This window comes from Janthinobacterium psychrotolerans, assembly GCF_001677885.1.
GTDB classification, from domain to species: domain Bacteria; phylum Pseudomonadota; class Gammaproteobacteria; order Burkholderiales; family Burkholderiaceae_D; genus Janthinobacterium; species Janthinobacterium psychrotolerans.
In genome coordinates this window covers 1-56,112 of record NZ_LOCQ01000042.1, presented here as the reverse complement: position 1 = coordinate 56,112, position 56,112 = coordinate 1, and the positions used below count along the sequence as shown (strand labels likewise).

The following is a 56,112-nucleotide window of genomic DNA, read 5'->3' as shown; positions in this document are numbered from 1 at the left end:
CAGGACGCACGCCGGACTGTGCCGCCAGTACCGCTGCCGGATCGATGCTGCTCGCCTTGCCGACCGCCTGCAGGTTGTTGTGGATGCGGGCAAACAGGGTGGCGATCAATTGTTGTCCCAGCACCACAGCGAGGCGCTCTTCGGTGGCCGTCACGCGCACCAGCGCCGGATCGGCCGCCACGCTCTTAGCGCCGGCGCTGCCATAACGGTAGTTCAGTACGTGCAGCAGGATCTGGCGGTCCAGCGAAAAGCCGGCCTGGCTGGCCGGCGACGCAAACGCGAGCCAGCGGTTGCTGTGGTCTTCGTTGTCCACGCGCGACAGGCTGACGTCGTCGATCTGGAAATTGCCCCAGTAGCGGCGGCTCATGGGCAGGCGCAAGCCGCTTGCCAGGTCTTCGCGCAGCTGGGCGCCAAAGACGTGCAACAAGTGGACAGGACGCCCAAGCAGACAGGAATCGAGGACTTGATGGCGCAAAGTTTGATCTGTCTTGGTAGTTATCATGTGGGTCATGTCGGTATTGCGGTGGCAGAACAAATTATACGGGATCAGCCGCACTTGCATACAGCCGATATACCGCGGATGGACCGTTTCATTTTGCCGTCAGCGGCGCAATCAAAACAGAAAAGCCATGGCTGGCAATCGCAGAACACAGCGCACCGGCAAACCATTGCGCCACTCATATAATCCTGATTATCCCCGGTGCTGGAGAATACAGGAAATTGTCGGATATTGCCATTGGTCAATATTAATCCGGCCAATCCGGCCTTTACTTTATAGTTGCCGCGAGGTAAGCTTGCGACAATAAAATATCGCTTTGCAGTGAGCCATTCCATCTTCCTGATTTCAGTTTTGATGGCTGCTGATTTGATTGACATCAGCGCCGCAAGAAACTTTTATCACTTGAATATTATTGCCTTGGCCATGCAGACATATTGCATACGACAGTGTGGGTTTGCTTGAAAATCGTTCTCGCATTTTGCGTGGCGTGGCAACTGATATAACTGATGGGTCCCTTGACATCGGACCGGGCGACATGGCAACACCAGTAATTCTGATTGATACCGCACCGCATTTTGACAACAGAGGGCACGATGAGCAATGAACTCGCAAGTCTGATCAGGGCCGACCTGGCAGCATTAAACAACGACGCACGCGCACTCGGTGCCAGCATCGCACCGGCGGCCAGTTTTGGCGCGCAGCAACCATCAGGCTTTTCCTTTGCACAAAGCATGCAGGATGCCTTCAGCAAGATCAACACCGATGACCGCGCCGCCGCGCAGAAAATGAGCGACGTCGACAGCGGCAAGAGCGACGACCTGGTCGGTGCCATGCTGGCCAGCCAGGAAGCGAGCTTGTCCTTTTCCATGTTGATGCAGGTGCGCAACAAGGTCATGGGTGCCGTCGATGAACTGATCAAGCTGCCACTGTAATACGCTCACACCCACGCCCAGCCCCCAAAGCGAAAGTCATTCCACGTGATTACCCCCATGAAGTCCGCCTTTGCGCGCTGGCGCACTGGCGCCCAGCCCGCCATTCCGCCTGCCCTGCTGAAAAACCTGCTGCCCATCGTTGTGCTGGCCATCGGCATTACCGCCATGGTGATGATGTATTTCTGGCGCGACCAGGCCAATTACAAGCCGGTGTTCGGCGCGCGCGAAAAGGTGGCCGTCACCGACATGATGGCGACCCTCGACGCCGAACATATTCCGTACCGCCTGCATCCGGACAGCGGCCAGGTGCTGGTGCCCGACGCCATGCTGGGCAAGGTACGCATGCTGCTGGCCTCGAAAGGCGTGACGGCGCAATTGCCGGCCGGCCTGGAACTGATGGACAAGAACGACCCGCTGGGCGTGTCGCAATTCGTGCAGGACGTGCGCTTTCGCCGCGGCCTGGAAGGCGAACTGGCGCAAAGCATCATGACCATGGATGCGATCGCTTCGGCGCGCGTGCACCTGTCGATCGCCAAGTCGACCTCGTTTGTCGCCAGCGATGGCGACAAGTCGTCGGCCTCGATCGTGGTGGCGGTGAAACCGGGCCGTACCCTTGCGCCGGAACAGATCGCCGCCGTGATCAACATGGTGGCCGGCAGCGTGGCCAGCCTGGCGCCGACGCGCGTGAGCCTGGTCGACCAGAGCGGCAACCTGCTGTCCGCGCACATCGACCTGGCCGACGGCTTTGACGCCTCGGCGGCCGGCAACGAAGGCGCCAAGCGCTTCCAGGATGAGATCCGCCGCAATGTTACGGGCTTGCTCGGTCCGGTCATCGGCGAAGACAATTTCAAGCTCAGCGTGACGGCCGCGGTCGACAATGACCGTATCGAGGAAACGCTGGAAAAATACGGCGAAGCGCCAAAAGTGACCAGCGAGGCGATGCGCGAGGAACAGGAACGCAACCGCAACGTGGCCGGCATTCCCGGCAGCCTGTCGAACCGCCCGCCAGCGGCCGCCGTGCCCGGCCCGACCGGTGCGGCAGGCGCCGTCGATGGCGGCGCACCGAAACCCGAAGACGGCACCGCCCGCAAGAACGCCACCACGCGCCAGTACGCCTACGACCGCAGCATCACGCAGATCAAGCGCAGCCGTGGCCGCCTGGAAAAAGTCAGCGTGGCCGTGGTGCTCAACAGCACCGCTGCGCCCGACGCCAAGGCTGGCTGGACCCCGGCCGAGCTGGCGAATATCGAAAAAATGCTGCGTAGCGGCCTGGGCATCAACGCCCAGCGCGGCGACAGCCTGAGCCTGACCACCCTGCCCTTCCCTGCCAAACAGCCAGTGGCGCAATGGTGGGAGGAACGCGATACTGTAGTCGACTTCAGCAGCTGGCTGCTGTATGCGCTGGGCGCCGTGCTCGGCTACTTCCTGGTGCTGCGTCCGCTGCTGCGCCTGCTGACGTCGCGCCTGGCGCCACCGGAACTGAAAACGCTCGAACCGGCCGTGGCGCTGGCTGGCAATGGCGTGAGCGCCGGTGCTGGCAGCGCCGGCAGCGCGGCGGCCGTGCCGGCGCTGGGCGCGGTGTCAGGCGCACCGGCACTCGAAGGCGCGGCGGCGGCCACCGGCGGCGACATGCCGGTGGTGCCGTTGCTGGAAAACTACAACCTGCCACCGCCCGGCTCGGCTGTCGACGTGATGGTCGACCACTTGAAAGTGCTGGCCGAAAAAGAACCGGAACGTGTCGCCGAAGTCGTCAAACAATGGATGCAGAAAAATGGCCGAACTCAACAACAGTAATTTCCCGGACGAGCAAGACGAGGAGAACGCCAGCCTGACCCCGGTCGAGCAGGCGGCCATCGTGTTGCTGAGCATAGGCGAAGAGCAGGCGGCCAATGTGCTGCGCTGCCTGTCGCGCGAAGAACTGCTGGAAGTGACGCAAGTGATGTCGCGCATGAGCGGCATCAAGGTCGAATCCGTGAAAACGGCCATGCAGACTTTCTTTGACGACTACCGCCAGCAAAGCGGCGTGCACGGCGCCTCGCGCAGCTACCTCAAGCGTTCGCTGGACATGGCGCTGGGCAGCGATATCGCCAACAGCGTGCTGAACAATATCTACGGCGATGCGATCCGGCCGAAAATGGCGCGCCTGCAGTGGGCCTCGCCGAAGTGGCTGGCCGAATACATTGTCAACGAGCACGTGCAGATGCAGGCCGTATTCCTGGCCTTCCTGCCACCGGCGCTGGCCGGCCAGATCCTCGAGGCGCTGCCGGTCGAAGGGCGCGACCTGGTGCTGCTGAACCTGGCGCGCCTGGACGAAATCGACCGCGACCTGCTGGTCGAGCTCGACGAACTGGTGGGCCGCTGCCTGGGCACCCTCGACACGCAAAGCACCAGCGTGGAAGGCATCCGCCAGGCCGCCGAGATTCTCAACCGCATGCCGGGCAACCGCGCCGCGCTGGTCGAACTGTTGCGCGCGCACGACCCGGCGGTGGTGTCGGAAATCGAACTGAGCATGTACGACTTCCTGATCCTCGCCACGCAAAGCGATGTCACGCTCACGCGCATCCTGGAAGACGTGCCGATGGAACAGTGGGCGATCGCGCTCAAGGGCGCCGAACCGGCGATCCGCGACGCGGTGCTGAAAACCATGCCGCGCCGCCAGGCGCAAAGCTTCGAAGACATGATGCGCCGCTCCGGCCCGGTGCCGATGTCGCGCATCGAACAGACGCGCCAGGAAATCATGGCCACCGTCAAGGGCCTGGCCGACGCCGGCGAAATCGAAGTGCAGCTGTTCGCCGAGGCGGTGATCGAATGAAGCCTTTCCGCACCTACCGCTTTCCGCCGCTGTCGCAATTCATCGCCGCCGGCCAGCGCGCCAGCTCCGAGGACACCGACGGCCAGTGGCAGGCCTCCGTCTCGGAAGGTTTCGAGCAGGGCCAGCGTGACGGCTATGAAGTGGGCCTGGTGCGCGGCCAGCAGGACGGCTACGACTCGGGCCGCAACGACGGCGTGGTGCAGGGCCGCGAAGAAGGCCGCAATGAAACCCTGGTCGCGCTCGACAAGCTGGCGCGCCCGGTCGACGCCATTCTGCGCGACCTGAAGAAGGTCCGCGCCGACTACCGCGCCGCCCAGCGCAAGGAAGTGGTCGACCTGGTGGCCAAAGTGGCGCGCCAGGTGATCCGCGCCGAACTGGCGCTGCAGCCGGTGCAGCTGCTGGCCCTGGTCGACGAGACGCTGGCCTCGATGCCGCCGACGCGCGAGGAAATCGACGTCTACCTGAACCCCGAAGAATTGAAACGCATCAGCGAACTCGATCCGAAGCGCGCCAAGCGCTGGAATCTGATCGCCGACGCCAGACTCGACGCCGGCGAATGCCGCATCAAGGCCGGCGACAATGAAGTCGACGCCGGCTGCCATCAGCGCCTGGCCGCCTGCATGGACCAGGTCAGCAGCCATCTGGCGCTGGCCGCCGAACACGCCGACCAGGGCGCGCCTGCATGATCGCCGACACGCTGCGCAGTTTCGAGATCGGCGACATTCCGGTGGCTACCCCCACCGGCCGCCTGGTGGGCGCTTCCGGCCTGCTGCTGGAAAGCGCCGGCTGCAAGCTGCACACCGGGCAGCGTTGCCAGATCGAAACTGTCAGCGGCGAATGGCTGGACGCGCAAGTGGTCGGTTTTCGCGAAAAAATCTCGTATCTGATGCCGTTCAAGAAGGCCGCAGGGCTGACCACAGGCGCGCGCGTGCTGCCGCTGCCCGACAAGGCCAGCCTGCAGATCGGGCCATCCTGGCTGGGCCGCATGATCAATGGCCTGGGCGAACCGATCGACGACCTCGGCCGCCTCGGTGGCGAGCATGTCCTCGATGTGTCGCCACCGAAGATTAATCCGCTGAAAAAGCAGCCGGTGGTCGAACCGCTCGATGTCGGCGTACGGGCCATCAACAGCATGCTGACCCTGGGCAAGGGCCAGCGCGTGGGCCTGATGGCCGGCTCCGGCGTCGGCAAGAGCGTGTTGCTGGGCCTGATCACACGCCAGACCGTGGCCGACGTGGTGGTGGTCGGCCTGATCGGCGAGCGCGGCCGCGAGGTGCGCGAATTCGTCGAAAAGTCGCTCGGCGCCGACGGCCTGAAAAAGGCTGTGCTGGTGATCGCGCCGGCCGACGAATCGCCGCTGATGCGCATCATGGCGACCGAACTGTGCCACTCGATCGCCGCGCATTTCCGCGACCAGGGCCAGCACGTGCTGCTGCTGGTCGATTCGCTCACGCGCTACGCCATGGCGCTGCGCGAAGTGGCGCTGGCGCTCGGCGAACCGCCGGCCACGCGCGGCTATCCGCCGTCGGTGTTTTCGAACCTGCCGCAACTGGTCGAAAGCGCCGGCAACGGCGCACACGAACATGGCAGCATGAGCGCCATCTACACCGTGCTGGCTGAAGGCGATGACCAGCAGGATCCGGTGGTCGACACGGCGCGCGCGATTCTCGACGGCCATATCGTGCTCACGCGCGAACTGGCCGAACGGGGCCACTACCCCGCCATTGACGTGGCCGCCTCGATCAGCCGCTGCATGGCGCAGGTGATCGAACCGGCGCACATGCAGGCGGCGCGCGGCCTGAAGGCGGCGATGGCGCGCCACGCGCGCGTGCGCGACCTGATCCCGCTGGGCGCCTATGTGCCCGGCGCCGACCCGATCACCGACCGCGCGGTACAGCTGCATCCGCAGATCGAGGCCTTCCTGTGCCAGGGCACCAAGGAAGAAGCGCCGATGGGGCCTTGCATTACGCAACTTGAACAGATCATGTCCTAGGCACATTGATGAGCAACTCGCATACCATCCGCAACCTGACCACCCTGGTCGGCCTGCGCAGCACCGAAGTGGAGCGCCTGCAAACCGAAATGGCGGCGCAGACGGCCGTGCGCGACCGCTATCAGAAGAACCTGGAACGCCTGACCAGCCTGTATACCGACAGCGGTCCCAGCGGCGCGCTGCACCTGGCGCTGTCGGTCAATTGCGGCAATTTCAAGCAATCCGTGATGGAACTGGCGCAGCAGCATCGCACCGACCTGCATCTGCACGAAGCCAATATGGCGGTATCGCAGCGCGCCCTGAACACGGCCTGGGCCAAGCGAGAAGTGCTGGACCAGGTACTGACCCAGAAGCAGCGCATCGTTGCAACTGAACAACAGCGAATGGATGCCAAGCGACAGGATGAACTGGCAACGCAATTCTGGTTCCGTGGACAGGTAAAATGATGTTTTGCAGAAATAATTTCAGAAAAGCCGACATTTGGTCGCCTTGTCATTGTGTATATCCTGCATGCTAATTTTAGGAGTCTGACATGGCCCTCACCACCACCGCTTCAAACACTTACGATCCGACCGCATCGGCACAGGCGCTGACCGACAAATACACGGCCAATACGCAGGCGCGCATCACCGAACAGACCAAGGCGGCAACCGCCACCGCGGCTGGCCTGACGAGCATGAAGATGGCGCTGACCACCTTCACCTCCAGTCTGCTGGCGCTGACCGGCAGCAAGACCATCGCCGCGCAAGGTGCCACTTTCAGCAATACCACCGTCGGCAGCGCCACCGCCAGCGCAACGGCTGCCTCCGGCACGTATACGCTGTTTGTGGAAAAAGTGGCTACCAGCAACCAGATTTCGCTGGGCGGCATCGGTGGCAGTGCGGTACCGGCCAGCGGCGACGGCAACCTGAAGATCAAGCTGGCCAACAACAGCGACTTCACGGTGGACCTGAGCAAGGCCAATACCGACGCCGACCCGACCCTGTCGGCCAAGGAAATCGCCGCCGCCATCAATGCCGAGCCGAAGAACAATTCGCGCGTCACCGCATCGGTCATCACCATCGGCGGCATCGCCCAGCTGGTGCTGAGCTCGAACGTCAGTGGAGAAGAAGGCGCCCTGTCGTTCGACACCAGTGCGATGGCCGATGGCGACCTGAAGACCAGCCTGGCGGCGACGCCCAAGCAACTGGTCAATGCCGAGGACGCCATCGTGTGGGTCGGCGGCAAGCCGGCCGACCCCAGCGATACCAGCAACAGGGTCAAACAGTCGTCGAACACCTTCAGCAATATCGATGGCGTAAAAATGACTTTTACCAAGGCGCAGGCCAACGGCGACGCACCGATCACGCTGACGGTGGCGCTCGATTCCTCGGCCACCGCGACCAACGCGCAAAGCTTTGTCGCGGCCTACAACAAGCTCAAGTCCGTGCTCGACGGCCTGACCGACCCGGGTGATCCGGCTTCGGGCAAGGCAGCGGGCACCTTTGCCACCGACAGCGGCGTGCGCGTGCTGCGCGACCAGCTGGTGCGCACCCTGCGGGAAACGGCCACCGGCGCACTGGCCACGTTCGGCATCACGGCGCAGCGCAACGGCACGCTGGCGGTGGATACCACCAAGCTCGAAGCGGCGGTGAAAGCCAATCCTACCGGCCTCGATAAAGCCATCGGCAACAATTCGGGCGGCGCGCCCAGTGGCATCGCCGGCAAGCTCGACAAATTCGTCGAGATGTGGACCTCGACCAATGGCCAGCTGGCGCAGCGCGAAACGTCGGTCGCCAAGCTGCAAAAGACGCTCGACGAACGCCAGGCCAAGTTCGAAACCGACTACACCACCATGTACAACCGCTACAAGGCACAGTTTACGAAGTTGCAGGACCTGCAAGCGCGCATGTCGCAAACCACCAGCATGTTCGACGCCCTGTTTGGCAACGACAAGTCCAAATAGAGGCTGGCGCCGCTTGCCAGTCTCAGCATTTTAAAGTGAAAGAAAATGATGAACCACGATGCCTACAGTGATTACCATGCCGTCAACCTGGATGCGCAGACCTCGCGCGCCACGCCAGTCGAGCTGGTCTTGCTGCTCACCGACGGCTTGCTGGAAGAACTGGCGCGCGCGCGCGGACATATCGTCGGCAAGCGTTACGAACAAAAGGCGATCAGCCTGAACAAATGCACGGAAATCATCAACGGTTTGTCGAGCTCGCTCGATTTCGAACAGGGTGGCGAAGTTGTGGCCAACCTGGGCCGCCTGTATGAATATTGCACCGGCCGCCTGTATCTTGCCGGTGTCAACCTGGACCCGGCGCTGATCGACGAAGTGACCACCTTGCTGAACACCATCAAGCAGGGCTGGCTCGGCGTCCAGGCCAAGCATGGATAACAGCGCCGTGCTGCTGCAGTTTGCGCGCGAGCTGCAGGACGCAGCCGGCCAGCAGGACTGGGCTGCGCTCGACGTGCTGGACCGCCGGCTGGCACGCCAGCTGGCGTTGCTGTCCGTACAAGGCGGCCTGGACGCGAACGAACAGGCAACGCTGCGCACGCTGCGTGCGGCGCATGCGCGCGCGTTTCAGTTGTGTTCCGACGAAAAGCACAGGCTCGGCCAGCAACTGGGCGACATCCACTCCAGACAGGAGGGCTGGGTTGCCTATGCGCTGGAAAGCGACATGTATCAAGATGGAAAGCAAGCATGAATATCACCTTCAATTTCAAGGCCACGCCTTTTAACGCCGCCGACCTGTTCGGTGCGACGACGGCCGTGACCGCCGCTGGCACGCCCCTGGCCGGCGGTGCGGTCGCCACGGATACGGCGCCAGCCGCCGTGCCTGCGGCTCTGCCCGGCATCACGCCGGCCCCTGTGCGGACGCTGTTTGCCGACGCCATGGGCAATACCGTGCAGGACGGCAAGCCGGACGCCCATGCTCCGCTGAAGACGGAAGAATCCGAGCAGCCACCAGCCGATGGCCTGCAAGCGCCGGCGCCGGCGCCACAAGCACCATTGCCGTCAATGGCCGCGCCATGGCTGTCCGCGCCGGCAATCATGACGGCGCCAGCGCCAACCGCGCAGGCTAACAGCGCCGCCGGCAACACGGTGGCAGCGGCGCGCGCCGCAAGCGTTCCAGCCGGGGCTGTTGTCGCACCTGCCAGCACAGCATCGCTCAAGGAGATGCCTGCGACGACGGCAACTGCGGCCCCGGTTTCCGCCGCGCCGTTCAGCCCGGCCACGATGATGCCCGGCGCCACGTTCACGCCTGCCGCGGCACCTGTGGCGGCAATACGGGGCGCCGCGGCCCCTGCTGCTTCTGCCCATGCTTCTGCCGCTGCCCCTGCGGCCCTCGCCACTGCGGCGCCGGCCGCCGACGCCCTGGCAACGATGCCGGCACCATTGCAGGCCGCTACCACGCCGGCGGCGGTGCCGGCCGCTGCGCCGCGCGCCGCCATGCCAGGCGTGCCTGACGAGCCGGCAACGTCGTCCCCGCTGCAACTGGCCGTGCGGCCGGCAACCATGCAGTTCAATGCGCAGCTGGGCGCGCTGGTACCGGCGCCTCGGCCGGGCGAACCACTGGCGGCGGCGATGCCTGTGCCCGCCGCGGCGGCAGATACCGTGGCGCCAGCGCCACGCGCCGTGGCCGCGCGGTCAGCGGTGCAGCCGCCCGTTCAGACAGACATGGCAGCGCCAGTCGCCAGCGTTACCGGCGGCGCCGTCAATGTTGCAGCCTCCAGCGCACCGGCCACACCCATGATGGTGGCCATGCCTTCCGTGGTCGCAGCCGCAGTTGCACCGGCAACCGCGCCCGCCAAGGCGGCCACGTCCGAGGTGAGGGAAACGGCGGCCGAGCCTGCCGCCGCCGTCGTGTCAGGCCTGGCTGTCGGCGTCGCCGCGCCAGCCGTTCCTGCCGCCCATGCGGCGCTGCGCGATGCCGCCGATACGCGGCCAGCCGCTCGCCAGCAAGCCGGGCTGGCCGACGCGCCAGCCATGCCGGCCAAGGCTGCCACCCCGGCCGCCGCACCGATGGCCGTCAACACCGCCAGCCTGGAGGCAGACCGCAACGTCGGCGCCGGCAACCCGGCGCCCTCGCCCGCCGCCAACCTGGGCCTGACTGCGGCGGCCACCGCCGGCGCCCTGCCGGCGCAGGGCGGCGATATCATCAAACTCAACGGTACAGCCCAGCAATGGCAGGAACCGCTGCGCGAGGCGCTCGGCGAACGCCTGCAGACGCAGATCGGGCGCAACAGCGAGCACGCCGTGATCCGCCTCGATCCGCCGCTGCTGGGACGCATCGACATTTCCATCCGTCACACGGCCGGCATGCTGCAAGTGAATGTCTCGGCCTCGAATACGGAAGTGTTGCGCCAGTTGCAGGGCATCGGCGAGAACATGCGCAATGACCTGGCGCAGCGCCAGTACACCGAGGTGGCCGTCACCATCAGCGCCACGCCGCGCAGTCCGGCCGCGCAGGCGTTTGCCGAGGGCGACGCCCGTGGCCAGCGCCAACCGGGACGCCAGCAGGACGACGCCGAACCGGGACGCGCGCTGTCTGACGACACGCCTGGCGGCCCGCAGTACGGGGCGCCATATGGCACCACCTTCGCCATGCATGAGCGGGAATACAACTGATGAATACAAAAGTAAAACTGATCGGCGGCTTTTTGCTGGTGGCCCTGCTGGCCGCCGGTGCGGCGGGCGGCGCCATGTGGTACCTGGCCAAGCCGGTCGCCGGCCACGCCGAAGTGGCCGATGCCAAGCAGCCACCGCCACCGGCGACGGGCAAGAAGGCGCGCAAGTTCGTCACGCTCGACAAGGTCATCGTGATGCTGCGCCACGGCCCCGGCGACACCGATACCCATTATCTGTCGGCCGACCTGGTGATCTCCACCACGGAAGAAAACGAAAAAACGGCGAAAGCACATTTGCCGCTGATGCGCTCGATCGCCGTCAGCACCCTGTCGGGCTTTTCGATGGACAAGGCGCAAGCGATGACGGTGGAACAATACGCCCAGGAGATCAACAAGGCGTTCAATCTCAGCTATGAACGCGAGCAGATGGAAAAGCCGTTCAGCGAAGTCATGGTAGGCAAGCTGATCATTGAATAAGCCGACACCAGCAGGCCATTGCGACTGATGGGAGATCCCGTGGCTCATGCAGAGCATTACCAGGAAGCCTATGGTGCCGGCGAATATGCCGCCGCTGGCGCTGCCGCGGCCGTGCTCAGCGTGGCGGAAGAGCAGCGCCATCTGGTCGCCTACGCGCCGCTGGTCAAGCGCATCGTGCGCCAGCTCAATTCGCAGGTGTCGGGCGCCATCGACCGCGACGACATGGAGCAGATCGGCCTGATGGGCCTGCTCGAAGCGCTGCGCCGCTACGGCGTGCCGGACCAGTCCTTCGGCAGCTATGCCAGCCTGCGCATCCGCGGCGCGATACTCGATGAACTGCGGCGCCAGGACTGGCGCCCGCGCGCCGTGCGCCAGGAAAGCCACCGCCTGCGCGACAGCGTGCGCGCCCTGACCCGGCGCCTGGGCCGCGAGCCGCAGGAAGCGGAAATCATGGCGGCGCTCAAGCTGACGCCGGAGGCGTACCAGGAGTATCAGTTGGCGGAAAACGCCGAGCTGATCGCCAGTTTTGATGATATTTTGCAGGAAAGCCTGGGCCAGGCCGACAGCGCGCCGAGCCCGGAAGAGCAATTGATGGTGCGGCGCAGCCTGGAGCAGGCACTGCGCACGCTCGATGAACGCGAGCAGCGCGTGGTGCAGATGTATTACGAGTTCGAACTGAGCTACAAGGAAATCGCCGCCGTGCTGGACCTGAGCGACGCGCGGGTCTGCCAGTTGAACAAGATGGCCTTGGGGAAAATGAAAGCCATGCTGCAGGATAAGTAAGAACAGGCACCACCCATAAATTGATGCAGTACAAGCAGAAAGGCAGTTGACATGGTAATTATCGGTATCTTAATCGTGTTGGGATGTGTATTCGGAGGCTTCGCCCTGATGGGCGGCACCGTCCAGGCGATCTGGCATCCGGTCGAGTTGGTCATCATTGTCGGCGCCGCCGCCGGCGCCCTGGTGCTGGGCAACCCCAAGCATGTGCTCGGCGAGATGCTGCACCAGGTGCGCAAGGTCGTCACGCACAAGAAGCAGGGCTCGGAATTCCAGCGCCAGTTGCTGCTGCTGATGTACGAACTGCTGCAAACGGCGGCCGGCGGCCTCAAGGCGCTCGACGCCCACGTCGAAGCACCGCGTGAAAGCCCGCTGTTCCAGCGCTATCCGCTGGTGCTGGAAGAGCCGAAACTGCTGGCTTTTATTGTCGACAACTTCCGCCTGATGGCGATGGGTAAAATCAACGCGCATGAACTCGAAGGCGTGCTGGAGCAGGAACTCGAAGCGATCCACGATGAATTGCTGCAGCCGTCCAAGTCGCTGCACAAGATCGCCGAAGCGATGCCCGGCTTCGGCATTCTGGCCGCCGTGCTCGGCATCGTGATGGCCATGAACTCGGTGGCCGACGGCGCCGATGCGGCCGAGATCTCGTCGAAAGTGGGTGCGGCCATGGTCGGCACCTTTATCGGCATTTTCTTCTGCTACGGCGTGCTCGATCCGCTGTGCAACATGATGAAGCAACTGGTCGGTGAAGAAGGCTCGACCATGGAATGCGTGAAAGTCGTGCTGGTGACGCACGTGGCGGGCAAGCCGCCGCTGCTGGCGATCGACTCGGGCCGACGCCTGGTGCAGCTCAATATCAAGCCGAGCTTTGCGCAGCTGGAAAGCTGGATCAATGCGTTGGAGAGCGGCGGCGAAGAACCTGAGCAAGGCCAAGGCCGGGGAGGCCGCCGTGCTAAAGCCGCATGAGAAACATGACCAGGCCATCATCAAGCGCGCCGGACGCAAGCATGACGACGATGGCCACGGCGGCGCCTGGAAAGTGGCGTTCGCCGACTTTTGCCTGGCGCTGCTGTCGCTGTTCCTGGTGCTGTGGCTGATCGCCGCGCGCGAACAGCAGGCGATGAAGGAAATCATGATGGACGCGCTGGCGGGCAGCCGCCAGGGCGAGGGGCAAGGCGTGATGCCGGAACAGAAAGGCGGCCCGCGCGGCAGCCTGATCGACCGCTTCCCGATGCCGCGCAACGGCATGGGCGACACGCGCACCGAAGGCAAGAAAGAGAACGAGGGCAAGCCAGAGCAGGCCAAAGCCAAGTCCGACGCCGAGGCCAAGCCGAAGATGAGCTACCAGACGCCGGAAGACCTGCTGGCGCTGTCGCGCGCGCTCGACAAGCTCAGCGAAGAGGCTGGCCTGAAAAGCAACTTGCAATCGGTGGTCACGCCGCACGGCTTGCGCGTGATGTTGCACGATACGGACAAGCAAGGCATGTTTGTGCGTGGCAGCGCCGTGCCGACCGACCGTTTCCGCAAATTGCTGCGTGAAATGGGGCCGATCTTCGCGCAGATGGAAAACCAGATGCTGATCGTCGGCCATACCGATTCGCTGCAATACGTCTATACCGGCTTTGACGGTTATTCGAACTGGACCTTGTCGGCCAACCGCGCCATGTCGGCGCGCGCGCAATTGCTCGCAGGCAGCATGAACCCGGAAAGCGTGCTGCAAGTGGTCGGCATGGCCGACCGCGCGCCGCTGGACACGAAAAATGCCAGCGCCGGCGTCAACCGGCGCATCGAGCTGTTAATATTGACGCGTGGCCAGGCCGACAGCATCGCCTCCATGTTCGGCATGACCGGACAGGGGCAGCAAGGCCAGGACATCGAAGTGGGCGCGCCCGATACGCCAACACTGCAACGCTTACGTGACAAGCTGGGTCTGCCAGCGAAGAAAGAACGAGCCGAGAATGCAAATTAAAGGCAAGGGACAACGCATGAAAATCGCTCCCGGCAATACCGGCGCCGCCGCGCGCAGCGCGGCCGTGGCGCCGGCCGAAGCGATCGCCGAAAACGCCGGCGCCGCTGCCGCTGCCGGCGGCTCGTCCGCCGGCGCCGAACTGCAATCGGCCGTGCTGCAACCGGCCCTCACCGCGCTGCGCGCCATGCCCGATATCGATCACGAGCGGGTAGCCATGTTGCGCGATGCGCTGGCCAAGGGCGAACTGCCGTTCGATCCGTCGAAAATTGCCGGACTGATCCAGCGCTTCCACGGCAGCGACGCATGAGCGCGCCACGCAAGGGCATGACGCGCCAGGAAGCCGTGCAACGGGTGCTGCAGGGCATCGGTGATGACCGCCAGGCCTATGGCGAAATGCTGGAATTGCTTGAAAAACAATTCCAGGCCACCCTGCGCCACCAGACCGGGCAATTGAAGGTGCTGGCGGAACAGGTGGTCGCCGCCGCCGATCTGCTCGATGGCCGCCGCCGTCAACGCATGAGCCTGGCAACCGCCCTGCTCGGTCCCAAGCCGGCGATGGCCCAGCTGTTTGCCCTGCTTCAAGCTGACGCGCAAGCCAGAGCCATCGCCGACTGGGAGGAACTGGAGCAGATGGTCGTCGAATGCAAGCGCCTCAATACGCGCAACAGCCAGCTGTTAACCGAACAATACACGACCATGCAGCGCGTGCTGCATGGCGAGGAACATATCTATGCGCCAGGCTGATTTTTTTGCCAGCAACATCCGCGCCACGGCGGCCACTGTGCCGACCAGCGCTACCGCCGCCATCGAGAGCAATGTGCGCGCCACCGCCGGCACGGCTTCCACCGCCAGCTTCGGCAGCGTGTTCCAGCAGGTGCAGGGAGAAGTGGCACGTTTTATCGAGCAAGGTGGCGGCAACGCCAGCATGCAGGGCTATGCAGGCAGCGCCTGGTCGGCCAATGGCCCAGCGTCCAATGTGCTGGGCGCGATCAGCCAGGGCGGCGAACTGGGCGAAGTACAGCAGCAGTTTTTGTCCTCGATCAAGCCATGGACCGAGGAAGCGGGCGCACGCCTGGGCGTGGCGCCGGAACTTGTCGCCGCGCACGCGGCACTCGAATCGGGCTGGGGCCAGCGTCCGCTGCGCCAGGGCGCGACCGACACCAATAATCTGTTCGGCATCAAGGCCGGCGGCAAATGGCAAGGCGACGTGGCCCAGGCATTGACCACGGAATATGTGGGTGACAACGGCACGGCGCTGAAAAAAACCGAACGTTTCCGCAGCTATCCGGACCAGGCCAGCGCCTTCCGCGATTATGCACAAGTGCTGCTCGACAATCCCCGCTACCGCGCCGCACTGAACGCGGGCAGCGATGCGCATGCGTTTGCGCAAGGACTGGCGCGTGGCGGCTACGCCACCGATCCCAACTATGCAGCCAAGCTGGGTCAGCTGGCGACGCGGCTGCAGCGCAGCGCAGCGGCCGCTGCGGAATAGCCATCTGCGGCTCAGTTGGCAGGCTCGACCACCCCTGCCTCGACCACGCGCGCACGGATCACCGTGCCGCTGGAGGCATTGCGCACGCGGATCACCTCGCCTTGCGCGCCAGGATCCATCGCCACGCCATCCATGCTGACGCTGACCTGTTCCTTGCGCGCCACAATATTGACGGGCGCGCCGCGCCTGACCAGCATCGGCGACGCCAGTTGCCCTTGTCGCAACACTTCGCCGGCGCGCAGGCTGCGCCGGCTCGACAGGCCCGCCACCGCATCGAGCGTGGCGATGCTGTCGGCCACCATCGTGACGTCGCGCCGCGCCAGTTCCACGTCACTCGGTTCAAGCGGGGTATTGGCCGTCACCGTTCCTCTGGTGACAGCGACCTTGGCCGTGATACTGGCGCGCACCAGCATTTCCTGGCGCCAGCCGCCGGCGCCGGGACAGGCGGCGACAAAGCGCATGCGCTGCGGCGAGCGGCTGTCCTGCGCCTCGATCATCACCCGAACCGGGCAAGCGGGGATGACACGTGTGGTTTTTACAACAGCGACCTCGAACAGCGGTTCCAGCAGTCCCGCAGAGGCAGCCTGCTGTGCCAGCTGCTCGCGGGCAAGTTGTTCGACCCTGGAAAATATATTGTCGGCTGGCAATTCAGCGCATCCTGCACTACTATAGAGGCTGGTCAGTAAAAACAGGCCGGGAAACAGCGTGCGACGGGCACCTGCCTGGATGGATGCAGCGGCATAACCGGTGAAATCAATCATTGCTAACCTTATTGACGAATCCTGATCAAAAACATTGAAACAGCATGACCTTACCATGCGTCAACAAGACCAGGCAGGCATTTTACTCCTGTATCCACACGCCAGCCCGCACGCCACCAGTATGACCGAATTCAACACAAAGGATGACCATGGGGATTAATTTCAAGGACGCACTCGGTGTGCATGCCGACGCGCTGGCCCTGCGCGCAGACCGCACGCGCGTACTGGCGGCCAATATCGCCAACGAAAATACGCCAGGCTTCGAGGCCAAGGACATGGATTTCGGCAGCGCGCTGCAGCAGTTGCAGGACAATGAAGCGGGCATGCTGTCGACCGACGACGATGCCGCCTCCCTGTATCGCGTGCCATACCAGCCCAGCCGCGACGGCAATACCGTCGAGATCGGCGTGGAGCAGGCGGCGTTCTCGCAGAACGCCAGCGACTTCCAGGCCAGCCTCAGTTTCGTCAACATGAAACTCAAGGGACTGGCCAAGGCCATTTCCGGACAAGGATAAGCAGCATGAGCTTCCAGGATATTTCCAAGATCGCCGGCTCGGCGATGGCGGCGCAGACCGTGCGCCTCAATACCATCGCCAGCAACCTGGCCAATGCCGAATCGGTGGCCGGTTCCGAAGCCGAGACCTACCGCGCCCGCAAGCCCGTGTTCGCGGCCGTAATGGACGGCAACGGTGCCTCGGATGCTGGCGGACGGGTGCAGGTACTCGACGTGGTGCAGAGCGACGAGCCGCTGCGCAAAGTGTACGAACCCGGCCACCCGATGGCCGATGCCGATGGCATGGTGTTTTATCCCAACGTCAACCAGGTGGCCGAGATGACCGACATGATGTCGGCGTCGCGCGCTTTTGAAACCAATGTGGAAGTTCTGGGCCGTATCAAGTCGATGCAGCAGTCGCTCCTCAAATTAGGCGAAATGTAAATCATGGAAACATCCCTTTTTACTGGCGGCACCGGTAGCGCCAACAACACCGGCAAGGCTGTCGCGTCGCAAAACAATGCCACGCAAGACATGTTCACCAAACTGCTGGTGGCGCAGATCCGCAACCAGGACCCGCTGGCGCCTACCGACCCCAGCCAGTTCGTCAACCAGCTGACGCAGCAGGCGCAGACCGAAGCGATGCAGAACCTGTCGACCTTGACCAGCGCCAACGCCAGCGTGCTGCAAAGCATGCAGGTACTGGCGCTCGGCGCGCAGGTAGGCTCGGAAGTGATGGTCAACACCAGCACGGTGCAGCTCGATAGCGGCAAGGTCAGCGGCAGCATCGCCCTGTCGTCGAACAGCAGCAAGACGACGCTGACCCTGAAAGACGAGTTCGACAAGGAATACAAGCTCGAACTGGGCGCCAAGGCGGCCGGCAACGCCACCTTCACCATCGACCCGCAAAAACTGGGCATGCCTGCCGGCACCTACACCATGGCGGTGACCACCAGCAGCGGCGAGAAGCCGTCGGTCGATATCGCCGGAAAACTGAGCAGTGTTCGGCTGTCGGCCACTGGCAGCATGATCCTCAATGTCGCCAACCTCGGTGAAGTCAGCCCGGGCGCGATTACTGGTTTCAACGGCAAGACCTCCTGAACCGCCTGTAACGTCCTTCGCCCAATTAATCCTGTCCTTCACTAAAGGAACCTCCATGAGTTTCGACATCGCACTGTCCGGCATCCAGGCCATCAACGAGCAACTGACCGCTTCGAGTAACAATATCGCCAACGCCGGCACCTACGGCTTTCGCAGCAGCCGCGCCAACTTCTCGTCGATGTACGCCGGCGACCGCGCCACCGGTGTCGAAATCGGCTCGACCACGCAAAGCATGAGCGTCAACGGCGGCGTGCTCAACACCGGCCGCACCCTTGACGCCGCCATCGACGGCCGCGGCTACTTCGTCAGCCGCTCCGCACAAAACACCCTGAGCTACAGCCGCGTCGGCATTTTCAGCGCCGCCAGCAGCGGCTTCCTGACCGACTCGAACGGCAAGCTGGTGCAAGGCTATGCGCCGGCGCAAAAAGGCAGCACCACCCTCGGCCCGATGGGTGACATGAAGATCCCGACCGGCCAGATTGCCGCACAAGCGACCGAAAACCTGTCTTATGCCGCCAACCTGTCGGCCGAATGGAGCATCAAGGATGGTACAAAATTCAACAAGGCCGATATCCAGACCTATAACAGCGCCAAGGTATCGGTGCTGTACGACTCGCTGGGCACCAAGCACACGCTGAGCCAGTACTTCGTGAGAACCGACACCAGCACGGTGCAAGTTCAGTACACGCTCGACGACAAGCCCATCATGGACCCGACAGCGACACCACCGAAGTCAATGATAAGTACGCTCGTGTTTGACACCAAGGGAAGACTGGCAACCGTCAACGGCGTCACGCCAAACAACGTGCTGGCGGTCGAACCGGCCGACTGGAAACCCGCATTTGCTCCGGTCAAGATGAGCGACCCGATCACCGGCTCCGGCGCGGCCACCCTGGCGTTCAACCTGAATTATTCCGACACCACCCTGTCCTCGGGCGAAAACACCACCTCGACCAATAAATCCGACGGTTATGCTTCCGGCACCTATACCGGCGTGGAACTGGCCGCCGACGGCTCGATCATGGCGAAATACACCAACGGCGAAACCAAGAACGTCGGCACCATCGCGCTGGCCAACTTTGCCGACGAAGGCGCGCTGACCGCCGCCGACAACACCAGCTGGACCGCCTCGACCGCTTCCGGCGCGCCGCTGTACGAGCGTCCTGGCGTCGGCATGGCCGGCAAGCTGGCGACGAGCTCGCTGGAACAGTCGAACGTCGACATCACCACCGAACTGGTGGGTCTGATGACCTCGCAGCGCAACTACCAGGCCAACTCGAAAGTGCTGTCGACCGAAAACGCCATGCTGCAGTCGCTGATGCAAGCCCTGTAATGACCGCCACGCAAAGGTAAACAAGCATGGATGCCCTGATTTACACCGCCATGAGCGGCGCCGACCGTGCCCTGCGGGCACAGCAGGTACACGCCAACAACCTGGCCAATATCGAGACCAGCGGCTTTCGCGCCAATCTGGAAGTGTCGACCGCCCAATCGTTGCAAAACGGCTATGGCTACGACGACCGCCACATGACGCAGACGCAGTCGAGCGCGATTTCCACGCGCACCGGCACCATCAAGGAAACCGGACGCGAGCTCGACGTGGCGATTACCGGCAACGGCTTTCTGGCGGTGCAGTGGCAAAACGGCGAGGCCTACACCCGTGCCGGCGCCATGGAGCTCGATGAAACCGGCGCGCTGCTGCTGAACGGGCGGGCTGTGCTGGGCGAAGGCGGTCCGATCACCTTGCCCGAGCACACCAGCCTGTCGATTGGTTCGGACGGCACCATTTCAATCCAGGTGCCGGGTGCGGCGCAGATGCAGACCGTCGACAAGCTCAAGCTGGTCAACGCCGAAACGGGCGAACTGACCAAGAACGAAGCCGGCCTGATCGTCGCGCGCAGCGGCGAAGATCTGCAGGCTGACCCGGCGGTGCGCATCCGCGACCGCCATATCGAAGGCAGCAATGTGTCGGCGGTCGAGGAAATGGTCGCCACCATGAGCCTGAACCGCAGTTTCGAGATGCAGATGAAAGTATTCAAGGCCAGCGATTCCATGACGGAATCGGGTAACCGCCTGCTCAGCGCGTAAGCGCACGCCAACCAACTCAAGGAGTAAGCCATGAATCCAGCAATGTGGATCAGCAAGACCGGCGTGCAGGCGCAAGACGCCAAGCTGCAAGCCATCGCCAACAACCTGGCCAACGTCAACACGGTCGGCTTCAAACGCGACCGCGTGGTGTTTGAAGACCTGTTCTACCAGGTCGAGCAGCAGCCGGGCACCCAGCGCGCCGACAATACCCTGTCGCCTTCGGGCGTGCAGCTCGGTAACGGCACGCACATGGTCGGCACGCAAAAGGTATTTACCACCGGCAGCCTGCAAACGACCAGCCGCGAATTCGACGTCGCCATTACCGGCAACGGCTTCCTGCAGGTGCTGCGTCCGAACGGCGAAGCGGCCTACACGCGCGCCGGCCAGCTTGGCATCGACGCCAACGGCGTGATGGTCAACGCCCAGGGCCTGCCGCTGGTGCCGCAGATCACCGTGCCGAACAACGCCAGCGCGATTACCATCGCTGAAAACGGCATGGTCTCGGCGACCGTCCCCGGCAATGTGGCGGCGACCGAACTGGGTCAGCTGACCTTGACCAGCTTTGTCAATCCGACCGGCCTGCTGGCACTGGGCGAGAACCTGTTCCAGGAAACGGCATCGAGCGGCACGCCGACCGAAGGCCGTCCCGGCGAAGGCGCCCTGGGCAAGCTCAAGCAATTCGCGCTGGAAGGCTCGAACGTGCAGGTGGTCGAAGAAATGGTCGACATGATCGCTGCCCAGCGCACCTATGAAATGAATACCAAGGTGCTGTCGGCGGCCGACAATATGCTGCAATACCTGGCGCAAGCGGCACGCTGATGCAAGCGACCAGGCAAGCCATCGTGGCGCTGGCGGCCGTGCTGCTGGCCGGCTGCGCCAGCGGCCCGGCCGCGCCGGTGGCGCCAACCTTTTCCGAGGAGCCGCTGGTGGCCCAGCGCAACAGCGGACGCGGCGGCGTGGCCGGCGGCGTGTTCAACTCCGATGCCGGCATCTCGCTGACCTCGGACAGCCGCGCCTTTCGCGTCGGCGACGTGGTCACCGTCTCGCTGCAGGAAACCACCCAGGCCAGCAAGAAGGCCGGCACCTCGTTCAACAAGGGTTCGACCGTTGGCGTGAAAGCAGCCAATTTGCTGGGCAAGACCTTTCCGAAGACCGGCATCGACCTGTCGGCCGACCGCAACTTTGCCGGCGACTCGACCAGCACCCAGCAAAATGCCTTGTCGGGCGCGATCACGGTGATCGTGCAGGAAGTGCTGCCGAACGGCCTGCTGCGGGTGCAGGGCGAAAAGACCCTGACGCTGAACCAGGGCGAGGAATTCGTGCGCCTGCGCGGCTATCTGCGCGCGGCCGACATCGATTCGAACAACCAGGTGTCGTCCTTGCGCATCGCCAATGCACGCATCGCCTATTCCGGCCAGGGCACCCTGGCCGAAGCCAATACCCCGGGCTGGCTGACGCGCTTTTTCGTCGGCCCGTGGATGCCGTTTTAAGGTGACATCATGAAATTGCGTTCCGTCCTGCCCGCCGCCGTGCTGGCTGTCTTCTGCGGCATGTCGCTGCCCGCCACGGCGGCGCAAGTGCTGCGCAACCTGGTCAGCATCGAAGGCGTGCGTGACAATCCGCTGGTCGGCTACGGCCTGGTGGTCGGCCTGAACGGCAGTGGCGACACCACCCAGGTGAAGTTTTCCAGCCAGTCGGTGGTCAACATGCTCAAGCAGTTCGGCGTCAAGCTGCCCGACGGCGCCGAATCGAAAAGCAAGAACGTCGCCACCGTGATGGTCAGCGCCGTATTTCCTCCCGGCTACCGCCGCGGCCAGGCGATCGACGTCACGGTGTCGTCGCTGGGCGACGCGAAAAGCCTGCGCGGCGGCACCTTGCTGCTGACGCAGCTGCGCGCGGCCGACAATGAAACCTATGCGCTGGCGCAAGGCAACGTGGTGGTTGGCGGCCTGAGCGCGTCAGGAAAAAGCGGCTCGTCCGTTACCGTCAATACACCGACCTCGGGCCGCATTCCCAACGGCGCCAATATCGAGCGCGAAATCATCAGCGACTTTTCCACCCGCCCGACCGTCACGCTCAACTTGCGCCGCCCCCATTTTGAAACGGCGATCAATATCGTCGAAGCCGTCAACCGCCGCTTCGGCGCCGTCGCCACCACCAGCGACGCCACCAGCGTGGAAGTGATCGCCCCCGAAAACCCGACCCAGCGCGTGGCCTTCATGGCCAAGCTCGAAGCGCTCAGCGTCGACGTCGGCGTCGACACGCCGAAGGTGGTCTTCAATTCACGCACCGGCACGGTGGTGATCGCCGAAGGCTTGCGCGTCAAGGCCGCCGCCGTCACCCATGGCGCGCTGAAAGTGGTGATCTCGGAAAGCTCCGCCGTCAGCCAGCCGGCGCCGTTCGGCCGCGGCCAGACCACCGTCACGCCGCAGTCCAAAGTGACGGTCGACCAGGGCAATGGCAATATGTTCCAGTGGCCTGCCGGCGCCAAGCTGCAGGCCATCATCGACGTCGTCAACAGCCTGGGCGCGTCGCCCGACGACATCATGGCGATCCTGCAGGCGCTCGACCAGGCCGGCGCCATCGAAGGCGAACTGGTGGTGATCTGATGAGCTTTTCTATCGACAACAGCAATGGCGCCCTGCCCTCGGCGCTGGACGACAAGTCGCCTGGCGCCGTGGCGCCGGCCGATCCGCGCTATGCGGCCAAGGCCACCGAGGCGGCCGTCAAGTTCGAAGCCTTTTTCATCTCGCACATGCTGCGCCAGATGCGTGCGGGCACGCGCGAGATGGCCGGCGAAGACAGCGTCTACAAGGATACGGTCAACAGCGATATGCTGGAACTGGCCGACAACCTGGTGGCCGACAAGATGGCCGGCCAGCGCGCGTTCGGCATCGCCGACGCGATCTTGCGCCAGTTACTGCCTTCCGCCGCGTCCCCTGCCGCGAAAATCGATGTCAAATCGGACAAAGTTGCGGGCGGACTTAATAAGCCTGCCTGAAGCGTCGCCTGTAACAGAGGTAGCGCTAGCGCCCCCTCTCACGAAAGAATGCCATGAGCATGATCAGCAATGCCCTGTCGGGCAGCATCGCCGCACAAGCCGCGCTCGGTGCGGCGAGCCAGAATATCGCCAACCTGCAAACCCCGGGCTATACCCGCCAGGGCGTCCTGTTGACATCGCTGTCTTCCGGTGCTGGCGTGCGTTCGGCCGGCAATGGCGTGGAGGTCGGTGCGCTGATGCGTTTCAGCGACGCCTATAAAAGCCAGCAGATGTGGCGCGCAGCGTCGGACCAGGGTTTCCGTTCGCAGGCCCAGCCTTACCTGACCCAGCTCGAACGCGTGATGGGCGATGAAAAGTCGAGCATCAGCAACGGCATCGACGGCTTTTTCACGGCCTTGAACGCGGCCGCGGTCGACCCCACCTCGACCCCGCTGCGCCAGCAGATCATCACTTCGGCCGACGCCATGGCCCAGCATTTCAACAGCATCGACAATGTCATGCGCAACCAGACGCTGTCGCTGCACCAGCAGCGTGCGGCGATGATGCCACAAGCTAATACCGCGCTGCAAAACATCGCCTCGCTGAACCAGCGCATCTCTACCTCGAACGCGGCCGGCACCAACGTCTCGGCGCTGATCGACGCACGCGACCAGCTGGTCGACGGCCTGGCGGCGCAGATGGGCGTCGAAGTCAGTTCCCAGCCGGATGGCTCGCTCAGTATTTCCCTGAAAAGCGGCCAGCCGCTGGTGATCGGCAATATGTCGGCCACCCTGGAGAGTAGTGAAAACGCCGTTGGCGACCAGAGCATCAGCTTGAAATTTGCCAATTCGACGTTCAAGATCGACAACGTCGCCATCGGCGGGCAGATCGGCGGCCTGGGCGAATTCGAACAGAACACCTTGCGACCGCTGCAGCAGTCGCTGCGCGACTTGGGCAAGAGCCTGACCGACAAGATCAACAAGCAGCTGAACCTGGGCCAGACCATGGCCGGCGCGAGCGGACCGGATCTGTTCGAATATAATGACGGCGTCATGTCGATCAACAAGAATTTGACGACGGCCAACCTGGCGCTGGCCAGCGCCGGTGGCGCCGCCGGCGACAGCAAGAACCTGCAAAGCCTGATCGATATCAAGAACCAGCCGGTCACCGTGGCCTGGCTGGGCCAGGTGCTGATGAGCGACGCCGATACGCAACTGGTGGGCAAGCTGGGCATCGCCAGCCAGCAGAACCAGGCCTTGCTGAAAACCGCCGATACGGTGCGCGGTCAGGCGGTCAACGACTGGAACGCGACGAGCGCCGTGAACAAGGACGAGGAAGCGATGAACCTGGTGGAATTCCAGAATATGTACCAGGCGAACATGAAAGTCATTTCCGTCGCCAATACGCTGTTTGACGCCACTTTGGCAATGATGGGTTAAGGAGCAGTCATGCGTGTAGCGAGCAACCAGTATCAGTCGCTGATCAATGTATCGATCCAGCAAAACCAGGAACGCATCAATTACCTGACGCAGCAGATGTCGTCGGGCTTGCGCATCCAGTTGCCATCGGACGATCCGATCGGCAATGTACGCATCTCGCGCCTGACGCGCGAACAGGCGATGGTGACGCAGTACAAGGATAATATTTCCGCAGTGCAGACGCGCTTGCTGAAAAATGAAAATTACCTGTCCAGCATGGTCTCCGACATCGGCCAGGCGCGCGATCTGCTGGTGTGGGCCGCCGATGGCAGCAATGCGCCGTCGGACCTGAAGGCGATGACCGAATCGCTGCGCGCCATGCGCGACAGCGTGTTGTACACCTCCAACCTGAAGGACCAGGAAGGCCGCTACATGTTTTCCGGTACCGCCACCGACAAGCCGGCGATCGCCTACGACGCCAGCGCGGCGGTCGGTTCACGCTACAGCTATGCGGGCAATACCGAAACGCAGACGGTGGTGGTGGGCAATGGCATCACGCAGGCGGCAAACGTCGACGTGAAGAACCTGGAAAACTGGCTCAACAAGATCGACCAGACCATCGAGACCCTGAGCGCCCCCGGCCTCAATCCGGCCGACCCGGCGGTACGCGCGTCGGTCACGAACGCGCTCGACGGCACCGACGAGGGCATGGAGTTATTGTCTGGTAAAATTGCCATCTTTGGTGGTGCGCAGAATATCCTGTCGACCCTGAACAACAACCTGGATAATGTGTCGCTGTCGAACAATAATGCCCTGCTGGAATTGAAAAAGGCCGACATCGGCGCGGCGGCCATCGACCTGACCGGCTACCAGACCGCACTCGAAGCGACCTACAAGGCCTACGGCAAAGTGGGCGCGCTCTCCCTGTTCGACATCCTCTGATCCCATGCAAATCGCCCAGCTCCCCAATTCTTCCGGTGTCTCCGGCAAAGGCAGCGGCACGGCGCGCGGCGTCGATGGCGCCTCGGGCAGCGTTGACGGCGCCAGCGCGCGCGCCGACGGCGCTTCGCCGAGAGGCTCGGCGGCGCCGCTGCAGCGCGGACTGAGCAACTGGGATCACCATTTGCAGGGCGAGATCTCGAACGCCCAGCAAACCCTCGATTATCTGGAACGCAGCAGCAGCCAGCTGCAGGCGCTGAAAAGCGAGCTGGCCGCCAAGCTGGCCGCGCGCGCCGGCCGCGATGGCCAGGTCGAAGCACGGGTGCGCCAGTTCAGCGGCACCTGGCGCGACCGCACCAGCGCCTCGGGCGGTTCGCTCGACGCCCAGCTCGGCTACAGCAGCCCGCAGTCGGCACAGCAAAGCTTCACCATCCGCGGCCTGACCATGGCCAGCCTGCAGGAAGGTTCGCAGGAGGTGCTGTCGTTTTCCGTGAGCGGCGCGAACCAGACCTTGCGTTCCGTGAATATCGAACCGGGCCTGTCCGACGAAGAAATCATTGCCCGCTTCGACCGCGCCCTGATGCCGTCGAATATCCGCGTGCGCCAGGGCGAGCAAGGCCAGCTCGTGTTCAGCACGCCCGAGTCATCATGGGCCAATGTGCGCGACAGCCTGGCGGTACGTGGCAGCGGCATCCGCTTCCCCACCGGCCAGATGAACCGCGTCAAGACCGATCCTGAACCGGCCGCCATCGTTCCGGAACAATGGGATACCGGCGACACCGAAGCGCTGCGCGCCACCTTGCACGAAGTGGTGCAGGCGCTGGCGCATATTCAGCAGTCGCGCGCGTCGGTCAGCCTGGCGCTGGCACAGGCCACCGCCAGGGTCGAGAGTGCCCAGGCCAAGCCGGTCGAGGCCGGCATGGAAACGGTGGCGCAAAGCTTCACGGACAAGGCCAGCAAGCCCGGCTATGAATCGCTGCTGGCCATCAGTTCGGCCCTGGTCGGCATCAGCCGCGAACGCGTGGTGGCGCTGCTGGGCATGCGCTAGTGCGCGCCCTGCCCGTCATCCCTGCCTGGAATTCATGTTGATAAAGACCATCGCTCGCCTGATCAGCTACGCCCTGCTGGGGAAATCCGACAAGCAAGCGCTCGATATCGCCAGCGTGCGCAAGGTGTTGATCTTGCGCAACGACAAGATCGGCGACATGATCGTCACCACCGCGCTGCTGCGCGAACTGAAAAAAAACTACCCGCACTGGCAGATCGATGTGGCCGCCAGCAGCGCCAACCGCAGCATCATCGCCGACAATCCCCACGTCAGCGATATCATCGTCTGGGACAAGCAGCCGCTGCTGCGCGACTTGCGCACCACCATCGCGGAGCTGCGCCGTCGCCGCTACGACGTCATCTTCAATCCCTACAACCGTTTTTCGATTCCGCTGCTGCTGCGCATCAAATGGCTGGGGGCGCGCTACCTGACGGGGTTTGCGATTCCGAAGTACGGCACCTCGACGGCAAAGCTGGGCATGTTCGACCATACGGTGCCTTGCGACCGCAACGCCCATATCCTCGAGAGTTTTTTCGCCGCCTTCCAGCAATTCAACCTGCGCGACATCGACATGCGCTACGAACTGTTCGGCGTGGACGCGCACGCCGCGGCCATCGACGCGGCCTGCGACGCCCTGCTGGACACGCATGATGGCCTGTTCTGCCTCAATTTCCAGGGCAGCAATGCGCAGCGCACCGTCAGCGTGGCCGACGCGCAGCGCTGCTGCGCCGTCCTCGCCGCGCGCTATCCGCGCCACGCCCTGCTGGTGATCGCCGCACCGGGCAGCGAAGCGCGCGTGGCCGAAATCGTCGACGGCGCCGGCCATGCCAACGTCATGCGCTCGCCACCGACCGGCCATATCCTGCAACTGGCGGCGCTGATACGGCGCTGCGAACTGGTGCTCTCGCCCGATACCTCGGTGATCCATCTCGCCTCGGCTTACGACAAAAAAATCGTCGGCTACTATATCCGCACCGATAATTACCGCTGGTTTTACCCGGCCAGCCGCCACTACCGCGTGATCCTGGCGCCCGGCCTGACGCTGGCCAGCGTCAGTGCCGAAGAGACCCTGGCGGCCGTCGAAGCGCTGCTGCCCGAGCCAGCGCCATTGCGGGTTGCCGGCTGAACAGTGCCTCCAGGCAGCGGCACGGCCACCAGCCGCTAAAAGCCCCTGCCGCGCCGGCGCAAGCCAAAATCATGTCCGACCACCAGCAAGGTGCTGGCCACCAGGCTCGACAAGCCCACGATCAATTGGATCAATTTATCGTCGGGCAGAACCCACAATGACGAGTCCGGCGCTTCGCAGCCGGTGGCCGCGCTGATCAGGGGTGCGATCCAGGCCGCATCAGGCGTGACGTCGAGCACGACGGCGCCGTCGGCGCTGGTCTGCATGTAGATGTCGCCGCCTTCGGCCAGGGTGAAGCAGATGCCCACGCCGGTTTCCTGGGCGCCGATATTGTCCTGCATGCTGCGGTTGTGCTCTTCGATCCACACTTCCACGTCATACGGCGTTTCCAGATGCTCCCACGGACGGGGCCGGAAACGGGGACGCGCCAGGATCTCGTCGCTGGCCGTGCTGTCGGAACTGTTCTCTGCTGCCTTGTCTGCTGCGCCTTGCATGTGTGCCTTCTTCGCGGTGATGCGGCGGAACCGTTTGTCCGCCAGCCATCATTATCCTCTGTTCGCGCCAGCCAGAACAGCCGTCAGTAAAACTGACAGCTATCAACTTCAAAGATCAGCATGACTGACTTATCATGCCTGCCAGTTCATACGGAAGGCACTATATGCAAGGTATACAACGCAAGATCGTCTACGTCACCGCCTTTGAAATCATCGGCATGGCCATCTCCACCCTGTGGCTCACTTTATTGTCGGGCGAGTCGCCCACCAGCACCGGGCCGCTGGCCCTGATGATCACCAGCATCGCCGTGATCTGGAACCTGCTGTACAACACGGCGTTCGAATATTGGGAAATCCGGCAGGTGTCGCGCACGCGCACCGTCTGGCGCCGCATCGTCCACGCCATCGGCTTCCAGATCACCCTGGTGATCTACCTGATCCCGCTGATCGCCTGGTGGTTGAACATCAGCCTGTGGGAGGCCTTCGTGCTCGATTTCGCGCTGATGCTGATCATTCCCTGCTACAGCTTTGTCTTCAACTATATTTTCGACGGCCTGTTCGGCGTGCCGCTGTCGGCGCAGCAGCCACCGGAAGACTCCGGTACGATTCAGGGCGCTTCGGCCAGCAACTGAAGAAAAGCCCGCGCCGCCATGCCCGGCGGCCGGTCCTTCATCCACACCAGGTGGATCGGCAAGGCCAGGCCGTTGCCGGTGTTCTTGAAGGCCAGGCGGCGCACCCGGCCGGCAGCGAGCGACTCGGCGATCGCCGCTTGCGCAAAGTTGCCCCAGCCCAGGCCCGCCTCCACCATCGCCAGGGCCATCGGCAGGCTGTCGGTGCGCCAGTGCGCCAGGCCCACCACGGGGCGCGCATCGGCCAGCGCCAGCTCGCGGCTGGCAACGATGATCTGGCGCAGGTTGACCAGTTCCTCGATATACACCGCCCTGCCGGTCTCGCCGGGCGGATGGCGCGTCGAGATAATCGCCAGCAAGGCGTCGCTGCCCACCAGCTGGAACTGTTCCTCGTGATTGATGCGACCGCCACCGAAGGCCATGCAGGCGCTGATGCGGCCGCGGTGCAGCAGGTCGAGCACGTCATCCTGCGGCGCGGTGAGCACTTCGATATCGAGCAAGGGATGGCGCTGCGACAGCGCCTGCACGGCGCGCAAAAACGGCGCGCGGTCAAGTTCGGCCGCGATGCCCAGCGAGATGCGGCTTTCCAGGCCCTGCGCCAGCTGCTGCACATGCAGGTGCAACTGCTTGAGCTGCTCGGCCACCAGGCGCGCATGCGGCAATAGCGCCATCGCGGCCGGGGTCGGCACGGCGTTGCGCGCACCGCGATCGAACAGACTGATACCCAGCTCCGCTTCCAGGTGGGCGATCGCCATGCTGACGGCCGACGGCGAGCGCCGCAGGGCGCGCGCGGCGCTGGAAAACGAGCCGCCATCGACGACGGCCAGGAACAGTTCGATATTGTGGCTGGACAGTTTCATCGGTAGCGGAATAAAACGGCTGGCACTTTTTCGTGCGCGGAGAATCAAACAGCGTAGTGTATCTGACGGGAGGCGAACATGCGATTCTGGCGACGCAAGAGCGGCTATGTCTCGGACTTTGGACGATTCATGGATGATTTTCTACAACGCCACCCCGAAGTGCGCGAGAACCGGCGCCGCGGCTGGCGCATCTACTGGGAGCGGCCAGCCGATTTCCGCGAGCTGGAGCGGACCATGGCCGACCGGGTGCCGGAGCCGCCGTATCACTATGAATAGCGCCTAACCCTTCCAGGTGCGCTGCAAACCGGTGTCGGCATGGATCCAGCCGCCGCGCGGGCCGGAACGGTAGTAAAAGCCCACGCCGCCCTGCTTGAAGCTGCGTACCAGCGAGCCCAGCACTTCGGAATTGAGGTTGGCGACGCGGATATCGGCGGCCTTGCCTGAAATATGCAGCGACTGGCGCGCGGCGGGAACGCCCGCTTCGCGCAGGCGGCTGTTCGACTCGGCCGTGCGGTAGCCGGACAGAATCTCCAGTGGCTGCTCGATGCCGTAGCGGGCGATGAAGGCTTGCGTGCCCCACAGGGTTTCGAACAGTTTGGGATCGATGGGGGCGGTTTTCTTGCCGTTGACGTCGCGCAGCAGATGGCACAGCTCCTGGTAGGCCGAATCGATGACTTCGCCGTCTTTCCAGTACAACAGCCTGGCTTTTTCGTTGCTGGCCGGACGGATCACTTCCAGGGTGCGCGGCTTGAGCCAGAATTCCAGGTCGAGGATCTGCGCATCGAAAATATCGGGTGGCGGCTCCATCTCGGTGATCGGCGCACCGCGCGGGGTGCTGATCGAACGGTCGATGCTGGCCAGTTGCTGCGGCTGCGGCGGCACGCCGGTCTTCGGCATGCGCGGCTTGGCGCCGGCCGAGGCCATTGCCGGCTTTTCCGTGCGCGAAGCGCAACCGATCAGCGGCGTGGCCACCAGGCCGATGGCCGCCAGACTCATGCCATGTTGTAGAAAATTCCTGCGCGTTGCCATAGTCAGTCCCCGATAAAACAATGGGGAATACTATAGCGTATTGTGCCCCGAAGAAAAACCCTCGGCGCTATCGTGCCGACCTCATTTTCCCCTATTTTCCATTCTGTAATGCTTCAGGCCGCCGTAGCGATACGTGGTGCGGCGACCCCAGCCGGCGCCAGCAGGCTCAAAGGTTTGTCAAGCAGATAACCCTGGACCACGATGGGCAGGCCGGTTGCGGCGGCGATGCGCTGCAGCGCCTGCAAGGCGGCCGGCGTATCGAGGCGCTTGAAGACGACGCGAATCTTTGCCGCATGGCACAGGGTGACGAAATGGGCGGCCGCATCTTCATCGCCGAGCTTGCCCGCATCGAGCTTGACGCTGTGCGGATGCAGGCGTTCCAGCAGGCCGATGGCTTCGTTGACGCTGCCGGCATGGATCGCCAGCCGAAAGCCGTTGCGGCGGTAATTGTCGGCCACATAGTTCAACAGCCAGCTCTGGTTGGCCGTCACGGCGGGCAGTTGCAGCACGATGCGCGCTATCGGCAGGCCCAGCGCGTCGAGGATGCGCTGGAAGGCGTGGCCGTGGTTGCTGCTCACCGCACTCAACAGGCGGTCGTGCACATTCAGATACAGGTCCGCCTGTTCCGCTTCGGGCTGGCGGAAAAAATTAATCGCATGCAGCATGCGGCACAGGCGGTCCAGCTCCACCGATTCATCGTCGCTGGCCGCATGGTCGAGCAAGCGCCACAGCGACAGGCCCTGGTCGGCCTTCGAGACGCTGCGCGCCAGCCCCTCGTAAGCGAGCACCTCGCCGCTACCGAGCTCGCGCAGCGGCTGGAAGGCGCTGGTCATGGTGCAATTGAAAAAGCGGCCCAGGGCGCGGCCCTCCTGGTCCCGCCAGACACTGGTGCCCGCCTGCGTCTGGTGCGACAAACGGGCCAGGTAATTGTTTAGGACGGGAAATGGCATGCTGACTCCTCGATGGGGCTGCGCCGGGGTTCGCTCATGGCTAGCTTGGCGCCAAAGCGTGCACAGTAATGCAGCGCGGCGCAAACGCGAACGAATGCTTTCGCCATTCGATATGCGCCCATCGAATAAGCGCGGCCATCATGCAAAGGCATATGCATATACGGAAAAAATCGTTTTCGCCAGGACCGGCTGGCCTTACTGTGGCCCTGTACCGATATCGCAGAAAGGCCTCTATGTGCCAGTTACTTGCCATGAACAGCAGCAAGCCCGCCGCCCTGGGGTTTTCCTTTGCCGGCTTTACGGAACGTGGCGGACGCACGGGCGAGCACCGCGACGGCTGGGGCATTGCCTTTCACTCCGGCGACGGCTGCACCTTGCTGACCGACCACCTGGCCGCCATCGATTCGCCGCTGGCGCGGCAGCTGCATGAAAAACCGGTGAAAGCCAAAAATATCGTCGCGCATATCCGCAAGGCCACGCATGGCCGCGTCGCGCCGGAAAACACGCATCCGTTTGCGCGCGAACTGTGGGGCAAGACCTGGTCGTTTGCCCACAATGGCGAACTCAAGCCGTGGCACACGCCTGCCGGTGCGCACTATGCCACTGCCGGCGACACCGACAGCGAGCAGGCCTTTTGCCATCTGCTGGGCGCGCTGCGCGCGCGCTTTCCCGATGGCGAGCCGGCGCACGAAGTGCTGCGCGCGGCCATCAGCGGCATCGCGCACGAGATCGCGGCCAACGGCAGCTTCAATTTCATTTTGTCGGATGGCGAGGTGCTGTACGCCCACTGCTCGACACATTTGCACTACGTGATACGCGAATATCCGTTTTCCGTGGCGCAACTGATCGACTGCGAACGCAGCATCGACTTTCGCCAGCACAACCATCTCGACGACCGCATCGCCGTCATCGCCACTCATCCGCTGACGCAAAACGAAGCGTGGACGGCGTTTGCGCCAGGCGAATTGAAAGTGTTTGCAGGCGGCGCGCTGCTGCAGGAAGCGGCGCCGAGGCGCGCCGTGTATATCCAGATCAGTTACTGAAGACTACAGCGGTGAGCTGGCGGGAAAACTCAGGCCGAATTGCAGTTGCAGAAACGCTTGCGCTTGGGATCGCCCTTGGGCTCGCCCGTCACCAGGCAGGCCGGATCGAGCGCCTTCCAGCAAAACACCGTTTCCACGCCATACGGCGAGCGCACATTGCCAGCCTCGGCATAGCCTTGCTTGAGAAAGAAAGCCTGGCCGCTGGCCGTGCTGTGCAATTGCATCGCCTTGATGCCCCATTGCTTCGCCTGCGTTTCCAGTTGTTCCACCAGCGCACTACCTGCGCCGCGCCGCTGCGCTTCCGGCAGCAGGTAGCACAGCGCCAGCTTGCCGGCGCGCGTCAGCAGCGCCACGCCGACCACCACGCCCGCATCGAGGGCGACCAGCGCAAAGTTGGTGGGCGAGGCAAACCAGCACGCCACCATCTGCGGTGTTTTATTGCCCAGCCAGGCTTCCAGGATGGCCGGATCGTGCCGGTGGTCGCTCGCGCAGCATTCGACGATGGAACGCCGCAATACGCTGCACGCGCCGACGGCGTCGGCCGCTGTTGCCATACGAATTTCAAGACTCATGGATACTCACAAATTATTACGGTTGCCGATACAGGCGGTATCACCCCTGCAGCGCGCGATTCCGACTATACACCAAGCGGCGCGATCCGTTTTTTTCGCACCGCGCCGCCAGGCGGTTTTACCTATGGCGCGCGATTGCAGGCTAAGCGCGCAAGCCGGCTTTGCCCACGAATGTTTTCAAAAAACCATATCTGTTTTTTGATGAAAAACCTGATTCCATCTAAGCATATTACGAAAAATTCGTTTCTATTTCGGCCAGAATTTTAGACTATGTCCGTCTGCAACCACAACACGAGAACAATATGTCCACACAAAACACCGCCTTGCCGCTTTCCCACCTGACGCGCCGCTGGTTCCTGGCCGGCGCCATGGCCGTTGGCGCCCTGGGTTTCGGTGTGCCGATGGCCGCCGGTGCCGCCGAGCCGGTGGTGTTGCTGAACGTGTCATACGACGTGATGCGCGAACTGTTCAAGGATGTCAATCCGGCCTTTATCGCCGACTGGCAAAAAAAGACCGGCGAGACCATCACCATCAAACAGTCGCACGGCGGTTCGAGCAAGCAGGCGCGCTCGGTGGCCGATGGCCTGGAAGCGTCGGTGGTCACCATGAACCAGGCCAATGACATCGACCTGCTGGCCGACCGCGGCCTGGTGGTGGCCGACTGGGCCAAGAAATTCCCGAACAACGCCGCGCCGTTCTATTCGACCATGGTGTACCTGGTGCGCAAGGGCAATCCGAAACAGATCAAGGACTGGGACGACCTGGCCAAGCCGGGCATCAAGGTGATCGTGCCCAATCCCAAGACCTCGGGCAACGGCCGCTACACCTATCTGGCGGCCTGGGGCTATGCCGTGAAAAAAGGCGGCACCGAAGCGCAGGCGCGCGACCTGGTGACGCGGCTGTTCAAGAACGTGCCGGTGCTCGACGGCGGCGGCCGCGGCGCCACCACCACCTTCACCCAGCGTGAAATCGGCGACGTGCTGGTGACGTTCGAAAACGAAGTGCAACTGGTGCGCAAGGAATTCGGCGACAACTTCGAAGTGGTCTACCCGAGCGTGTCGATCCTCGCCGAGTCGCCGGTAGCCGTGGTCGACAAGGTCGTCGACCGCCGCGGCATCCGCAAGCAAGCCACCGCCTACCTGCAATACCTGTACTCGGAACCGGGCCAGGAATGGGCCGCCAGGCACTTCCTGCGTCCGCGTTCGGCCACGGTCGCGAAGAAATACGCGGCCAGCTTCAAGCCGATCAGCCTGTTCACGGTCGACGAGATGTTCGGCGGCTGGAAACAGGCGCAAAAGAAACACTTTGATGATGGCGGCGAGTTCGACAAAATCTACCAGAAATAAACCCGCACGCCTTATGTGAAAAAAATCGTCTGACAGCAATGTTCAGGCGATTTTTTGCATATGGGTATGCGAATCGATTCGTTTGCAAACGGTCGTCAACGACGTAATCTGTCCCTGTCGCGCCAACCGGCGCCTCCACCAGCAAAAGGACAGACCATGGCTATCACGGAAATCAATGTACGCAACCAGTTTCGCGGCAAGATCAAGGAAATCATCGAAGGCTCCGTGGTCTCGGAAGTCGACGTGGAAACCCCGCACGGCATCGTCACCTCGGTGATCACCACACGCTCGATCAAGGACCTGGACCTGAAGGTCGGCAGCGAAGTGATCGCGCTGGTCAAGTCGACGGAAGTGTCGATTGCCAAGATTCAGTAAACACAAACCAACCGATCGTTGGCGTAGACAAGCTGCTAATCCCGGAACAGATAGGTGAACGTCCTGCTCACCGGCAGCTTTTCACTACTGCCCTTGACCAGCACCTGCATGCGCTCGGCGTCGATGCGTTCGGCCGCTTCGATGGCTTTGACGTTGACCATGGTGCCGCGGTGGATTTGCCAGAACTGGTCGGGGTCCAGGCCACCGAGCAGGTCTTTCAGCGGCGTGCGCACCAGCGCTTCCGAGCCGGCCAGCACCACGCGCGTGTATTTGGTGTCGGCCTGGAAGAACAGCACCTCGTCGATGTCGATCAGGCGGATCTGCTTGCCGACGCTGGCCCTGATCCATTTCATCTTTTCGCGCGGCGCCGCCGGCAGCGCGGCGCGCAGCGATTGCAGCAGTTGCGCCATGTCGGCCGGCTGGGCGCCGAGTTTTTCGCGCAAACGGGACAGTGCCCGCTGCAGGCGCTCGGTCTGCACGGGTTTGAGCAGGTAATCGACGGCGCCGGCGTCGAACGCGTCGACCGCATACTGGTCGTAGGCGGTGACGAACACCACATGGGCCCGCTTGCCGATGCGCTGGGCCACCTCCAGGCCCGACAGGCCAGGCATGCGGATATCGAGAAACACCACCTCGGGTTCGTGCTCCAGGAAGCCGTCCCAGGCGTCGTTGCCGTTTTCGGCCAGCAGCACGATGCGCGCTTCGGGCCAGGCCAGCGCGAGCATGGTTTGCAGGCGCTCGCGCATCAGCGGCTCGTCTTCGGCAATCAGGATGGTGGTGTTCATGCGGCGGATTCTGTCAGACTCGATGCAATAGTGATGGGCAATAAAATCTCGGCGATCACGCCGCCGTCCTCGCCGTCGCGCACGTCCAGGCTGGCGCACGGGTGGCACAGCTGCAGCCGGCTGCGCACGTTTTCCAGTCCCAGGCCACCTTCCGGCACCAGGCCGGTCTCGCCTTGCGGCAAGCCCATGCCCGTATCGCGCACGCGCAGGCGCAGCATGCCATCGACGTGCCGCGCCGACAGGATGACCTCGCCACCGCGCAGGGACGGCTCGATGCCGTGCTTGATGGCGTTCTCGGCCAGGGTCAGCAGGATCATGCTGGGGATCACCGCGTGCGCGCATTCGGCCGGCAGGTCGAGCGCGTAGCGCAGGCGCGCACCCATGCGCGCCTGCATCACGCGCAAATAGGCCGCCACCATCTCGAACTCGCTTTGCAACGGCACTTGCTCGCTGCGCATCTCGGCCAGGCTGGCGCGCAAAAAGGCGATCAGGTCGGCCGTCAGCGCCGCCGCCCTGGCCGCGCCTGGCGCGCCCTGCTCGGCCAGTTGCTGCACCGCGCCCAGGGTATTGAACAGGAAATGCGGCTCGATCTGCGCGCGCAGCAGGCGCAGCTGCGATTCGCTCAGTTCGCGCGCCAGGCGGTCGCGCTCGGCATCCTGCTGCAGCTGCCTGGTCAGCGCTTCGTACTGGCGGTTGCGCCAGCTGGTGACAATGGCCAGCGGCACCATGTAAAACACCACCGCCACCAGCAAGGCGACGCCGCCCACGCGCAGCAAACGTTCGAAGGCCATGCCCATGGAACCGGTATCGCTCAGGCCGGCCAGCAGCACGCCTGTGGCCACCCCGGCCGCGCACATCGACACAATCAGCAGCAGCTTCTTGAGCTTGTGGCGCACCGAGCTGCGGTAATTGAACCAGACGCCGATCATGCCCCACGCCAGCGCAAAGCCCATGCCGTTGCTGAAGGCCAGTGCCTTGAGCAGTTCCAATTTTTGCGGCAGCAGCAAATGCAGCGCGACGCCGATGGCGCTGAACAGCAGCATCAGCTTGAAGGCGGCGATATAAAACCCGGCGCCCCGGTACTTGAGCAGGAAGTCATGCAATTGCTGGCGCTCGATTGGCGTCAGGGTCGACAGATTGCGGGCAACCAAGCGGCGTACCCTGCCCTTCACCTGCGCCGCCATCTCCGGGTGTTTCAGCACCAGCAGCGATTCGTCGTCGATGCTGCGATACCAGTCCCTGTATTTATTCAACATGCCGCGTTCTCCGTGAGCCGTGATTCAAACATGAACGCAGTCTACGGCGAGGCCCGTTGCGGGCATGGCGCAAAGCGACGAACGACGAAGCCGCGGGCACCAACGACGAATTACTGATCAGATGGCGCCAAGAGTGCTGGAATAGTACGAAGTTTCTGAGATGAAATCAATATAGGGGTAAGAATTTTCACTCTGGCAATAGTCCTTCATTTATTTCACCTGATTGGTCCAAAATGGGCTTGACGAACCCGTCTGCCATAGACATCGCCAGCTCGTTGATGGTATCGTCTATGCTTGGCAAATATTGCTCCTGAGACATTGTCCCGCCCTGCGGATCATGTCGGCTTATTGCCCGCAGCGCCCGCCCGTGGCGCCCCGAAACTGCTTTCCCATACAAAGTCCCATGCTCAAAAAAATGTTTGCCGCCGTGCTGATGACGCTATCCACAGCGGCCATCGCCGTGCCCTTCGGTTCCCAGTCCATCCTGGTGGTCGAAGACGGCACGGGTAAAGTCTTGCTCGAAAAAAATGCCAACGTGGTCGTGCCCATCGCCTCGCTGACCAAGCTGATGACGGCCATGGTCGTGCTCGACTCCAAGGCCAATATGAAGGAGGAAATCCTGATCGACCAGGAAGACGTCGACACCTTGAAACACAGCACCTCGCGGGTGCCGGTCGGCGCCACCTTGAGCCGCCACGACGTGCTGCAACTGGCGCTGATGTCGTCGGACAACCGCGCCGCCGCCTCGCTGGCACGCACTTTTCCCGGTGGGCCGACCGCCTTTGCGGTGGCCGTCAACGCCAAGATCAAGGCGCTCGGCATGCGCCAGACCGTGATCGAAGAGCCGACCGGCCTGTCGCCGAACAACCAGTCGACCGCCGCCGACCTGGTCAAGATGGCCGTGGCCGCCTCGCGCTACCCGGAAATCAGCCGCATCACCACCGATTCGAAAGACGTGATCCAGATCAAGGGCCGCGATGTGGAGTACCACAACACCAACCGCCTGGTGGGCGCCAAGGGCTGGGAGATCGGCCTGTCGAAAACCGGCTTTACCAATGAAGCGGGGCGCTGCCTGATCATGCGCATCAAGTCGGCCGGCAAATTCGCCACCATGATCCTGCTCAACGCGCGCGCCAACTCCGTGCGCGCCATGGACGCCGTCAATATCCGCCGCATGCTGGCCGCCGAGAACGGCATCGCCGAACCGAAAGTGGTGCGCGCTTCGGCCAGCCGGCACAAGAAGGCGCCGGCCAAGCCATCGAAGCGCCGCCGCGCCAAGTAATTATCTGATTTGCCGGTTGGTCAGGATGACCCCGGCAATCGTCACTGCCCCGCCCAGCAGCATCGACACCAGCACCGGCTCGCCCAGCAAGCCAGCGGCCAGCACGATGCCGAACACCGGCACCAGATTGTTGAACACGGCCGTGCGCGACGGGCCGATCGCCTTCACGCCCTCGTAATACCAGACAAAACCGATCACGGTGCCGAACACGCCAAGATAGCCTATGGCGGCCCACACCTGCCAGCCGTAGCTGCGCCAGGGCACGCCGGGGAATTCAAATGCGGCGCCCACCAGCAAAAAGGCCAGGCCCCACATGGCGGCATAGGTGGTGGCCGCCACCGGACTGAGCCCCTTCAAGGCCACGCGGCCGATCAGGGTATACGCGGCCCAGCTGGAAATACCGCAGAACATGAAGATCTCGCCGGCGCCTATGCCGCCGCCGTTGCCGTGCAACAGGCCGGCCAGGTCGCCGCGCGTGATGACGATGGCCGTGCCGCAGAACGCCAGCATGATGCCCAGCCACTTGACGGCGCCGAGCCGTTCGCGGAACAGCAGGGCCGAGGCCAGCGCCGTGACGATGGGATTGAGCGCCACGAACAGCGCGGTGCGGCCGGCCGGCATGCGCGACAGGGCGGCCAGGAAGCACAGGTTGTACAAAAAAATGCCGGTCAGGCCGAGCGCGGCGGTGGTGGCCAATTGCTTGCGGTCCAGGCGCGGCAGGCCGCCTTCGAATTTCCAGGCCAGCAGCACCAGCAGCAGCACGGCCACGCCGAAGCGCCCGCTGGCGGCCGTCATCGGCGGCATCTGCTGGGCCAGCACGCGCCCCGCGATAAAAGTGCCGCCCCAGAACAGGGCAACGAAAATCAGTTTGATATAGACCAGCGGCGACTGGCTGGCGAGCGTGGGAATGGCAAGGGTGCGCATGGATCGTCCTGTGATGCCGCTGGTGCGGCGGGTGGTATACGTATATATTAATACTAATAGCGGCTCATGAAGTAATGAGCAATTACTCATACCACACCAAGATTTTCCGATGACCTTCACGCAACTGGAAATTTTCACCCTGGTGGCCGAGCTGCGCGGCTTTTCGGCCGCCGCCATGCAGCTGGGCATCAGCCAGTCGGCCGTCTCGCATGCCTTGAAAGCGCTGGAAAAGGAAATGGGGGTGGACCTGATCGTGCGCCATCAAGCGTCGGCCGAGCTGACCGAGGTCGGCCGCCAGCTGCTGCTGCGCGCGCGCGAAATCCTCGGCCTGTCCGAAGCCATGCGCCAGGAAGCGGCCGACGTGCTGGGCCAGCGCCAGGGCTCGCTGCGCATCGGTTCGTTCGGCGCCACGTCGTCCCTCAATTTGCTGCCGGCGATCACGGCGCAGTTCCGGCAGCGCTATCCCGGCATCGAGCTGCGCATCGACGAAGGCGCCGACCATGAAGTGCTGCAATGGCTGCGCGAACGCCGGGTCGACGTGGGTTTCCTGGTGCTGCCCGACGAGCGTTTCGACACCGTGCCGCTGCTCGAAGACCAGCTGATGGCGCTGCTGCCGCGCAGCCATGCACTGGCCGGCAATAGCAGCATCACCCTGGCACAGCTGTGCAGCGATCCTTTCATCATGTCCGAAGCGGGCTGCGCGGCGCTGATCGAACCGCTGTTCGCCAACGCCCGCCTGAAACCCGACGTGCCCTACCATATCAGCCAGATGATCACGATTTTCGATATGGTCAGCCGCGGCACCGGCGTGTCCATCGTCGCCGAAATGGCGCTGCCGCGGCGCCTGGCCAGCCAGTATCCGGATCTGGTCGCCCTGCCGCTGGAGCCGCCCGTACTGCGCAAGGTGGGGCTGGCCGTGCGCGACCAGCGGCAAAATACGCCGGCCACCAACGCCTTCCTGGCGCTGGCCAGGCAGATGGCGCCCGCCTTGGCTCCCGCCTTGGCGCCAACGCTGGCGCCCAAGCCGATGGCGCCGCGCTAGCCGACCAGGCCGCGCAGTCCGCTGGCGCGCTGCGTGCGGCGCAAAATCGCGTCGAACAGCACCGCCTGGGTCGGCGACACCAGGGTAAAAAAGTCGCGCGCGCGCGTGATGCCTGTGTAGACCAGCTCGCGCGCCAGCATGGCGCCGCCTTCCTGCGGCAGCACCAGCACCGTGTGCTTGAATTCCGAGCCCTGCGATTTGTGCACCGTCATGGCGAACGCCGTTTCCACCTGGCGCAGGCGGGTGGCCAGCACGCTGCGCACCTTGTCGCCTTCGAGGAAATACACGCGCAGCGAACCGGGGCGCGCCGGGTCGGGCAGGCTCAAGCCGATATCGCCGTTGAACACGCCGGTGCCATAGTCATTGCGGGTCACCATCACCGGCCGGCCCACATACCATTCGGCGCGGCGCAGCAGGCCCTCCCTTTCGAGGCGCAGTTCGATCGCCGTATTCAGGCCCGCCACGCCCCATTCGCCCTCGCGCACGGCGCACAGGATGCGGAACGCTTCAAAGCTGCGCAGCACGGCGCGCACCCAGTCGTCATGGCTGTCGTAAGCCGCGCTGCCCGCATTGACCAGCTCCAGGTATGGCCGGTAGCCGCCCGGCGCGCCGGTGCGGCCAGCCAGCGCCAGGCGCAGCACCTCGTCGGGCTGGGCGGCCACCTTCCACGCCACCTTGTGCCCGGCATCGCTGGCAAAACACGCTTTCGCGAGATCCGGCCGGCCCTCATTGACGGCCAGCGCCAACGCGCCGATCGGGCCGCCGAAGCGGTGGCTGTGGCGCAGCATCACCGTTTGCTGGGCCAGCGGGCCGGCGGTGCCGGCAAAGCTGGCGGGGATCGCCACGCCGCTGGCCGCCTGCGCATAGGCGATGGTGGCCGCGTCATAGCCGCCGGCCTGCGCATCGTGGCACAGGTCGCCCAGCACGGCGCCCGCCTCCACCGACGCCAGTTGATCCTTGTCGCCCAGCAAGATCAATATGGCGGTGGGCGGCAAGGCGTCGAGCACCGACGCCATCATCTCCAGGTGCACCATCGACGCTTCGTCGACGATCAGCACATCGACATCCAATGGCTTGCCCGCATGGTGGGCAAACGCGCGCGTGCCGGGCCGCGCACCGAGCAGGCTGTGCAGGGTACGCGCCGGCCCCATGCGCTGCGCCAGCGTCATCAAGTCCAGCGCATTGCCCACTGTGGCGCCGACCTTTTTCGCCAGCCCCGTCAACTCCTTGTCGATCGACTGCTTCAATCGCGCGGCCGCCTTGCCGGTCGGCGCGGCCAGCGCGATGCGCAATTGCTGCGGCTGCGGCGAGACGGCAAACAGCAAGGTCAGCAAACTGGCCACCGTATAGGTCTTGCCCGTGCCCGGGCCGCCCGTGATGATCGCCACCCTGGCGCGCAGCGCGATGGCGCAGGCGACCTTTTGCCAGTCCGGCCCATCGCCTTCGGGCGGCCGGTCGAACAGCACATCGAGCCACTGCCGCACCTGCGGCAGCGGTGGCGCCACCGTATCGGTGGCGCGCGTGGCGATCGCCATGCCGACGGCCGTTTCATCGCGCCAGTAGCGGCGCAGATACAGGCGCTCGCCATCGAGCACCAGCGGCTGGTTGGCATTGTCCACCCCGGCCGACCAGACCTGCGGCGCCCTGGCCAGCAGCGTGCACCAGTGTTCCAGGGTGGCCGGCAACGGGCCGGAAACGGCCAGCAGCGCCTGCCACTGCTCGTCGCTCCAGCCCATCAGCTGCGACGGCGCATGGGCCAGTTCGGCCAGCATCACGCAGCTGTGGCCGCGCCCTTCCAGTTCCGACAGCACCACGCAGGCCACCGCCAGCGCCGGGCCATCCGCAGCTTGCGCCCTATCGTGCGCCAGGGTGGCGACAAAGCGCGCAAACGCCGCGCCCAGGCGGCGTACCTGGCCGGCGTCGGCCACGCCATCGAAGTAAGCGAGCAGCGATACCATGGTGGTGCTATGCATGCGTGTGTTCCAGTAATTGATCGAGGCCATCGAGTAATTCGGCCTGCGGCGCCAGCCAGTAGCAGCCGTGCGTGTCCGGGTTGGCGATGCCGCGCAGGAACAGGAAAATCGCCCCGCCCAGCTGGCGCGCCGGATCATAGTGTTCACCCAGCCGGCTTTTCAGCAGCCGGTGCAGGGCCAGCATATAGATGGCGCCCTGGATATCGTAGCGGTGCTGGGCCATGCCGGCCGCCAGCGCCTCGCTGTGATAGGCCGTGTCGTGATTGCCCAGCGCGTTCGATTTGTAGTCGAGCACCCAGTAGCGCCCATCGCGTTCGATCACCAGGTCGGCAAAGCCCTTGAGCATGCCGTGCAGCTGGCGCCGTGGCAGCACCGGGCGCGGCGCGCCGTCCAGCAGCAGGCGCGTGCACAGCTCGTCGAGCTGCTCGGTGGCCAGGTGCTCGCTGGGGAACCAGAATTCCATCTCCGGCAAGGTGCTGTCGAGTTGCGCCAGCGACGCGTCCAGGTGCGGCAGCGGCGTGATGGCGACCTGGCGCAGCCAGGCAATCGCGTCGTCCTGGCGATTCGCCCAGCCGGCCCGCTCGCAGCGGGCGGCCAGGCGCGCATCGAAGGTGGCGTCATGGACGCAATCGAAGCCTTCGCCACCCATCCATTCGAGCTGCTCGTGCAGGAAGTTGCCGGGCATGGAGCCGCGCGGAAAACGGTGCCACGGTGCGTCGGCCGCCTGCTGCGCCGGCAGGCTGGCGGCAGGCGCCACGCTGGCGCCGTCTTCGAGCAGAGTTTCTTCCAGCGCCCGCTGCGGCACGTGCGTATTGGCGACGGCGCCGAGCTGGCGCGTGAGCGACGTAAAACTGCCCACCGACCAGTCGCGCTCGAAGCGGCCCGTAAATTGCGGCGCCTCGCGCAGCTCGGGACGGTGCTCGATGCGGTTCAACACGGTGGCCGGCCCCGGCTGCGCCAGGCTGGCGATCGCAATCGCCGCGCAGCCGCCGCACACCGCGTGCCAGCGCTGCTGCAATTGCCCGGCCGGCAGTTTGTCGCCGCCCGTCAGCAAGTAGCCCAGCGCCGATTCATGCAGGGTATTTTCGCCCGCCTTGCGCGCCGCCAGCGCGGCCACGCCCAGCCACAAAAAGTGGCGCGCGCGCGTCAGCGCCACGTACAGCAGGCGCAGGTCTTCCTCGATGCGCGCTTCCTCGACAAAGGCCATCGCCTCGTCCGACAGCGACAGGTCGAGGTGGCGTTCGCCCTGCTCGTCCGCATAGTCGACAAAGCTGCGGTTGCGCTTTTCGGCCTTGCGCGCCGTGACGGCGAACGGCAGGTAGACCAGTGGATATTCCAGTCCTTTCGATTTGTGCACGGTGATCACCTTGACCAGCTCGGCGTCGCTTTCCAGGCGCAGCACGCGCTCGTCGCCGCTCTCGCCGCCGCCTTCGATCTGCTCGGCCAGCCAGCGTATCAGCGCCTGTTCGCCATCGAGCTGGCGGCTGGCCGACTGCAGCAGTTCGGCCAGGTGCAGCAGATTGGTCAGGCGCCGTTCGCCACCGGTCTGCTGCAGCAGCATGGCCGGCAGCTGCAGCTCGTGGATAAAGCGGCGCAGCATGGCCAGCACGCCCTGGCGCTGCCAGATCAGGTGCAGGGCCTTTAACTGCTCGATGCGCCGCTCCCATTCCAGCTCGTCGCTGGACAAACGCGCCAGCTCGCCCAGCGGCAGGGCGATGGTGCGGGTGGCGAATGCTGCGCGCGCCAGGGCGCCATCGAGCGGATTGGCCAACGCCGCCAGCCAGCGCAAGACATCCTGCGCCTCCTCGCTGTCGATGACGGAATCCTTGTCGGACAAATACACGCTGGCCACGCGCCGGCGCGCCAGCGCGCGCCGCACCGCGCCCGCCTCCTTGCGGTCGCGCACCAGCACGGCGATATCGGCCGGCTGCAGCCGCGCAAAGCCGTCCGGGCCGTCGAAACCTGCTTGCGGGTCGTTCAGCATGGCGACGATATGCTCGGCGCAATGGTCGGCAAAATACGCGCGGTAGGACTCGCCGCGCAAGGACTCGTCGCTGGCGCAGGCGGCCAGCAGCGCCGGCAGCGCGCCGTCGCTGCTGACCAGCTGTTCACTTCTGCCCTTGGCGTCGACCGCTTCGAACGGCAGCGGATTGGCGTCGCTTGTGCGGTAGCGGAAGGCGCCCTTCGGTACTTCGGGGCGCTCGGCGTGCAGGAACAATTGATTGACGGCCGCCACCAGCGGCGCCGTCGAACGGTAGTTGGTGCCCAGCTGGTAATGGCGTCCTTCGGTGGCGCGCCGCGCCGCCAGGTAGCTTTGAATGTCGGCGCCGCGAAAGCCGTAGATCGACTGCTTCGGGTCGCCGATCAGGAACAGGCCCTGGGCCGGGTCGTTGTCGGCGATCCGGTACAGCAGGTTGAAGATCTGGTACTGGCCTGGGGCCGTATCCTGGAATTCGTCGACCATCGCCAGCGGGTATTGCTCCACGATGCGCTGGCGCAGCGCCGCGCCGTTTTCGCCGGCCAGCGCGTCATGCAGCCGCTGCAGCATGTCGGCAAAGCCGAACTGGCGCGACTGGCGCTTGAGCTGGTCCATGCGCCGCGCGATCTTTGCCGCCGCATGCAGGTGCAGGGTATGGGCCAGCGGCGTGATGGCCGCCAGTTCCTGCGCCAGCTGCTGCGTGTGTTCAAAACATGCGGGCACGCTGGCCATGAAATTCTTGGCAAACGCATCCTCGATGCCGGACGGCGTCAGGCGCTCCCATGCCTTGTCGGTGACCGCCGGCATCAACAGCAAGGGGTCCTGCGCCCAGCGCCTGAAACCGTCGAACCATTTGGCCAGGTTCTCGGGCTTCATCTTGACGCCGTTGAAGCACTTGGCATTGTCGGCGCGATGCCCGGCAATCCATGCTTCCATGGCGTCGGCGCGCGCGGCCCAGCCCTGCTTCAGGCCCGCCAGTTGCGCCGCCAGCGCCTGCTGTTCGCGCTGGACCAGCGACGACAGCGATTCGTCGCTGCCCAGGCCCATCATGCCGGGCCGGCGCGCCAGCTCGCGCACGGCTTTTTTGAGCGCTGCCACATCGGGCCAGCAATCGAGCAGCACGGCCAGCGCCTGCTCGCGCAGCGGGTAGACCTGCTGGCGCCAGTAGTCGTGGGCCGCATCCTCGAACAGGGCCTGCTCGTCGCTGACCAGCTCTTCGTCGAACAGGCTGCCGCTGTCGAAGGCATGTTCGCGCAGCATGCGCTGGCACCAGGCATCGATGGTAAAGATCGCCGCCTCGTCCATCGTTTCGGCGGCCAGCATCAGCCGGTGCGCCGCCTTTTGCCGCGCACTGTCGTCCGGATACGAGTCGAGCAGCGCATCGAGAAACGGATCGCCGCCATTGGCTTCATTGCGGAAGTACGCGGCGGCCTCGATCAGCCGCTCGCGCACCCGGTTCGACAGTTCGCGCGTGGCGGCGCGGGTAAACGTCATCACCAGGATATCGGCCGGCAGCAGCGGGCGCACGAAAGCCGTGCCGTCGCCGCCATGGCCCGCGCCGTGGCCCAGTACCAGCCGCACATACAGCGCGGCGATGGTCCAGGTCTTGCCGGTGCCGGCCGACGCTTCGATCAGGCGCGAGCCGTGCAGCGGAAACGCCAGGGGATTGAGCAGATGACTGGCCATTATTCTTCTCCGTCGGCGTTGATGCCCGTAATCGGGTCCAGGGTCACGTGCTCGCGCAGCCAGTCGGCCAGCGGGCCATACAGCTCGCGCGTGCAGTCTTCCCAGGCTTCCTCTTGCGCCAGGGCCGAGAACTCGGGCCACAAGCGGGCCAGGCACAGCTCCTCGCGCTCGCCGCCGATCTCGAAGCCGCCGTCATACACGGCGCGCGGATCGCCGTCCTGCACCAGCGCCAGGCCGGTCTTGCAGGCCGTCGGCAGCGGGTGGTTCATGCCTTCGCGCCATAGCGCCAGCAAGCTGGCCAGCGCCTCGCGCGAGGCGGCCGGGTCGAGCGGCGCCATGCTGACGATGGCGTCGCGCGCCACCAGGTAGCCGGTGACGGGAAAGCCGATGGCGGCGGCGGCCAGCTGGCGCAGCCACATCAGCATCAGCTTGTCGCCACGCGCCAGCCCCGACTTGTCGAGCACCTTCGATGAAATCTGTTCCAGCCAGGCCGTCCCGGTCCCGTTGCTGCGCAGCTTGTCGAGCCAGTCTTCGACCAGCAGTTCGCCAAACGGCAGCGTAATGGCGCGCTTGTCGGCCGCCACCGGAAACGAGGCGCGCAACGACAGCCACGCGCTGCGCACCGGCACCAGCGCGTCGACCAGCTGCTCCTGCACCTGCCGGCCGATCAGGCCGATCGGCAGCACGCCTTCGCGCGCCAGCTTGTCTGCGCGCGCCTGCAAGCTGGCGCGCACATCGTCCAATTCTTCCACGGCGCCGCCATCGTCCAGCATGGTGTCTTCCAGCAGATAGCGCTCGAGCGCATTCAGGCCGAACGGCTCTTCATCCTCGCCCAGCATGGCGGCATCGGCAAAGTGCACGGAGAGGCGGCGGCGGAAGAAATACCTGACGGGCTGGCGCACAAAGCTGGCCAGCTCGCCCAGGCTCAGGCGCGTATCGGAATTGAGCTCATACGGCCCCAGCGCCAGCAAATCGGGCGCCTGGTCCGCATCGGCATGGGCGACTCTCCATTCACCGGCATAGGTCAACAGGCCGCCAGCTTCGAAATAGCGGCGGCTGAACGGCTGTAGCGCGTGTTCGGTGGTCAGCGTCGTCAAACCCCGGTCCAGCGACCAGCCGGCGGCCAGGTAGTCGCGCAGCTGCGACACCAGCACCGACGGCGGCTGCTCGGAGTTGTCGCGCACATTGCGCCCGACCCAGCTCACGTACAGCTTGTCGCGCGCGGCCAGCAGGGCTTCGAGCATCAGGTAGCGGTCGTCGTCACGGCGCGAACGGTCGCCGGGGCGCGCCATGCCGGGCAGCGCCAGCAGGTCGAAATCGGCCTTGGGCGCGCGGCGCGGGAAGTCGCCATCGTTCATGCCCAGCAGGCACACCACGCGAAACGGCACGGCGCGCATCGGCATCAGGGTGCAGAAGGTCACGCCGCCGGAGACGAACTGGTGGTTCAGGGTCGGTTCGTCGAGCGCGCCGAGCCAGGCCACGCGCAAGACGTCCAGCGGTACGGTCTCGACAAAACCGGCATGCTCGCAGGTTTCCAGCCAGCCCTGCAGCGCGCCTTCGAGCTGCGCCAGGGTCAGGCGGTCGCCCTCGTCGCCGGCTTCAAAAAAAGCCGCCAGCAGCGCCCTTGCCTGCACGCCCCAGTCAGCCGGGGTGCGCCATTGCGCCAGCACGGCGCGCCAGTGCAGCAGCGCTTCGACCAGTTGCGCCAGCGAGCCCGCCAGCGCGGCGTCGAGGCCGCCCACTTCCGCATACGGTTCGATGCCGTCGAAGCTGGCGCCGCCACCGCTGGCGTAGCCGAGCAGCATGCGCCGCACGCCGAACAGCCACGCGTTCTGCTCGCCGGCCGCGCCCAGGCCCAGGCCGGCGCGATGTTCGCGGTCCAGGCCCCAGCGCACGCCGGCGCCTTCGATCCAGGCGCCGAGCGTATCGAGATCATCACCCTGCAGGCCGAAGCGCGCGGCCAGCGCCGGCACGTCGAGCAGGTCGCGCACCTCGCTCTGGCGGCAGCGCTGCAGCGGCAGCTGCAGCAGCCATTCGAGCGCGACCAGCAAGGGATTGACGCTGCGGTCCTTGACGTCGCCGATCTCGAACGGGATAAAGCGCGGATCAAGCCGGCGGTGCTGGCCGAAGACGGCGTGGATCGCCGCCGTAAATACATCGATATCGGGCACCATCACCACCACGTCGCGCGGGCGCAGGCCGGTCTGGCTGCTCTGCGCAAACATGGCCAGCAGCTGGTCGTGCAGCACTTCGACCTCGCGCTGCACGCTGTGCGCGACATGGAATTCGATCGAGCGGTCGCCGTCTTCTGGCGGCGCCTGCTCGTGTTCGCCGAGCGGGCGCAGTTCGCGGATGGCGACTTGCACCTGCTGCAATAACGTGACGCCCTGCTCTGCGCCGAACAGGTCGATGCGCAGGCTGTCGTCGCGCCCCTCGGCGTGCGCCTGTTCGTCGAACTCGTCGAGCATGCGGATAAAGTCGCGCCCTTGCCGGCCCCAGCTGGCCAGCAGCGGATGGCTGTGCGCATGCAGTTGTTCCAGCGGCAGCTCGGCCAGGTCGTGGCCGTTGCGCTGCCGCTGGCGCTTGTAGCTGGCGCGCAGCAGGTCGCGCCCTTCGATGATGTCGCCCCAGTAGTACTGGCAGGGGTTCGGCACGGCCAGCACCACCTGCGTGTGGCGCGCCAGCGCCGCCAGCGCCTGCAGGGTTTGATACGGCAGGGCCGACACGCCGAACAGCACCACCCGGCGCGGCAGCTTGCCGGCGGGAAGCTCACCGGCGGCGATCGTCGCCAGGAAGGCGTCGTGGATATCGGCGCGGCCCGTGTCGCGCAGGGAGGCCTCGACGTCGGCGTTGACGGCGCGCCACAGCTGCGGCTGCCACAACTGTTCTTCCTTGAGTTCGACAGCCTCGCCGCGCGCCGTTTTCAGCACATTGAGCCCGGCCGCCCAGTCGGCCAGCCAGTCTGCGCGGTACACCTGGTACTGGTCGAACAGGTCGGCCAGGCGCTCGGCCAGCTGCAGCCGCCGTTCGCAGTCGCCATCGGCCAGGAAGTAGCGCAGCGGCGCGAACACGGGCTCGGCCAGCAGGGACGGCAGCAGCCGCATCAAACGCCAGGTGAGCGGCGACTTGTCGAACGGCGACACGCGCGGCACTCTTTCGCGGCCCAGCATGCCCCGGTAGCTTTCCCACAGCAGCCGCGCCGGCAAGGCGATGCGGGTGGCCGCGCACACCCCCATTTCCTCGGCCAGCGCGATTTTCAGCCACTCGGCCACGCCATTCGACTGCACCAGGAAGATATCGGTTTCCAGCGGCGCCAGCGGATGGTTGCGCAGCCACTGGAAGACGGCGGCGCGCAGGTGTTCGAGCTGGTTACCGTGCAAAATCAACAGACCGGGCGTGATGGGAGTAGGCATGCGGTGAGGTTCAGGTTGGGTAGACGCCTATTATCACCGCTGCCTGCGTCAAGTGGTGTCGCTGTTGGCAAAACCGAGGGAAATTTGTTCGGCCACCCGCGCCAGCGCCGGCCCCGTTTGCGCCATCAGTGCGCGCGCCTGCGCCAGGTCGCCGCCGCGGCGCAGGTTTTCCAGCGCCAGGCACAGCGCCGCAAACGCATTGGCGCCGACCGCCAGCGCCGACGACTTGGTGCGGTGGCCCAGGTCGGCCAGGCGGTTCAGGTCTTCCAGCGCCAGCGCCTGCTCCATTTCGGCCAGGCCGTCGCGCGCCGTGTCGAGGAACAGCTGGGCGTACTTGCGCATCTTGACGGGATCGTTGCTGAAGGTCAGCGACAAGGCCGCCACCTCGAGCACGGCCGTATCGCGCACGCCGGCCGCCGTCAGCACGGACGCGGGCGCCGGCGCCACGTTGCCGATGCCGCCACGCCGGCGCAGCCATTTGGCCAGCAACTGGAACAGCAGCATGGGCGCGATTGGCTTGGTGAGGAATTCATCCATGCCCGCCTCCAGGCAACGCACCCTGTCTTCGCTGCCCGCATTGGCCGTCATGGCGATCACCAGCAGGCCCGCCAGCAACGGATCGGCGCGGATGCGTCGGGTGGCCTCGAAGCCATCCATCTCTGGCATCTGCACGTCCATCAGCACGCAGTCATAGCTTTGCTGGGCCAGCAGTTCCAGCGCTTCGCGGCCGTTGTTGGCCACCCGCACGATGGCGCCGGCGTCTTCCAGCAGTTCGCAGCCGACCTGCTGGCTGAAGACATTGTCTTCCACCAGCAGGATGGAGGCGCCGCGTATCACGTCCAGCAGGGGCGGCTCCCCATCGGCGGCGCTGTCTTCCGGCACGCCCGCGTATTTGTCCAGGCGTGCCGTAAACCAGAAGGTGCTGCCCAGATCCGGCTGGCTGTGCACGCCCACCTTGCCCCCCATCAGTTCGGCCAGCTGTTTGCTGATCACCAGTCCCAGCCCGCTGCCGCCGTACTTGCGCGTGGTCGACGTGTCGGCCTGGTGGAAGGAGCGGAACAGCTGCGACACTTCTTCCTGGCTCATGCCGATGCCGCTGTCCTGCACCTCGAAACGCAGCATGGCGTGGCGCGCGCCCTCTTCGGCCTGGCGCACGCGCACGAACACCTCGCCGTGGTCGGAAAACTTGATGGCGTTGCTGGTCAGGTTCAGCAATACCTGTTCCAGCCGCAGGGCGTCGCCGCACCAGCGCTGCGGCAGGTCGCGCGCGATGTCGAAATGCAGTTGCAAACGCTTGGCGGCGGCCGCCTCGCCGAGCTGGCTGGAAATATTCGCCAGCAGGGTATCGAGCCGGAACTGCCTCACTTCCAGTTCCAGCTTGCCCGCCTCGATCTTGGAAAAATCGAGGATATCGTTGATCAGGCCCAGCAGGTGCTGGCCCGAATGGAAGATTTTTTGCAGGTAGTCGCGCTGGCGCGCGTCGGCCACCGATTTCAGCGCCAGGTGGGCCATGCCGATAATGCTGTTCATCGGCGTGCGGATTTCATGGCTCATGTTCGACAGGAAGTCGCTCTTGGCCTGGCTGGCCGCGTCGGCCTGCTCTTTCAGACGGTGCAGTTCGGTCACGTCCGTCGACAGGCCGATCAGGCCGGTGATGGCACCAGGCGGGCCCATCGGCACTTTCACGCTCCACAAATGATGGACCCGGCCATCCATGTCGACGAAGCGCTCTTCGCCGATGAACTTGACGCCGGTGGCGCAGATCTGCTGTTCGCGGCCATGAAAACTCGCCGCCAGCTCCTCGCCGATCAGTTCACCGGCCTGGCGACCCAGGATCTGCTCCACGGGCCGCCCGAGTATCTCCAGCATGCGCGCGTTTACGTAGCGAAAGCGCAGGTGTTCATCCTTCATGTAGACATAGGCGTCGACGCTGTCGAGCACCGTGTCGAGCAGCATGCGCTGGCCGATGGCGCTGCGGCGCGAGCGGTACAGCATCAGCATATAGCCGTACGCCAGCAAGGTGCCGGCCACGCCCACGACCAGCGCCAGGGCCGGCAGGTAACGGTCGAAATTGCTGTAAAGCTCACTTTTGCGCACGCGGAAATGCGCCTTCCAGGCCCCGCCGTGGTATTCGATCGGCAGCAGGCCGTCGAAATAGGCGCTGTCCTGGCCCGGTGTGGCGGTCGGCGCCGCCAGGTCGGCGTTATCGTTGAACAGCAGCCGGTCGTCAGGCGCCAGTTGCAGCGCAGTGCCGGGCACGGCAGGCCTGGTGGTGCTGTACAAGGTCAGGTGCAGCGGCTGCAAGGTGCTGCCTTCAAGGGCGCTATGCACCAGTTGCGCCACGCCAAAGCCGATGCCGACCGAGCCCTTGTAGGCGGCGCGGCGCTCGGCAACGGTGCTGCGCGGCATGCCGTTATGGTAGACCGGCAAACGCATGCCCAGGCCGACGCGCGCCGGCGGCCCCTTGATCATGATCACCTGGCCCGACGCGCTGATCTCGCCACTGTCGCGCGCCTGCGCCAGCGCCTGCGCGATGGCCGGATTGGCGCCGATATCGACCCCCTGGCGCTCGGCCACCAGTGCATCGGGCTCAAGGAAAGTGAGCACGGTGTAGCCGTCGCGCCGGCCCGGCGGACGGATCTCGAAGGCGGGATAGCCGCCCGTCACCAGGCTGTCGTCGGCGCGCACGGCGTCGACAAAGGCGTCGCGCCGGCCCGCTGGCACGTAGACCGCGTAGTTCAGTGATTCGATGGCCGGGAACTGGCGCGCGATATCGAGCCCGGACACATAGTCGTGGAACTGCTTGCGCGACAGGTGTTCATCGGTGCGCAGCAGCGCTTCGAGGCCGCGCAGCAGGTCGGAATAACTTTTCACGCGCGCCGTCAGGCTCTGCTGAGCGCCGTAGGCGAGATTGTCAAAGCGCTGGCGCGCATCGTCGTTGATGGTGCGCAATGCTCCCGCATACAGCGCGCCGCCGATTGCCAGCGCCAGCAGTGCGCCACCCAGCCAGATCCTCGCTTGTGATACTGTCCAGCTCGTGCTCAGATTATGCATTGTCGATCGCTTATTCCGGTTCCTCAGCCTGCGGGCGCCATGCCCCGCTTGTCATGAGGATACTATCAAAGCTTGCAAGCAATGCACATCCGGCAAAAAATTTCCCTTCAGCCTGCCTCGGCCAGCGTCTTTGCGCCACCCGCCATGCTGCCATGCGCGTCCCAGGCGTCGGCACAGCGCACCACATCGCCGACCACGATAATGCTGGGACTGCCCAGGCCGCTGGCCTGCAGGTCCCGTGGCAAGTCCTGCAAGGTACTGAGCAACTGGCGCTGCGCGTCGCAGCTGGCCGACTGCACCACGGCCACCGGCGTGCCGGCCGCCATGCCGCCGGCCAGCAGGCCCGCCTGGATCGCCGCCACGCGCGCCACGCCCATGTAGATCACCAGGGTCAGCCCGCTTTGCGCCAGCGCCGCCCAGTTCGGCTCGGACGCCGCATCCTTGCCGTGGCCGGTGACGAAAATCGCCCCCTGGCTCCAGCTGCGGTGGGTCAGCGGCACGCCGATGGCCGACGGCGCGGCCAGGCCGCTGCTGATGCCGGGCACCACCTCGACCCGTACGCCGTGGCTGCGCAAATAGGCGCGCTCTTCGCCGCCGCGTCCGAACAGATAGGGGTCGCCCCCTTTCAGGCGCACCACATGCAGGCCGGCGCGCGCCTCGGCCAGCATCAGCCGTTCGATGAAAGCCTGCGGCGTCGAGGCGCAACCGCCGCGCTTGCCCACCTCCACCACCCGCACGCCGGGCGGCGCATGGGCCAGCATGGCCGGATTGACCAGGTCGTCGATCAGCACCACGTCGGCGGCGGCGATCGCCTTGGCCGCCTTCAAGGTGAGCAGGTCCGGGTCGCCGGGACCGGCGCCCACCAGTGTAACGTAGCCTTGTGCCATGATAGCCTCTCGTATTGTCAGCAAAAACGTCAAAAAAAGTGGCGGATCGCGAACGCGGCCGCATACTGCTCGGGATTGCTGCCATCCCACAGCACGCCATCGCACAGGGTCGAGGCGCGCATGGGGCTGGCGGGAACCGGCGTGCCCGTGATATCGGCCGCCTGGCGGTACAGGTCGAGGCGGCTGACCTGCCGGGCCACGGCCAGGTAGTCGGGTTCGTCGCGCAGCAGGCCCCAGCGCCGGTGCTGGGTCATGAACCACATGCCGTCGGACAGATACGGAAAATTGACCGCGCCGTCACGATGGAAACGCAAGCCATGGTCTTCATTCCAGGTCTTGCCGACGCCGTCCTGGTAGTGGCCGAGAATGCGCGGCGCCAGCAATTGCTGTGGCGTATTCAGATACGCGGGCGCGGCCAGCGCGGCCGCCATCTGCAGGCGGTTGGTATCGCTGGCGTCGATCCAGCGGCCCGCTTCGAGCACGGCAGCGATCAGGGCGCGGCAGGTATTCGGATGCGCCTGCGCAAAAGCGGAGCTGGTGCCCAGCACCTTGCCCGGATGATCGGGCCAGATGGCGCCGCTGCTGGTGGCCGTCACGCCCACGCCGTCGACCACGGCCTTGTAGCCCCACGGCTCGCCGGCGCAAAAGCCATCCATCTGGCCGGCGCGCAAGGCCGCCACCATCTGCGACGGCGGCACCGTCATCAGGCGCGCATCGCGCACCGGATCGATGCCGTGCGCGGCCAGCCAGTAGTGCAGCAGCATCGCGTGGTTGCCGGTCGGGAAGGTATGCGCAAACACGGGCGGCCGCGCGCTGCCGCGTACCTGCCGCGCCAGCGATGGGCCGTCGATGGCGCCGGCGCGTGCCAGGTCACCCGACACGGCAACCGACTGGCCGTTATGGTTCAAATTCATCAGCACGGCCATGTCGTGCTGCTGGCCGCCGATGCCCATCTGCACGCCGAATACCAGCCCGTACAGCACATGGGCCACGTCGAGTTCGCCATTGCCCAGCTTGTCGCGCACGCCGGCCCAGGAACTCTCGCGGCTCAGTTCGATCTTGATGCCGTGCTTCTCATCGAAACCCAGTGTTGATGCCATCAACAGCGAGGCGCAATCGGTCAGCGGCAGATAGCCGATCCTGACCACTTGTTTTTCCGGCCTGGCCGCACGGCTCAGCTGGGCGCTGCCACTTGTTTCCTGCATCATGCGATTCCTTGAAAAACATCTTTGATGATCAGAGCAGCAAAGAGCATGCCAGCGCCATGCCGTGATTTGGCGCTCAATCCCGGCAAGAATGCACCGCGATGGTGCATCGCACCACGATGGGCCAGCCGGTGGTAATGCGAGCTCAGCCCAGCAAGTCCTCGACATCGATAATGCGCTGGGCGATCTCCGCCAGTTTCAGCTTCTTGTTCATGGCCATGCTGCGCAATCGCTGGTAGGCCTGCTCTTCGGTCAGGCCATGATGTGTCATCAACAGGCCCTTGGCGCGCTCGACCACCTTGCGATCGGCCAGCTTGTGGCGCGTGTCATCAAGTTCGGCGCGCAGCTTTTCCTCCTGGCGAAAGCGCGACAGCGCCACGTTCAGCACCGGCGCGATGCGTTCGGACTGCAGGCCGGCCACGATATAGGCCGACACGCCGGCCGCCATGGCCGCGTCGATGCTGGCGGTGGCGCCGTCTTCGGTGAACAGGACGATGGGGCGGCGCTCATCGCGCGTGGCGATCACGATATGCTCGAGCACGTCGCGTGCATCGGATTCGGCGTCGATAATGATCAGGTCGGGCTGCAGCTGGGCGATGCGCTCGGGCAGATAGAGGTCGGCAGGCAGCGAGGCGATAATGTCATAGCCTGCTTCAAGCAGGCCGATGCGCAAGGCATTGCCGCGCTGCACCTGGGCAGCCAGCGCCAGGTCCGTGTGCACAGCGTGGTCGACAATGGTATTGACGACCACGATGCGCAAGGGACGCTCGGCATGCGGCGGATTACGGCTGGACGTCATGGGCTCTCTACAATGGCTACAGTTACCATTGCATCAAGCAAGAATCAAACCACCTTTTTTATTTCATGGTCGGCATGGCAAATTCCGCCCCCGCCGCCGTCGAGGCCGGCCAGCGCTGGGTGACCGCTTTCTGTTTGGTATAGAAACGCACCGCTTCCGGGCCGTGCGCGTGGTGGTCGCCGAACAGGCTGCGTTTCCAGCCTCCGAAACTGTGGAAGGCCATCGGCACGGGAATCGGCACATTGACCCCCACCATCCCCACCTGCACCCGGTGCGTGTATTCGCGCGCCGTATTGCCGTCGCGCGTGTAGATCGCCGTGCCGTTGCCGTATTCATGGGCGTTGACCAGGTCCAGCGCAGTAGCAAAGTCCGGCACGCGCACGATGCACAGCACCGGCCCGAAGATCTCTTCCTGGTAGATGGTCATTTCCGGCGTCACATGGTCGAACAGGCTGCCACCGAGGAAAAAGCCGTTTTCATGGCCGGGCAGCACCAAGCCGCGCCCGTCGGCCAGCAGTGTTGCGCCCTCTTTCACGCCGGTGGCGATATAGCCGGCAATTTTATCCTTGTGCACTTGCGTGACCACCGGGCCCATTTCGGCTTTCAGATCCATGCCTTGCGTGATTTTCAGTTCGGCGATGCGCGGCAGCAAGGCTTCGACCAGCTGGTCGGCCACATTGCCGACCGCCACCACCACCGAAATGGCCATGCAGCGCTCGCCGGCCGAACCGAAGGCGGCGCCCATCAGCGCGTCGACGGTTTGTGCAATATCGGCGTCGGGCATCACCACCATATGGTTTTTCGCGCCACCCAGGGCCTGCACGCGTTTACCCTGCGCGCAGCCGGTGGCGTAGATATATTCGGCGATCGGCGTGGAACCGACAAAGCTGACGGCGCGCACATCGGGGTGGTGCAGCAAGCCATCGACGGCTTCCTTGTCGCCCTGCACCACATTGAACACGCCGTCCGGCAGGCCCGCTTCGGTGAGCAATTTCGCCAGCAGCA

The 56,112-nt window shown here is 64.5% G+C and carries 55 protein-coding genes (1 of these 55 only partly in view); 37 read left to right on the top strand and 18 right to left on the bottom strand.

Going from position 1 to position 56,112, the window contains the following annotated elements; genetic code table 11:
* Positions 1-427, bottom strand: partial view of a FliM/FliN family flagellar motor switch protein gene (locus tag ASR47_RS04170; RefSeq protein ID WP_082988733.1) — the 5' portion only. The gene continues 371 nt to the left of window position 1, outside the view; only the first 427 of its 798 coding nucleotides appear in the window; it begins with the start codon at positions 425-427; the stop codon falls past the left edge of the window.
* A 665-nt stretch (positions 428-1,092) separates the two neighbouring features.
* On the opposite strand from ASR47_RS04170, the gene fliE reads away from it, so the two are divergent.
* From fliE to ASR47_RS04085, 17 genes are all read left to right on the top strand, one after another.
* Positions 1,093-1,431, top strand: coding sequence for a flagellar hook-basal body complex protein FliE (gene fliE / locus ASR47_RS04165; protein ID WP_065306501.1), 339 nt, complete (start codon positions 1,093-1,095; stop codon positions 1,429-1,431).
* A 57-nt stretch (positions 1,432-1,488) separates the two neighbouring features.
* A complete protein-coding gene (fliF, locus tag ASR47_RS04160) occupies positions 1,489-3,225 on the top strand; it encodes a flagellar basal-body MS-ring/collar protein FliF (protein WP_150127686.1) in 1,737 nt (578 codons plus the stop codon).
* Positions 3,203-4,243 carry a flagellar motor switch protein FliG gene (locus ASR47_RS04155; protein WP_065306499.1) on the top strand — a complete coding sequence of 347 codons (1,041 nt, stop codon included), beginning with the start codon at positions 3,203-3,205 and terminating at the stop codon, positions 4,241-4,243. The genes fliF and ASR47_RS04155 overlap by 23 nt, the downstream gene beginning before the upstream one ends.
* Positions 4,240-4,929 carry a flagellar assembly protein FliH gene (gene fliH, locus ASR47_RS04150; RefSeq protein ID WP_065306498.1) on the top strand — a complete coding sequence of 230 codons (690 nt, stop codon included), beginning with the start codon at positions 4,240-4,242 and terminating at the stop codon, positions 4,927-4,929. The genes ASR47_RS04155 and fliH overlap by 4 nt, the downstream gene beginning before the upstream one ends.
* Complete coding sequence (gene fliI, locus ASR47_RS04145) at positions 4,926-6,236, top strand: flagellar protein export ATPase FliI (RefSeq protein WP_065306497.1); 1,311 nt, start codon at positions 4,926-4,928, stop codon at positions 6,234-6,236. The genes fliH and fliI overlap by 4 nt, the downstream gene beginning before the upstream one ends.
* A gap of 8 nt (positions 6,237-6,244) precedes the next feature.
* Positions 6,245-6,682, top strand: a complete 438-nt coding sequence (locus ASR47_RS04140) for a flagellar export protein FliJ (protein WP_065306496.1) — start codon at positions 6,245-6,247, stop codon at positions 6,680-6,682.
* 86 nt (positions 6,683-6,768) lie between these two features.
* Positions 6,769-8,181, top strand: a complete 1,413-nt coding sequence (fliD, locus tag ASR47_RS04135) for a flagellar filament capping protein FliD (RefSeq protein WP_065306495.1) — start codon at positions 6,769-6,771, stop codon at positions 8,179-8,181.
* A 45-nt stretch (positions 8,182-8,226) separates the two neighbouring features.
* Positions 8,227-8,616, top strand: coding sequence for a flagellar export chaperone FliS (fliS, locus tag ASR47_RS04130; protein ID WP_065306494.1), 390 nt, complete (start codon positions 8,227-8,229; stop codon positions 8,614-8,616).
* A complete protein-coding gene (locus tag ASR47_RS04125) occupies positions 8,609-8,926 on the top strand; it encodes a hypothetical protein (RefSeq protein ID WP_065306493.1) in 318 nt (105 codons plus the stop codon). The genes fliS and ASR47_RS04125 overlap by 8 nt, the downstream gene beginning before the upstream one ends.
* A complete protein-coding gene (locus ASR47_RS04120) occupies positions 8,923-10,851 on the top strand; it encodes a flagellar hook-length control protein FliK (RefSeq protein ID WP_065306492.1) in 1,929 nt (642 codons plus the stop codon). The genes ASR47_RS04125 and ASR47_RS04120 overlap by 4 nt, the downstream gene beginning before the upstream one ends.
* Positions 10,851-11,327 (top strand): flagellar basal body-associated FliL family protein, encoded by a 477-nt coding sequence (locus ASR47_RS04115; protein ID WP_065306491.1) that lies wholly within the window; start codon positions 10,851-10,853, stop codon positions 11,325-11,327. The genes ASR47_RS04120 and ASR47_RS04115 overlap by 1 nt, the downstream gene beginning before the upstream one ends.
* A 27-nt stretch (positions 11,328-11,354) precedes the next feature.
* Entirely contained in the window at positions 11,355-12,110 is a 756-nt protein-coding gene (locus ASR47_RS04110; protein ID WP_065306490.1) for a FliA/WhiG family RNA polymerase sigma factor, read from the top strand.
* Between the two features lie 51 nt (positions 12,111-12,161).
* Positions 12,162-13,076, top strand: a complete 915-nt coding sequence (gene motA / locus ASR47_RS04105) for a flagellar motor stator protein MotA (protein WP_065306489.1) — start codon at positions 12,162-12,164, stop codon at positions 13,074-13,076.
* Positions 13,003-14,079: a flagellar motor protein MotB gene (locus ASR47_RS04100; RefSeq protein WP_065306488.1), complete on the top strand. Its 1,077-nt coding sequence runs from the start codon at positions 13,003-13,005 to the stop codon at positions 14,077-14,079. Before motA ends, ASR47_RS04100 begins: the two co-directional genes overlap by 74 nt.
* A gap of 16 nt (positions 14,080-14,095) precedes the next feature.
* A complete protein-coding gene (gene flgM, locus ASR47_RS04095; RefSeq protein ID WP_065306487.1) occupies positions 14,096-14,386 on the top strand; it encodes a flagellar biosynthesis anti-sigma factor FlgM in 291 nt (96 codons plus the stop codon).
* Positions 14,383-14,823 (top strand): flagellar export chaperone FlgN, encoded by a 441-nt coding sequence (gene flgN / locus ASR47_RS04090; protein WP_065306486.1) that lies wholly within the window; start codon positions 14,383-14,385, stop codon positions 14,821-14,823. The genes flgM and flgN overlap by 4 nt, the downstream gene beginning before the upstream one ends.
* Entirely contained in the window at positions 14,810-15,571 is a 762-nt protein-coding gene (locus tag ASR47_RS04085; RefSeq protein WP_065306485.1) for a glycoside hydrolase family 73 protein, read from the top strand. The genes flgN and ASR47_RS04085 overlap by 14 nt, the downstream gene beginning before the upstream one ends.
* A gap of 11 nt (positions 15,572-15,582) precedes the next feature.
* Here ASR47_RS04085 and flgA read toward each other — a convergent pair whose 3' ends face one another.
* Positions 15,583-16,218: a flagellar basal body P-ring formation chaperone FlgA gene (flgA, locus tag ASR47_RS04080; protein WP_065306484.1), complete on the bottom strand. Its 636-nt coding sequence runs from the start codon at positions 16,216-16,218 to the stop codon at positions 15,583-15,585.
* A 263-nt stretch (positions 16,219-16,481) separates the two neighbouring features.
* On the opposite strand from flgA, the gene flgB reads away from it, so the two are divergent.
* From flgB to ASR47_RS04015, 13 genes are read left to right on the top strand one after another with little or no spacing between them, the layout of a single operon-like run.
* Positions 16,482-16,847: a flagellar basal body rod protein FlgB gene (gene flgB, locus ASR47_RS04075; RefSeq protein WP_065306529.1), complete on the top strand. Its 366-nt coding sequence runs from the start codon at positions 16,482-16,484 to the stop codon at positions 16,845-16,847.
* 5 nt (positions 16,848-16,852) lie between these two features.
* Positions 16,853-17,269 carry a flagellar basal body rod protein FlgC gene (gene flgC / locus ASR47_RS04070; RefSeq protein WP_065306483.1) on the top strand — a complete coding sequence of 139 codons (417 nt, stop codon included), beginning with the start codon at positions 16,853-16,855 and terminating at the stop codon, positions 17,267-17,269.
* Between the two features lie 3 nt (positions 17,270-17,272).
* The gene (locus ASR47_RS04065) at positions 17,273-17,926 is read left to right on the top strand and encodes a flagellar hook capping FlgD N-terminal domain-containing protein (protein WP_065306482.1); all 654 of its coding nucleotides are present in this window, start codon (positions 17,273-17,275) and stop codon (positions 17,924-17,926) included.
* A 55-nt stretch (positions 17,927-17,981) separates the two neighbouring features.
* On the top strand, positions 17,982-19,259 hold the full coding sequence (locus tag ASR47_RS04060; protein WP_065306481.1) for a flagellar hook protein FlgE: 1,278 nt from the start codon (positions 17,982-17,984) through the stop codon (positions 19,257-19,259).
* 26 nt (positions 19,260-19,285) lie between these two features.
* A complete protein-coding gene (gene flgF / locus ASR47_RS04055; protein ID WP_065306480.1) occupies positions 19,286-20,014 on the top strand; it encodes a flagellar basal-body rod protein FlgF in 729 nt (242 codons plus the stop codon).
* 30 nt (positions 20,015-20,044) lie between these two features.
* A complete protein-coding gene (gene flgG / locus ASR47_RS04050) occupies positions 20,045-20,833 on the top strand; it encodes a flagellar basal-body rod protein FlgG (RefSeq protein WP_171898886.1) in 789 nt (262 codons plus the stop codon).
* Positions 20,833-21,504 (top strand): flagellar basal body L-ring protein FlgH, encoded by a 672-nt coding sequence (gene flgH / locus ASR47_RS04045; protein WP_065306478.1) that lies wholly within the window; start codon positions 20,833-20,835, stop codon positions 21,502-21,504. Before flgG ends, flgH begins: the two co-directional genes overlap by 1 nt.
* 9 nt (positions 21,505-21,513) lie before the next feature.
* Positions 21,514-22,623 carry a flagellar basal body P-ring protein FlgI gene (locus tag ASR47_RS04040; protein WP_065306477.1) on the top strand — a complete coding sequence of 370 codons (1,110 nt, stop codon included), beginning with the start codon at positions 21,514-21,516 and terminating at the stop codon, positions 22,621-22,623.
* Positions 22,623-23,015: a flagellar biosynthesis protein FlgJ gene (locus ASR47_RS04035; protein ID WP_065306476.1), complete on the top strand. Its 393-nt coding sequence runs from the start codon at positions 22,623-22,625 to the stop codon at positions 23,013-23,015. Before ASR47_RS04040 ends, ASR47_RS04035 begins: the two co-directional genes overlap by 1 nt.
* Before the next feature lie 53 nt (positions 23,016-23,068).
* Complete coding sequence (gene flgK / locus ASR47_RS04030; protein ID WP_065306475.1) at positions 23,069-24,433, top strand: flagellar hook-associated protein FlgK; 1,365 nt, start codon at positions 23,069-23,071, stop codon at positions 24,431-24,433.
* A gap of 9 nt (positions 24,434-24,442) precedes the next feature.
* Positions 24,443-25,354, top strand: coding sequence for a flagellar hook-associated protein FlgL (gene flgL / locus ASR47_RS04025; protein ID WP_065306474.1), 912 nt, complete (start codon positions 24,443-24,445; stop codon positions 25,352-25,354).
* Positions 25,355-25,358: 4 nt separating this feature from the next.
* Complete coding sequence (locus ASR47_RS04020) at positions 25,359-26,399, top strand: hypothetical protein (protein WP_065306473.1); 1,041 nt, start codon at positions 25,359-25,361, stop codon at positions 26,397-26,399.
* 34 nt (positions 26,400-26,433) lie between these two features.
* Complete coding sequence (locus ASR47_RS04015) at positions 26,434-27,525, top strand: glycosyltransferase family 9 protein (RefSeq protein WP_065306472.1); 1,092 nt, start codon at positions 26,434-26,436, stop codon at positions 27,523-27,525.
* Positions 27,526-27,560: 35 nt separating this feature from the next.
* On the opposite strand, the gene ASR47_RS04010 is transcribed toward ASR47_RS04015, so the two are convergent.
* Positions 27,561-28,019, bottom strand: coding sequence for a hypothetical protein (locus ASR47_RS04010; protein ID WP_065306471.1), 459 nt, complete (start codon positions 28,017-28,019; stop codon positions 27,561-27,563).
* Positions 28,020-28,183: 164 nt separating this feature from the next.
* Between ASR47_RS04010 and ASR47_RS04005 the strand changes: the two genes are divergently transcribed.
* The gene (locus ASR47_RS04005; protein WP_065306470.1) at positions 28,184-28,651 is read left to right on the top strand and encodes a PACE efflux transporter; all 468 of its coding nucleotides are present in this window, start codon (positions 28,184-28,186) and stop codon (positions 28,649-28,651) included.
* Here the strand turns inward: ASR47_RS04005 and ASR47_RS04000 are convergent.
* Entirely contained in the window at positions 28,627-29,508 is an 882-nt protein-coding gene (locus ASR47_RS04000; RefSeq protein ID WP_065306469.1) for a LysR family transcriptional regulator, read from the bottom strand. The genes ASR47_RS04005 and ASR47_RS04000 overlap by 25 nt on opposite strands.
* Before the next feature lie 78 nt (positions 29,509-29,586).
* Here ASR47_RS04000 and ASR47_RS03995 point away from each other — a divergent pair, with 78 nt between their 5' ends.
* A complete protein-coding gene (locus ASR47_RS03995) occupies positions 29,587-29,784 on the top strand; it encodes a DUF3460 family protein (protein WP_065306468.1) in 198 nt (65 codons plus the stop codon).
* 3 nt (positions 29,785-29,787) lie between these two features.
* Here ASR47_RS03995 and ASR47_RS03990 read toward each other — a convergent pair whose 3' ends face one another.
* Positions 29,788-30,504 (bottom strand): YcbK family protein, encoded by a 717-nt coding sequence (locus ASR47_RS03990; protein ID WP_065306467.1) that lies wholly within the window; start codon positions 30,502-30,504, stop codon positions 29,788-29,790.
* Positions 30,505-30,650: 146 nt separating this feature from the next.
* The gene (locus ASR47_RS03985) at positions 30,651-31,487 is read right to left on the bottom strand and encodes an EAL domain-containing protein (protein WP_065306466.1); all 837 of its coding nucleotides are present in this window, start codon (positions 31,485-31,487) and stop codon (positions 30,651-30,653) included.
* A gap of 233 nt (positions 31,488-31,720) precedes the next feature.
* Here ASR47_RS03985 and ASR47_RS03980 point away from each other — a divergent pair, with 233 nt between their 5' ends.
* A complete protein-coding gene (locus ASR47_RS03980; RefSeq protein WP_082988731.1) occupies positions 31,721-32,530 on the top strand; it encodes a class II glutamine amidotransferase in 810 nt (269 codons plus the stop codon).
* Between the two features lie 29 nt (positions 32,531-32,559).
* Here the strand turns inward: ASR47_RS03980 and ASR47_RS03975 are convergent, their stop codons facing one another.
* A complete protein-coding gene (locus tag ASR47_RS03975) occupies positions 32,560-33,084 on the bottom strand; it encodes a GNAT family N-acetyltransferase (protein WP_245714252.1) in 525 nt (174 codons plus the stop codon).
* Between the two features lie 386 nt (positions 33,085-33,470).
* Between ASR47_RS03975 and ASR47_RS03970 the strand changes: the two genes are divergently transcribed.
* Both ASR47_RS03970 and ASR47_RS03965 read left to right on the top strand, forming a co-directional pair.
* On the top strand, positions 33,471-34,448 hold the full coding sequence (locus ASR47_RS03970; protein WP_065306528.1) for a sulfate ABC transporter substrate-binding protein: 978 nt from the start codon (positions 33,471-33,473) through the stop codon (positions 34,446-34,448).
* Positions 34,449-34,604: 156 nt separating this feature from the next.
* The gene (locus ASR47_RS03965) at positions 34,605-34,823 is read left to right on the top strand and encodes a TOBE domain-containing protein (RefSeq protein WP_065306463.1); all 219 of its coding nucleotides are present in this window, start codon (positions 34,605-34,607) and stop codon (positions 34,821-34,823) included.
* 35 nt (positions 34,824-34,858) lie between these two features.
* On the opposite strand, the gene ASR47_RS03960 is transcribed toward ASR47_RS03965, so the two are convergent.
* Together ASR47_RS03960 and ASR47_RS03955 are read right to left on the bottom strand one after the other, a co-directional pair.
* Positions 34,859-35,608, bottom strand: coding sequence for a LytR/AlgR family response regulator transcription factor (locus ASR47_RS03960; protein ID WP_065306462.1), 750 nt, complete (start codon positions 35,606-35,608; stop codon positions 34,859-34,861).
* On the bottom strand, positions 35,605-36,864 hold the full coding sequence (locus ASR47_RS03955; RefSeq protein ID WP_065306461.1) for a sensor histidine kinase: 1,260 nt from the start codon (positions 36,862-36,864) through the stop codon (positions 35,605-35,607). The genes ASR47_RS03960 and ASR47_RS03955 overlap by 4 nt, the downstream gene beginning before the upstream one ends.
* A gap of 403 nt (positions 36,865-37,267) precedes the next feature.
* Between ASR47_RS03955 and ASR47_RS03950 the strand changes: the two genes are divergently transcribed.
* Positions 37,268-38,146, top strand: a complete 879-nt coding sequence (locus ASR47_RS03950; RefSeq protein ID WP_065306460.1) for a serine hydrolase — start codon at positions 37,268-37,270, stop codon at positions 38,144-38,146.
* Here the strand turns inward: ASR47_RS03950 and ASR47_RS03945 are convergent, their stop codons facing one another.
* A complete protein-coding gene (locus ASR47_RS03945) occupies positions 38,147-39,070 on the bottom strand; it encodes a DMT family transporter (protein WP_065306459.1) in 924 nt (307 codons plus the stop codon).
* Between the two features lie 109 nt (positions 39,071-39,179).
* Here ASR47_RS03945 and ASR47_RS03940 point away from each other — a divergent pair, with 109 nt between their 5' ends.
* The gene (locus ASR47_RS03940; protein WP_065306458.1) at positions 39,180-40,112 is read left to right on the top strand and encodes a LysR family transcriptional regulator; all 933 of its coding nucleotides are present in this window, start codon (positions 39,180-39,182) and stop codon (positions 40,110-40,112) included.
* Here the strand turns inward: ASR47_RS03940 and recD are convergent.
* From recD to ASR47_RS03900, 8 genes are all read right to left on the bottom strand, one after another.
* Entirely contained in the window at positions 40,109-42,085 is a 1,977-nt protein-coding gene (recD, locus tag ASR47_RS03935; RefSeq protein WP_150127685.1) for an exodeoxyribonuclease V subunit alpha, read from the bottom strand. The genes ASR47_RS03940 and recD overlap by 4 nt on opposite strands.
* On the bottom strand, positions 42,078-45,749 hold the full coding sequence (gene recB / locus ASR47_RS03930) for an exodeoxyribonuclease V subunit beta (RefSeq protein ID WP_065306456.1): 3,672 nt from the start codon (positions 45,747-45,749) through the stop codon (positions 42,078-42,080). The genes recD and recB overlap by 8 nt, the downstream gene beginning before the upstream one ends.
* Complete coding sequence (gene recC, locus ASR47_RS03925) at positions 45,749-49,162, bottom strand: exodeoxyribonuclease V subunit gamma (RefSeq protein WP_065306455.1); 3,414 nt, start codon at positions 49,160-49,162, stop codon at positions 45,749-45,751. Before recC ends, recB begins: the two co-directional genes overlap by 1 nt.
* Before the next feature lie 48 nt (positions 49,163-49,210).
* Positions 49,211-52,216: a CHASE domain-containing protein gene (locus tag ASR47_RS03920; protein ID WP_065306454.1), complete on the bottom strand. Its 3,006-nt coding sequence runs from the start codon at positions 52,214-52,216 to the stop codon at positions 49,211-49,213.
* Between the two features lie 107 nt (positions 52,217-52,323).
* A complete protein-coding gene (gene cobA, locus ASR47_RS03915; protein ID WP_065306453.1) occupies positions 52,324-53,103 on the bottom strand; it encodes a uroporphyrinogen-III C-methyltransferase in 780 nt (259 codons plus the stop codon).
* A 29-nt stretch (positions 53,104-53,132) separates the two neighbouring features.
* Entirely contained in the window at positions 53,133-54,311 is a 1,179-nt protein-coding gene (locus tag ASR47_RS03910) for a CmpA/NrtA family ABC transporter substrate-binding protein (protein ID WP_065306452.1), read from the bottom strand.
* A gap of 142 nt (positions 54,312-54,453) precedes the next feature.
* Positions 54,454-55,107, bottom strand: a complete 654-nt coding sequence (locus ASR47_RS03905; RefSeq protein WP_065306451.1) for an ANTAR domain-containing response regulator — start codon at positions 55,105-55,107, stop codon at positions 54,454-54,456.
* 58 nt (positions 55,108-55,165) lie between these two features.
* A partial coding sequence (locus ASR47_RS03900) for an aldehyde dehydrogenase family protein (RefSeq protein WP_150127684.1) occupies positions 55,166-56,112 on the bottom strand: 947 nt, incomplete at its 5' end.

Excerpts from the sequence above, each read along its gene's own strand:
- fliE (WP_065306501.1), top strand. The coding sequence starts at position 1,093 with ATGAGCAATGAACTCGCAAGTCTGATCAGGGCCGACCTGGCAGCATTA.
- fliF (WP_150127686.1), top strand. The coding sequence starts at position 1,489 with ATGAAGTCCGCCTTTGCGCGCTGGCGCACTGGCGCCCAGCCCGCCATT.
- ASR47_RS04155 (WP_065306499.1), top strand. The coding sequence starts at position 3,203 with ATGGCCGAACTCAACAACAGTAATTTCCCGGACGAGCAAGACGAGGAG.
- fliH (WP_065306498.1), top strand. The coding sequence starts at position 4,240 with ATGAAGCCTTTCCGCACCTACCGCTTTCCGCCGCTGTCGCAATTCATC.
- fliI (WP_065306497.1), top strand. The coding sequence starts at position 4,926 with ATGATCGCCGACACGCTGCGCAGTTTCGAGATCGGCGACATTCCGGTG.
- ASR47_RS04140 (WP_065306496.1), top strand. The coding sequence starts at position 6,245 with ATGAGCAACTCGCATACCATCCGCAACCTGACCACCCTGGTCGGCCTG.
- fliD (WP_065306495.1), top strand. The coding sequence starts at position 6,769 with ATGGCCCTCACCACCACCGCTTCAAACACTTACGATCCGACCGCATCG.
- fliS (WP_065306494.1), top strand. The coding sequence starts at position 8,227 with ATGATGAACCACGATGCCTACAGTGATTACCATGCCGTCAACCTGGAT.
- ASR47_RS04125 (WP_065306493.1), top strand. The coding sequence starts at position 8,609 with ATGGATAACAGCGCCGTGCTGCTGCAGTTTGCGCGCGAGCTGCAGGAC.
- ASR47_RS04120 (WP_065306492.1), top strand. The coding sequence starts at position 8,923 with ATGAATATCACCTTCAATTTCAAGGCCACGCCTTTTAACGCCGCCGAC.
- ASR47_RS04115 (WP_065306491.1), top strand. The coding sequence starts at position 10,851 with ATGAATACAAAAGTAAAACTGATCGGCGGCTTTTTGCTGGTGGCCCTG.
- ASR47_RS04110 (WP_065306490.1), top strand. The coding sequence starts at position 11,355 with ATGGGAGATCCCGTGGCTCATGCAGAGCATTACCAGGAAGCCTATGGT.
- motA (WP_065306489.1), top strand. The coding sequence starts at position 12,162 with ATGGTAATTATCGGTATCTTAATCGTGTTGGGATGTGTATTCGGAGGC.
- ASR47_RS04100 (WP_065306488.1), top strand. The coding sequence starts at position 13,003 with ATGCGTTGGAGAGCGGCGGCGAAGAACCTGAGCAAGGCCAAGGCCGGG.
- flgM (WP_065306487.1), top strand. The coding sequence starts at position 14,096 with ATGAAAATCGCTCCCGGCAATACCGGCGCCGCCGCGCGCAGCGCGGCC.
- flgN (WP_065306486.1), top strand. The coding sequence starts at position 14,383 with ATGAGCGCGCCACGCAAGGGCATGACGCGCCAGGAAGCCGTGCAACGG.
- ASR47_RS04085 (WP_065306485.1), top strand. The coding sequence starts at position 14,810 with ATGCGCCAGGCTGATTTTTTTGCCAGCAACATCCGCGCCACGGCGGCC.
- flgB (WP_065306529.1), top strand. The coding sequence starts at position 16,482 with ATGGGGATTAATTTCAAGGACGCACTCGGTGTGCATGCCGACGCGCTG.
- flgC (WP_065306483.1), top strand. The coding sequence starts at position 16,853 with ATGAGCTTCCAGGATATTTCCAAGATCGCCGGCTCGGCGATGGCGGCG.
- ASR47_RS04065 (WP_065306482.1), top strand. The coding sequence starts at position 17,273 with ATGGAAACATCCCTTTTTACTGGCGGCACCGGTAGCGCCAACAACACC.
- ASR47_RS04060 (WP_065306481.1), top strand. The coding sequence starts at position 17,982 with ATGAGTTTCGACATCGCACTGTCCGGCATCCAGGCCATCAACGAGCAA.
- flgF (WP_065306480.1), top strand. The coding sequence starts at position 19,286 with ATGGATGCCCTGATTTACACCGCCATGAGCGGCGCCGACCGTGCCCTG.
- flgG (WP_171898886.1), top strand. The coding sequence starts at position 20,045 with ATGAATCCAGCAATGTGGATCAGCAAGACCGGCGTGCAGGCGCAAGAC.
- flgH (WP_065306478.1), top strand. The coding sequence starts at position 20,833 with ATGCAAGCGACCAGGCAAGCCATCGTGGCGCTGGCGGCCGTGCTGCTG.
- ASR47_RS04040 (WP_065306477.1), top strand. The coding sequence starts at position 21,514 with ATGAAATTGCGTTCCGTCCTGCCCGCCGCCGTGCTGGCTGTCTTCTGC.
- ASR47_RS04035 (WP_065306476.1), top strand. The coding sequence starts at position 22,623 with ATGAGCTTTTCTATCGACAACAGCAATGGCGCCCTGCCCTCGGCGCTG.
- flgK (WP_065306475.1), top strand. The coding sequence starts at position 23,069 with ATGAGCATGATCAGCAATGCCCTGTCGGGCAGCATCGCCGCACAAGCC.
- flgL (WP_065306474.1), top strand. The coding sequence starts at position 24,443 with ATGCGTGTAGCGAGCAACCAGTATCAGTCGCTGATCAATGTATCGATC.
- ASR47_RS04020 (WP_065306473.1), top strand. The coding sequence starts at position 25,359 with ATGCAAATCGCCCAGCTCCCCAATTCTTCCGGTGTCTCCGGCAAAGGC.
- ASR47_RS04015 (WP_065306472.1), top strand. The coding sequence starts at position 26,434 with ATGTTGATAAAGACCATCGCTCGCCTGATCAGCTACGCCCTGCTGGGG.
- ASR47_RS04010 (WP_065306471.1), bottom strand. The coding sequence starts at position 28,019 with ATGCAAGGCGCAGCAGACAAGGCAGCAGAGAACAGTTCCGACAGCACG.
- ASR47_RS04005 (WP_065306470.1), top strand. The coding sequence starts at position 28,184 with ATGCAAGGTATACAACGCAAGATCGTCTACGTCACCGCCTTTGAAATC.
- ASR47_RS04000 (WP_065306469.1), bottom strand. The coding sequence starts at position 29,508 with ATGAAACTGTCCAGCCACAATATCGAACTGTTCCTGGCCGTCGTCGAT.
- ASR47_RS03995 (WP_065306468.1), top strand. The coding sequence starts at position 29,587 with ATGCGATTCTGGCGACGCAAGAGCGGCTATGTCTCGGACTTTGGACGA.
- ASR47_RS03990 (WP_065306467.1), bottom strand. The coding sequence starts at position 30,504 with ATGAGTCTGGCGGCCATCGGCCTGGTGGCCACGCCGCTGATCGGTTGC.
- ASR47_RS03985 (WP_065306466.1), bottom strand. The coding sequence starts at position 31,487 with ATGCCATTTCCCGTCCTAAACAATTACCTGGCCCGTTTGTCGCACCAG.
- ASR47_RS03980 (WP_082988731.1), top strand. The coding sequence starts at position 31,721 with ATGTGCCAGTTACTTGCCATGAACAGCAGCAAGCCCGCCGCCCTGGGG.
- ASR47_RS03975 (WP_245714252.1), bottom strand. The coding sequence starts at position 33,084 with ATGGCAACAGCGGCCGACGCCGTCGGCGCGTGCAGCGTATTGCGGCGT.
- ASR47_RS03970 (WP_065306528.1), top strand. The coding sequence starts at position 33,471 with ATGGCCGTTGGCGCCCTGGGTTTCGGTGTGCCGATGGCCGCCGGTGCC.
- ASR47_RS03965 (WP_065306463.1), top strand. The coding sequence starts at position 34,605 with ATGGCTATCACGGAAATCAATGTACGCAACCAGTTTCGCGGCAAGATC.
- ASR47_RS03960 (WP_065306462.1), bottom strand. The coding sequence starts at position 35,608 with ATGAACACCACCATCCTGATTGCCGAAGACGAGCCGCTGATGCGCGAG.
- ASR47_RS03955 (WP_065306461.1), bottom strand. The coding sequence starts at position 36,864 with ATGTTGAATAAATACAGGGACTGGTATCGCAGCATCGACGACGAATCG.
- ASR47_RS03950 (WP_065306460.1), top strand. The coding sequence starts at position 37,268 with ATGCTCAAAAAAATGTTTGCCGCCGTGCTGATGACGCTATCCACAGCG.
- ASR47_RS03945 (WP_065306459.1), bottom strand. The coding sequence starts at position 39,070 with ATGCGCACCCTTGCCATTCCCACGCTCGCCAGCCAGTCGCCGCTGGTC.
- ASR47_RS03940 (WP_065306458.1), top strand. The coding sequence starts at position 39,180 with ATGACCTTCACGCAACTGGAAATTTTCACCCTGGTGGCCGAGCTGCGC.
- recD (WP_150127685.1), bottom strand. The coding sequence starts at position 42,085 with ATGCATAGCACCACCATGGTATCGCTGCTCGCTTACTTCGATGGCGTG.
- recB (WP_065306456.1), bottom strand. The coding sequence starts at position 45,749 with ATGGCCAGTCATCTGCTCAATCCCCTGGCGTTTCCGCTGCACGGCTCG.
- recC (WP_065306455.1), bottom strand. The coding sequence starts at position 49,162 with ATGCCTACTCCCATCACGCCCGGTCTGTTGATTTTGCACGGTAACCAG.
- ASR47_RS03920 (WP_065306454.1), bottom strand. The coding sequence starts at position 52,216 with ATGCATAATCTGAGCACGAGCTGGACAGTATCACAAGCGAGGATCTGG.
- cobA (WP_065306453.1), bottom strand. The coding sequence starts at position 53,103 with ATGGCACAAGGCTACGTTACACTGGTGGGCGCCGGTCCCGGCGACCCG.
- ASR47_RS03910 (WP_065306452.1), bottom strand. The coding sequence starts at position 54,311 with ATGATGCAGGAAACAAGTGGCAGCGCCCAGCTGAGCCGTGCGGCCAGG.
- ASR47_RS03905 (WP_065306451.1), bottom strand. The coding sequence starts at position 55,107 with ATGACGTCCAGCCGTAATCCGCCGCATGCCGAGCGTCCCTTGCGCATC.